Raw genomic sequence first — 57,671 nt, 5'->3', positions numbered from 1 at the left:
CGATGCGATTTTCACAGAATTGAAGAGGGTAGGTTTCGACAATTGGATCAGCATAGAAGACGGAGTGGATGGCATGGATCAGCTGGAGCGATCTGTGGCTTTTTTGAAAAAGAAAATATCTCAATATTGGCGATAGTCATGGAAGATTTTAGATATGCGATTTACGAGATTTCTTTGACCCTTAAAGATTTTTGAAATTTCAATGATTTTCGCGAGCCTGATTTTAGCCTCAAAACTCAATCAATAATTTACCGACCTTTTCAACCATGAATAACTACACTATTACATCTATCCCCACTCAATGCTTACTCGGTGAAAGTCCTTTTTGGCATGTATCACGCCAAAGTTTTTTTTGGGTGGATATAGAAAACGGGAAGTTATTTGAACATCATTTGGCCACAGGAAAGACAAACACCAAATCGTTTCCTCATCGTTTAACCTTGATTTTGGAGGGGGAGGGGGGCGAATTGATTTTGGCACTAGATCGAAAGATCGCTTCCTACGATTTGGACACTGAAGTCCTGACTTGGCAGACCGAAGTAGAATCAGATCTTCCACTTAATCGCTTCAACGATGGCAAGTGCGATGCGAAAGGGCGGCTTTGGATTGGAACCATGAGTACAAAGTTTACCGAAGGCTCAGGGTCTTTGTATCGGGTTGGGAAAGATTTGATTCCGGAGATGCAATTGGATCAATTGACGATTTCAAATGGGATGGCTTGGACAGCAGACAATCAGACTTTTTACTTTATTGATACGCCGACTAGGAAGATCAAATCTTACCACTTTGAGTTAGAAAAAGGTGAAATTAAATATGACCGTGTTGCTATAGAAATCCCCGATGACTTGGGGTTTCCTGATGGGATGTGCATAGACCAAGAAGGCATGCTTTGGGTGGCGCACTATGGAGGTTCGGGAGTTTATCGCTGGAATCCGACCACAGGAAAATTACTCGAAAAAATTGACCTACCAGTTCCGCACATTACATCTTGTGCTTTCGGTGGAGAAAACCTAGATACATTATTGATCACCAGCGCTCAGGAAAATATGAGTTCAGACCAATTGAAAGAATATCCTTTAAGTGGAGATGTGTTTTTGGTGAAGACTGAGACGAGAGGCTATGAAGCTGATCGGTTTATAATCTAACCTAACTGGCATCTTATTTTGTGGGTGTTTTACTGTTGATCTTAAAAAATGAGCATCTTTTACATGCCGGATTAAATACCAACAGTTGATCAATACATTGAAAAGTCAGTTTCATAGTATAGTAATTTTGAAATAAAAAAAGCTGGCCTATATAGACCAGCTTTTCAATTAAAATACTATCAACAATTACCAAGGTGTAGTAGTACCCTGATACAACCAGGACTTAGACCATTGACTGTCTTTTCCAAAGCCTCCAGAATAGTCAGTTAACTGTAAGTTTTCAATTGCTTTATTGATATTGATCGAATTGTTGTTGTATTCATCATTTCCATATTGAAATCTCAATGCTACGCGTGGCTGTGGAGATTGCGGACCTGCAGCCAAAGAAGGAAAGCCTGTTCTTTTGTAATCCGCAAAAGACTCAGCAGCTGCAGTCCAGCTTGAAACCCATTTTTGAACCATAATCTGCTCAAGGGTATTGTTGAAAGCCACTCCGTCCTCAGCTAAAAACTTAGACAATTTACCTGCTTGACCCCAGCTTGCTAAAGATTTTTCTATCCCAGCATTGTAATTCTCTTGTGCAGATCCTACTGACCAACCGTTCAATGCCGCTTCAGCAAAAATGAAACTTACTTCCGCCGAAGAAATCAACCTTGCTTTAAGAATATCTCCAGTCGACCCTGCAGTCTGATAGATATCTGCCAAAGTGGATACATGTTGATTGTGAGTACCCTGACCAGGCGAAGGGTTCCCATTATAGGATTCGGGTATCACTAAAGCAGGGGGTAGGCCTACATATAGAGCATCATTTAAGCTGATCAAATCAGGATTATATCTTCTGGTAAATTTATCTTTTGGGTACAATACCACAAAATCATCAAATGGCAACGTTAGCACACCCAAGGGCTCGCCGTTCCTCCATATGTTGTTATCTGTAGCAGTTGCTAAAGTTTTGTCAGCTACCCATTGAACCCTTACAGGTGCAAACCAAACAGTCAGCCTAGGATCATTAGTCCCAATCAATTGGTCTAAGAAAGTCTGAGAGGCTTGATATCGTGTAAAATCATCTGGATTTAATTTTACATGCCGAGTGAGCCAGATGTCGCTAGCCCCACCAGTATAATCTAGCGCAGCATCATGAGATGCATTCTTTATGTAATCTCCAGAGGCATAAATAGCTTCCACACCTGCCTTTGCCTCAGCAGGCATTTTAACAGAAATCCTCATGTAATACCGAAGCAATAGTGAATTGGCAAATCTTTTCCACTTTTCCACATTTCCATTGAAATACAGGTCATTTGCAGGAACTACTCCAGTATTATTTGCATTTTCGAAAAGCTGAACTGCTGCTTTGAGATCCGTAATGATCCCTTTGTAGATGATTTCCTGACTGTCAAATTGTGGAAATTGAAAGTCCATAGAGTTTTCATTTCCTTTTAATGCATCGGTATATGGCGCATCTCCCCATAAATCAGTGATATTCCCAAATACAAATGACTTCATCGTCAAAGAGACTCCTTGGAAGAATTTACTTTCCATTGTTACTGCTCTATTATATAGCAGATCATTATTCCTTAAAATATCATACCATCCAGTCCAACTCATATTTTCCCATGAATATGTATTATGACCTCCATACCAGCCATTTTTCTGGGTATGTTGTACAGCGCCAGCCAAGTCGTTGACGCCAAGACTAGCATAATTTTGAGCAGATGCTGCCAAAATTGTTGGCATTAATAAGTTTGGGTTTACCTCCGTAGGATCTATTCCATAAGGATTGACATTCATTTCATCCAGCTTTTGATCACAGGCTGTCAAAGCAAGCCCACAAATCAAAGTCATCAAAAGTGCCTTAAATATTTTAGATGTATTTTTCATGATTCTTTGATTTGAAATTAAAGGTTAAAATTCAACTTAAAGCCCAAAGGAAAACTCCATGGCAACACATTTTGTCGCTCAATGCCCTGTCTGAATTGGGAGGAAGTATTTCCTTGATTTTCCCCACTTGCCCAGAAGGCTCTTTCAGGATCAATCCCAATATCAGCCTTAGTCCAGACCATCAGATTTCTAGTATAAATCGATAATGTAGCATTTCTGAATTTCCCAAAATTAGGGAGTCGGTACCCAACACTTAACTCTCTCAATTTGATAAATGAAGCATCAAAAGTTACCTGCTCATTGAATCCCCACGGATAGGTATTTGTGATTGGGTATATGTTGGTTCCTGTCCCGCCTAAATGTTCAGTATATACGTCATCGCTTAAGTCGTTTGGTGTATCACCACCAGACACTAGAATAACTCCCGGGATAAATGCTCCGTCATTTCCATTTTTGTCGACAGGAAATCCACCTGTAGCTGAAGTGTGCCCTCCTACTCTAGGGAAATTTCCAGGTCCAGGAATAATGTATCGATCTGGATCAGATTTCAATAGCGCAATTAATTGGTCTGTGGATAAAAGTCCACCTGGAGTCATATTATCCAGCTGCCTTTGGGATTTCCAATCAGACTCACCATATCTATAGGTAAATGACATAAACTCCCCACCTTGTCTCCAATCAAAACTAGCACTGATCACAAACCTCTTAATATTCAATGAAGTCTGTAGACCCAATTGGAAATCAGGATTGAAATTCCCGACTTTTCTAAGATTTTCTGTATGCGAAAGCTCTTGCCATTCTCCATTATTATCCAGTACTGGCCATTTGTAATAAGGGGAACTAGGATCCTCTACTGCCACAAATCCTCTACTATACATGTCACCAATTTGTTCACCGATAAAGGTGATCGCTCCTCCACCGTTTTCAGACCAAAGAGTGATTCTATCCAATCCATCAGCTAGTTCCACCACGGTAGTTCTGTTTCTAGACCAATTAAGATCTACATCCCAAGTAATATCTTTTTTACTCAAGACTGTAGCTCCAAGAGACAGTTCAACTCCTGTACTTCGCATCAAGCCTGCATTAATCAGACGACCTGAATAGCCAGATGACGAAGGTAGATTCACAGAGAAAATTTGATTCCTATTATCTATCTGGTAAAGGGTGCCCGTAAAACGGAGTTTGTTACCGAACATCTTCAAATCAATGCCACCTTCATAGGAAGTCGCTTGCTCAGGTTTCAGGTCAGGATTCAAAAGCCCAGAAGGCATACTTGCAGTATTGATCGAGTTATAGACTCCAGATCCTAAGTTTGGTAACAAATTATATGGCCCAGTATCATTTCCTACTTGTGCATAACCAAACCTAAATTTCAACAAATCTATAGATTCAGGCATATTGAAAGTATAGTTTACCAACCAGCTCAAAGATGCAGATGGATAGAAGTAGGAGCGATTATCTTTAGGCAAGGTAGAAGACCAATCGTTTCTAGCTGTCAAATCCAAGTATAGTTGATTTGCATAGCCAAAGGATGCTAGTCCATAGATAGAGTAAATCCCTTTCTCATAGTAAGAATTGTTTACTGATCTGTTGTTTGCAGGGATGTTTTGCACATTATAAATACCCGGAATAACCAAGCCATTGTTTCTATCACCACCTACTCCTACACTAGTGCTTTTTCCAAACTGATTCATGATATTTCCTCCAACAGAGGTATTAACATCAAGCTTTCCGAATTTTTTATTCCAGGAAGCCAAAAAATCAGCATTGGATTCTTGTCTTAAAATATCAGTCACATAATATCCTCCTCGTGCCATTCTGCTGTAACTATAAGGGATCTTTGTCTCCTGATTCTCATCAGACCTATCCAATAAATATCTCACACGAAAGTTCAGCGCTTCAGAAACCTTATAGTCCAAGGCTACATTACCATAGATCCTATCTCTAACGAAACCATTTTCCATTCCATAGGCTATGAAATATGGGTTGTCACCAGCAGTGGTTCGGATTTGCTGTACCCCTTCCTGGCCTGGAACCCAGATGTCACGCATTTTCTCATAATCTACATAAGGAGATGTATATACTGCCTCAAGTGGATTTGCTCTTCTATCACCTGTACTCGGCCGATCATTAGATTTACTATTGGTGTAATTGAGGTCGGAAGTGAATGTTAGTTTATCTGTGATTTTATGGGTCAATGAGGTAGAGTAGCTATTTCTGAATAAATCAGAATTAGGGATCATACCCTGATGAATCATATTAGAATACGAAATCCGAAAAGTGGACTTATCATTTCCACCGTCAATAGCAAGATTATTTGTAGAGGTCACTCCCGTCTGCATGAAGTCCTTCATTGCATTAGGATATGCTAGCAATTCAGTAGGAATTTGTTTTCCGTTTTCATCCAAAGGACTATCCCATTGAATAGCCAAATTATTAGCATTCAGTTGAGGACCTCCCCAATAGGCTGATCCTTGATTAAAAACTCCTTCTCTATTTCCGTTGGCGTACTTGTAATGGAAATCTAGCAATCGGGTAGGTCTTTCAAATACATTACTTGTAGAAAATGAAACTCCTAAGTTATCCCCAGCTTTTCCAGATTTAGTAGTAATTATAACTACGCCATTCCCTGCTCTTGTGCCATAGAGAGCAGCAGCACTTGGACCTTTCAGTACAGAGATACTTTCGATATCATCAGGATTTATATCTGAGATCGCATTACCATAATCTACCTGATTGCCATCGCCATTTTGACTGATATTATTAAGAGAATTGGACATTGGTACACCATCTACTACAAAAAGAGGCTGGTTGTCCGTCGTCAAGGAAGTAGCTCCTCTTATTACCATGCTCATGGAAGAACCTGGCCCACTAGTTTGACTAATAGTAACCCCAGGTATTCTCCCAGATAAAGAGCTCAAGACATTTTCCTGAGAAACCTCAGTGAGCTCATCACCTGAGACTGAAGCAACATCATAGCCCAGAGATCTTTGGTCTCTTTTGATCCCAAGGGCTGTCACAACCACCTCTGACATATCAGATGCAGTTTCGTCCATAGTGATATTAATCACTGACTGGTTTCTTAATGTCACCTCTTGAGATACAAAACCGACATATGAAAAAACCAAAATTGAAGCAGGGCCAGCCACCTCAAGGGTATAAGTCCCATCAATTTCTGTGACAGTCCCATTGCTGGTTCCTTTCTCTAAAATAGTTACTCCTGGCAATGGAAGTCCATCGACACTGGAAGTTATTTCACCACTTACCGTCTGCACTTGAATTGTATTCCGCAGCTCATAGGAATACATGCTTCCTCCAAATGCACTCGCAAGTGGGAGGACAGTTATTCCCACCAGCACTAGCATTTGCCAGAGAATCTTGGGAATTACATATTTGGAAAAATGTCTCATAAGCATTTAATTTAGTATAGGGTTTGAAATTTATTTTGCATTGTTTTTTTTGTCATTTAGATCACTGGATACTATTGCGTCGAAATACTCTTTGAAAGCTTCATCTACTTCATTCGATCCCGAATTCTCATCAAGAGTTTGCAGAAAAATGAATAACTCTGATTTAGTTATTTCACCTTTCGACAATTTTTCAAGTAATTCTTTAAAATTGATATTTTCCATAAATCCACACTTCATCTATAATACCCCGTATCACAAAAATGAGACTACTAGCTCCTTGTTACCAATAGGTTAAATCAAAAGGATAGCTGTACTCAATTTCTTAATAGAGGCCTGACTGAAAAATCTAAAAATTTGACTTGCGGCTATCAGAAGAGGGTGAGAAGAGGGAATTTGCCTTTTAGAACTACTTAAAAAAGTTGTAGTGCACGTAATAAATAAGATCGGATCCTGATTTCTTGAAATATTTACCTCCCCAATTGGCTTCGATAGATTCAGCCTTCGGATTAAATCAGGCAATAGGAGAGGGGAAAGTACAGTGAGGCTGCGCTCTCCCCAGCTTTAGTCTATACATCTGCTGACACAGAGTAGATCGGACAGCCAAATCAATTTGATTTAGCTAGTGGCTCAAGTAATGTTAGTATAAAAAATTTATCGATTTATGTCTTTTGTTTGAGAGCCAAATCGTAGCCTATATTCATTGGGAGCAAAACCAGTTACTTGCTTAAATAGTCTTGATACATTTTTGCTATCCGGAAATCCTAAATCAAGCGCAATTTCAAAGATAGTTTGATCAGAACTGAGGAGTTTTAGCGCAAACTTTTCCATTCGAACTTTGGTAATATACTTATAAATGGGAAGGCTAGTCACGCTTACAAACCTCTTTTCCAAAACTCGCCTAGAAAGAGGGACTTCATTGACCACCTGATCTACCAAGATGTTCTTATCCAAATGTTTATGAATGAAAGCCAATGCTTCCGCCACATATTCGTCAGAGGAGGCATACATATCAGTAGATGAGCGTGTGATAACTTTTTCAGGTAAAACCATGATATTTCTGCAAGCTCTGCTGCCTTCACGGATCATTTCTGCCAGTAACCTTGCTGTTTCATAACCACCCCGCACGATACTTAGCTCAATGCTCGATAAGCCAGGGTCAGAAAGCTCACAGAGCATCACATCATTATCCACTCCCAATACAGCCACATCCTGCGGCACTCTAATATTATTGTGATTACAAACTTCAATGATATGCATACCCTGGTTATCATCGCATGCCATCAAGGCGACTGGTTTTGGTAGACTTTTGAGCCACTTATAAAGTGACTTGCTTTTGTAATGCCAGATATCAATGGACCTTGCTTTTTTATGCTCAAAATAATTAACATTGTATCCAGCATTTTGGATGGCAAACTCAAAGCCTTTGGCACGCTCCCGCGACCAAACAATGTTATTGAAACCATAAAAAGCAAAATTGTAATAGCCTTTTTTTAAAAAATACTCAGCCCCCATGATACCTGTGCTCTTGTAGTCTCCGGTAATATTTGGAATATTCTGGAATCTCTCTTTGAAATCCTGTGCTATTACCGGAATATCTCCAGCTTCAAAGCCTTTCTCCATCTCATTATATAGCTGCCCAATTATTCCGTCAGCCTTCCATTCTTTTGCCCATTTCAAAATTCCTTTTACACCCATCATCTCACGGTAATAAAGTGGCATTCTACAGAATGTCCAATGTCCGTGCTGACTTGAATAGTTGCTAATTCCTTTAAGCAGGTCTTTGCTATAATCTTCAGCAAAATCCAATAATAAAATTACTCGATACATGTTATCAGTTGAATAATTCTTTTACGCTCTTTACTCGGGCATTGGAAACTAATGGTTTTGCCCAAAAACCTATATAAATAATATAGCATAACGGAACAAATAGAAAAAACATAGCCGTCTGAAGAGTTACTATATCCGCCAACGCTCCTATAATCAAGGGCACTACAGCTCCTCCTACTATGCCTGAGCATAAAATACCAGTGAACGTGCCATGTGAGAAATCAAGTGAATTTAAAGCCAAGGAAATGAGGATTGACCACATTACTGAAAGACAAAAGCCGGAAAATGAAAACGCATATAATACAAGAGACCCTTCAGCGAGTAATCCTGTCAAAAGAGAGACGACTGCGCCTGCGGCAAATACAATCAATACTAATTTACTGTCCAAAAACTTAAGTAAAAGTAAACCTAGAAGACAGCCCAATGTCAATAACCCCCAGAAGTAGGATATAACCTGAGCTCCACCTGTTGCTGGGTCCACTCCATGATACTCCTGCAAAAACTGGCTAACCCAATTGGCAATTCCTTGTTCCAGACCGACATAGGAAAAGATTCCGAAGAAATAAATCCAAACCATTTTTTTACGCAAGAGACTCAGGAGGTCTTTGCCTATATCCACCTTTTCATCATCTTTTAGATCTACTTTGGGAAAGCGAGAAAATCCGATCAGTAAGAGCATTAAACAGGCCACTACAGCAAAGACAAAATATACAGAAACCCATTTCATGTCAGCTGGAACCCAATTCTCTAACATCTTAATCCAAGAAGGCGCAGTGGAGGAATAGAGATTTCGATCTAAGTAAGTATAGAGCATAGGACTGAGAAAAGAGGCAGTTCCAAATGCTAGCTGCCCCAATACCGAGTTAAATGCAAAGTGTTCTTTACCTCCAGCCACTCTCAAAAGAGGATTGATCACCACTTGGAGAATTGCCATTCCCATCCCAATAATAAAGAGCGATACCAAGGAAGAGCCAAATCGAGGGTTGAACCCAAACATCAACGCACCGAGAGCTGCCAAACTAAATGCTAACAACAGCGTGTTTTTTTCTTTCCATCGCTCGACAAAAAGTCCAGCAGGAAGGGACATCAAGCCATAGGCTACAAAAAAAGAAAAGGGTAAAAACCCAGCTAGCATGTAGCTTAAGGAAAAACTATCTATGATTCCTGGTATGATTGGACCAAGAATATTGGACATCAGGGAAATAACGAAAAATATCAAAATAATTAAATACAGCAGTCCATTTTGCTTCTTCGTAATCGATTTGCTGATTTTCATGTTTTGATTTTTTTGATTTTAAAATTTTAAGATTCCTTAAAACATGTAAAAAAAGAAGTTTTAACTGTTTGTTCAGCCAAAATAAATATTAAATAACAATAGTCCATTTTGAAATTCAAAAGGTAACATAAGTAAATCAACCAAACTCACCAAGTAGTCCTCATATAAAATACAATTGTACCTTTTGTATAATATAACCACAGGATTTGGTTTAAAAACGAATTTCCCAAGCTATCACTAATTCCACTTTTACACTTTAAGTATATGCTCCGATTTTTACTTTCATTCTTATTTGCTGTTGCATTGCTTCCACCAATCCTTTTGGCACAGGAAAACAAAGCTCTTACCATTCTAGACGAATCCATTTTCCCAATTCAGGAGCAGCATGCACATGGTAGTAGTATTGTATATCTCCCGAATGGAGACTTGCTTACTGCCTGGTTCCAAGGGTCGGGTGAAAGGGAAGCAGATGATGTCAGAATCATGGGAGCGAGAAAAAAACAAGGACAAGATCATTGGACCAAACCCTTCTTAATGGCCGACACCCCAGGAATACCCGATTGTAACCCTGTGTTGTTTTTAAATCAAAATAATGAGCTCTTTTTGGTGTGGATCGCGGTTATGGCAAATAGCTGGGAACAGTCCATTCTCAGAGTTAAAAGAAGCACTGATTTCACCAAAGAATCAGCCCCGAAATGGACATGGCAGGACAATATCCTTCTTAAGCCAGGTGAAGAATTTGCGGAAGAAGTAGAAAGGAAATTTTCTGAGCTTGCCGATTCAGGTTTAGGCTGGGCAGAGTATGCTCCACGATATAAAGATATGATAATCGACGCTTCCCATGATTCTAAAAAACGGAGTATTGGTTGGATGACAAGAATTAAGCCCTTGATAATCGATCAAAAGATCATCCTTCCTTTATATTCTGACGGATATAATTTTTCTATGATGGCGATATCTGATGATCAGGGTGAAACTTGGATGCCTAGCCTACCATTAGTGGGGAAAGGACCTATTCAACCAGCATTGGTCCAGAAAGCAAATGGCGATATTATCGCAATGCTACGAGACTCAGGTGATGCTCCCCCCAAAATCCATAAAAGCCTTTCCACTGATCAGGGTCAAAGCTGGAGTTTGTCCAAAAAAACAGAATTTCCTAATACAGCTAGTGTTGAAATCTTGGAGTTAGAAGATGGGCGTTGGTGGATGGTGGGCAATGATCTGTACGATGGCCGGTATCAATTGGCTCTTTGGATTTCAGACGACGAGGGAAGCACTTGGGCCAAGCCTGTTTACCTTGAATTTCAATCCGATAACAAAAGTAGATTTTCCTACCCTGCTATGATTCAGGATTCGAAAGGGTTTGTTCATATCACTTATTCTAAACATCTCTCAGAGGGCAAAACTATTCAATACAGATTATTGGATCCTCGACAAATCCACTAAAACATGAAAATAAAACTCATTCAGATTTCGATCTTCATATTTTCAATTTTTATCTATGATGCATCTGCACAATCAGTAAGCAGAGAGGTACATCAAGACGTACATTTTACACAGGAATATGCCATTATTTATTCCACTCCGCTTCACAACCTTTCAGAATTCAGTTTGGCAGCGGACGAAAATGGAGTTGTACAGATATTGAACAACAACCAACTCCTTCGGCCAAGCAGCGGACATTTCCAAGATTGGGGCACTTTAGTAGCAGATCAAAGCTACCTCCCTATGAAAGACAAGAACATTTCAGCTATTTCAAGCTATAAGGAGCAGATAGTATATTTAGATGACCAAGCTTTATTTAGCAATGCATGGGCAGGAAGCTTATATATTAAACATGACCTTGGTCAGCCAGATATATTCGAAGGTGGAGAAAACTTTGATTTTCTAATCGCTGAGGGTAAAACCATCCAATATCTCAAGAATAAACAAGGCAATTCTCCTGCTATTCAAATCCCGGGAAATATCGTTTCCATTAAGTTTGATTCAAACGGAGGGCTGTTTTATATGCTGACAGCAGAGAAAGTTTTTTCATTTAATCCTAAAAATCAAGAAATTAAAGAAGAGTTTTCTCATCCCGGTATGACGGCTCTTGATTTTTTCTTATCCAAAAAACAATTAATTGTAGGGACTTCCATTGGCTATTTCACCTATGATATCATTACTAAAGTTAAGTCGCCTATAATAGACGAATTACCTGCTTTGACTATTAATACCATTAAATCCAAAGGGGATGACATTTGGTTTGGAACTGATCAAGGGGCATTTGTAATTGACGGCAATGATGAAATCCGATATTACTATTTAGAAAGATGGTTGCCAGGGGAGCGAGTTTTCGACTTGGAGATCCAAGATAATAGTGTGACTATGTTAACTGATAATGGACTGGGAATCATTATGCAGGAAGAAATGACTTTAGCAGAAAAAGCTGAGTTTTATGAGAAAAGTCTGCGTAAAAACCACCTCCGTAATGGATTTAATGCATCATTGATTTTGGCAGAGTCAGGCAAAATTGAAACTGGAAGACTTAAAGACTCTGATAATGATGGGCTATGGACATCTATGTATTTAGCTTCACAGGGTTTTCGCTATGCAGTCACGGAAGAGCAAGAGGCTCTGGACCAAGTTCGCCAATCCCTCCTAGCTATGGAGAGACTCTACACCATCAATCCAGTTCCCGGTTTCCCTTCCAGATCATTCGAAAGGAGTGGCTATATAGAAATATTATCTGATCCAGAAAGATGGCAGCCAACTGAAGACCCTGAATGGGATTGGAAAACCACCACTAGTAGTGACGAGGTGATTGGTCACGTTTTCGTTTTTTCAGTCTTGGCAGAGGTGGTGAAGGATAAATGGGTCAGGGAAAAATCAATTGAGTTACTTGATACTCTAATGTCGCATATTATAAAGAATGATATGTATCTGGTGGATTTTGATGGAAAGCCTACCCTTTGGGGGAAATGGCATCCAGATTATGTGAATAGTTTTCCTACTACGGTAGGCGACAGAAAGCTCAATTCCTCCAATAGTATCAGCATGCTTCAAACGGCCTATCATTTCACAGGAAAAGAAAAGTATAAGCAAAAGGCTTTGGAATTAATGAATGACTATGGCTATTTAGAAAACTTGATGAGGCCGATGGCCATCATAGGAATGTCCGGTGGTGATAGTGATTCATATGCGCAAATGCTATCTGAATCTTGGAATCATTCAGATGATGAAATGTACTTTTTAGGCTATTGGGGATTGTACAAGTATGCGTTAAATGACGAGTTGAAAGCAGATTTCAAAAAAAGTATTTTGGATCACTGGGAGGCAGAACGGCCTGAAAAGGATGGTCTTTGGAATATTTCTACCGCATTGGTCCAGCCTGAGTCTTTCGATTTAGGAGAATCGATCTGGTGGCTGCAGAAACATCCACTTGACTTGATCCAGTGGAATGTGAAAAATAGCCATAGAAAGGACATAGAAATTTTACCTCCAAATTTCCGTAGACAAAGCACGCCAACAGTACTTACTCCAGCAGAAACAAGAATAGCTAGGCATAATGGTAATCGATTCGATTTGGACAATAATGGAAATGGAAAAACTGCTTACAGCCCAGGTGACATTTGGCTCTTGCCATATTGGATGGGTAGATATTTTGAAGTTATAGATTAGTCTTCAAGCTGATCCTATTGAAAAAATCACAGTATTCTGGATCATATTATATGATATTTGATTCTGCAAATAGGATCCCAATCTGATAGCTTTAAGTAGATTTTACTGCGGCTGTACCTGTGAGCAAAGTAGCCTAAATTCTAGTGTTACTATATAGTAAATAGCTGATAATCTATTATTGAAACAATCGCGGAAATACATATAAGCTAATTCATCAACTCCTCTATTAAAATGATCCTTGCTAGAAAATACCTCTGCAAGGATCATTTTTTTTTAATTAATCTACTATTTCGATTAGTTAAATTTCTCATAACATTCTGATTACAAATAGGTAACAATGGGCAATTAAACGCAAATTGAGGATTCAAATTCGCGATTTACGGCACTATTGGACATGAATTTTTTTAAAATTTGGTAATAAGATATCTGGAAGATTATGAAAATAGTGAATAATCAAACTTTTACCGACTTCCAAAACGGAGACATACAAGCTATAGACGAGCTTTATAACTTTTACAAACCTTATGTGATACGCTTCATAGTCTCACTTATTAAAGATGCTGAAGAATCAGAAGCAATATTCATAATGTTTTCCTAAAAATCCTTAGAAAGCGAACCCATTTGGATAGCAATAAGAGCTTGCATTCCTACATTTTCACCATTTCTAAAAATGAGGTAATTGATTATTTTAATAAGTTGAATTCCAACCGAAAAAAAGTAGAAGAATATTACACTAATAAAATAGAAACTCCAGTGGACATCAATGAGGAACAGGAAATACTTTTTAAAAGATTGGAAGAGGGGATTTGTCAACTCTCTGAACAAAGAAGAAAAGTCATTCATCTTTCCTATTTTGACAATATGTCCTACCAAGAGATCTCCGAGCATCTGAGGATTTCTAAAAACACAGTCAAAAACCATCTGGTCAAGGCCAAGGTGAGCCTGCGAAATTACCTGGCATAATCATTCCTTCCCCACATGAAATATTCATTTTTTAGCATATGTTGGAAGTTTTGGGATATTATTCATTAAATCCGCAATGAAGTAGCCTCACCAAGAATCGAACTTGGATCTAGCGTTTAGGAAACGCTCATTCTATCCGTTGAACTATGGGGCCAGAACTGAAAAAAAAGTCCTCCTGTAGTAAATCTCTCGCAAGTTAACCCAAAACCCTTCTTTTAGGCAAATATTAACTAGTCAACTTAGAGCTTTACAAGTATTTACACTATATTTGCACTCCAAAATTAGGATGGACGGGTTCCATCCACTCACTAAATATATTATAATTTATGTCAGTAAAAATCAGATTAGCACGAAGAGGTAGAAGGAAATTAGCTATCTACGACGTGGTTGTAGCTGATGCAAGAGCTCCACGTGATGGACGCTTCATCGAAAAGATCGGATCTTACAATCCAAACACAAATCCTGCTTCTATCAACATCAACAATGAGCGCGCTCTTAAATGGTTGTTGAACGGAGCTCAGCCAACAGACACTGTGAAAGCTATGCTTTCTTACAGAGGTGTTATGCTGAAAAAACACCTTCAGATTGGTGTTTTGAAAGGTGCGATTACGCAAGAAGTAGCAGATGCTAAATTCGAAGCATGGTCGAACGATAAAGACACAAAGATTGCTGGTAAAGCTGAAGGTATCTCTGCTGCTAAAGCGGATGTGCGTAAGAAAGCATTTGATGCTGAGACTGCTAAGAACCAAGCTAGACTTGACACAATCAAAGCAAGAGAAGATGAGCAAAAAGCTCTTTTAGCTGCTGCTGAGGCTGCTAACAATCCTGCTCCTGCTCCTGTAGAAGAAGAAGTTGTTGCTGCTGAAGAAGCTCCTGTTGCTGAGGCTCCTGCTGCTGAAGAAGCTCCTGTTGCTGAGGCTCCTGCTGTTGAAGAAGCACCAGTTGCTGAAGCACCTGTAGTAGAAGAGGCTCCTGTTGCTGAGGCTCCTGCTGCTAAAGAAGCACCTGAGGCGAAAGCTCCTGCTGCTGAAGAAAAAGCTCCAGAAGCTGGCGAAGACGAAGCAAAAGCTTAATATAAATCCCCATGAATAAAGACCAAAGCTTTCAATTAGGCTACGTGTCTAAAGTTCATGGACTTCGTGGAGAAGTAATGCTAGTGCTTGATGTCGATTTTCCTGAAGATTATGAGACACTTGAGCATGTATTCTTAGAGCAAAGATCTCGGCTGGTGCCGTTTTTCCTGGAGCACTTTGTACTCCAACCTGGAAATAAAGCATTAGCGAAGTTTGAAGATATGAACTCGCTGGATGAGGTAGAAGATTTGGTTGGATTGGGAGTTTACCTTCCCCTTACAGCACTGCCTGAACTGAAAGATGATCAGTATTTCTTCCATGAATTGATCGGATTCGAGGTCTTTGACGAGACCAAGGGCCTGATCGGACCTGTTCAGATCGTCTATGATCTGGAGACACAAAATCTCCTCGGAGTTACTCATCAGGAAAAAGAAGTTCTCATACCTATGCAGGACGGAATTATTCTAAGTGTGGACAAGGCAGCTAAAAAAGTTTACTGCCAATTACCCGAAGGTTTACTTGAAATTTATCTGGAAGACTAACCCATGCACATTGATATCATCACTGTAGTACCGGGATTATTGGAAGGGCCTTTTGCACACTCCATTCTGAAAAGAGCGGAAGACAAAGGACTGGCCAGTATTCGCGTGATCAACCTACGGGATTACTCAACGAGCAAACAGAAGCAGGTCGATGACTACGCTTTTGGAGGGGGAGCCGGGATGGTAATGTCCATTGAGCCTATCGCTCGATGCATAGAAGCACTTCAAAAGGAGCGAACGTACGATGAGATCATCTACATGACGCCCGATGGAGCTCGATTCGACCAACCCATGGCAAATGCACTTTCGCTCAGTCAGAACCTATTGATTCTTTGTGGTCATTATAAGGGAGTGGATGAGCGGGTAAGAGAGCGATTCATCACCAAAGAAATCAGTATTGGTGACTATGTGCTTTCTGGCGGAGAATTGGCAGCAGCTGTAGTGGCTGATGCACTGATTCGACTGATCCCAGGAGTATTGAATGATGAGACCTCTGCATTGACAGACTCTTTCCAGGATGGACTGCTAGCACCGCCAGTGTACACTCGCCCCGCTGAATATGAGGGGATGAAAGTACCAGCAGTTTTGCTGTCAGGACATGAAGCCAAGATAAACGAGTGGAGATTTGAAGCATCGGTTCGCCGAACCCAAGAAAGAAGACCTGATTTGCTAGTCAGTAAAGACGCTGGGGTAAGCGATGCAGAATCGTATAAGAAATAATTAAATAAGCCACGCGTTGGCAAACAGCGAAAGCATAAAAACATAAAGCTATGAGCGAACTAATGAAAATAGTAGAAGCGGAATACAGCGAAGCAAGAGCTAAATTCCCTTCATTCAAAGCTGGAGACACCATCAACGTACACGTACGTATCAAAGAAGGTGCTAAGGAGCGAATCCAGCAGTTCCAAGGAACTGTGATCCAGCGTAGAAATCCTAACTCTAACGGTGAGACTTTCACTGTAAGAAAAATATCTAACGGTATCGGAGTAGAAAGAATCTTCCCTATCATCTCTCCTGCGCTCGAGAAAATCGAACTATTGAGACAAGGTAAAGTAAGAAGAGCTCGTCTATTCTACCTAAGAGGACGTCAGGGTAAAGCTGCACGTATCAAGGAAAAAATCAGAGTGAGAAAGTAAGATTTCACACGCCTGAAATCAAAAAGGAACCTAGTAATAGGTTCCTTTTTTTTGTTTTAGATTTATAATCAGGGCAGGCACAAATTCCAAATTACCATCGGAATTTGCAGAGATCTAGCAGTTGATTAGTTTTTCCAGAAGCTAGACATCAAATAAGATGTTCAATGATTCCTGTTTTACTTCAGGTTATAAGTGTAGAAAAAAAATACAGCATAAGAGCAACAATAATAATTGATAGGGTGGCTTAGTGCAGAAAGCTATTTCATCGTCTTTTTTGCCTTGAGGCTGTTGGAAATTCAGGTATGCACTGATGATTCTTTTGCTTGAAAATGCAATCCAATTTCCCCTGTTTCAAAGTGAATCTTAAAAAAAAGCTTTACAACCTTTATAAGGTTCTGTTTCCTGTACGTTAAAAAAAAGCAAAAAAAAAGAGAGCCGAAGCCCTCTCTTATACTTATTCCATTCCCTTGAAATCCACTTCGAATATCAAGATGGAGTTTGCTGGTATTCTGTCATTATTTGCAGCATCTCTATATGCGTAGGTAGAAGGAATAATCAACTGGGCTTTGGAGCCTGAGCGTAAGCGTCTAAATCCAATATCCCAGCCTTGTATAACTGTTCCAGCACCTAAAGAGAAACTAAGGAGATCATATTTCTTTCCTTCCACGAAGAGACCATTATCAATTGCTACCTGCTGGATATTTGTGTCGAATACAGATCCATCACTCATCAAGGAACCAATGTATCTAGTAAAGACTGCATTCCCCGTAATTGGGCGTGAGCCGCTACCTTCTTTCTGAACGATGATTACTACCCCGCTAGGATCGTAAATACGATATAGACTATCAATCTCTGCGGTTTTCAAGTAGGCTGCAATTAGAAGGCTGTCTTTCGCAAGATTCCCTTCAATATCGTATGCAGGCCCTGTATCATAGGGGTTCTTGGTATCGCAACTGCTGAAAGCAATAACCAGAATCAGGAGAGAGAAAATACTTAATTTATAAATACTCATTTTACTGTTGTGGTCCTTGAGTAACCTTAATAAGATCTAATTCGAAAATAATCGGCGCATTACTAGGGATAGATCCACTTCCTTGTTTTCCGTAACCGAATTGAGAAGGGATGTAAACTGTAGCTTTGTCGCCTTGTTCCATTTGTCCAACACCGAATTCAAACCCTGGTATTAGAAAATTATACCCTACCGGAAACGAGAGTGGAGTATATTTCCTGGTAGAAGTATACAATCCTTCATCTTTTGCAACTTGTTCAATAGATGTGTCAAATATTTTATTGGAAAGCAATTTACCAGTGTAATCTACTTGCAAAGTATCTCCTGCAGTAACGCCCTGACCTGAGCCAGATAGTTCCTGCCAAATTATCCTTAAGCCGGTAATCTCGTCATAAAATTCTTTTACATTGACTACTGTATTGGTTGCAATATATTCTTCAATAGCTGCTTTATCTTTTGTAAGAATAGAGCTGTCAGTTGCCTCATCGTCGATGCAAGATACAAAGGAGAAAGTTCCTGCGATCAAGATCAATAGGGCAAATATTCTGATTTTCATTGTAGTTGGTTTTGTATTAATTAACTAGATATATCTACTGTACGAGATTTACTGTACGTCCGCTACATCTACGTCGAAAACAAGTACAGAATTCGCAGGGATTTTATCACCCATTGCATTCTCACCGTAACCTAGTGGAGAAGGGATGATAAACTTACCCTTAGATCCTTTTTTCAACAATAATAGACCTTCGTCCCATCCTGGGATTACTTGTCCCATACCTACAGACACTGGAAGCGGCTCATAAGGGCGACCCTCAGTAAATGCGTTATTTGCTCTAGCCACAGCTTCAATAGAAGTGTCAAATAAAGAACCGTTTAAAAGGTAACCAGCATAGTTTACGTGCATTGTAGTACCTGGAGTCACTGGCTCGCCAGTTCCTTCTTCTTCAATCACATAATATAGTCCACTTTCTGTTTTCTTAGCATCAAGACCCTTTTCCTTGATATACTCTTGGATCGTCTTGTCCTCTTCAGCCAATATTTCTACAGCTCTCTCAGATCTTTTCACTTCTTCAGCAGCCATTACTTTATCGAAATATGCTTGAATAGCTTCTTCATTCATGATTTCAAAAGCTCCCAATCTAACTTTGATTACGTCTTCTTCTTTCAGGAAAGGAGGTAAATTATCACCAAAAATTATTTTTGCAGTTGATTCGAAAGCTATACTATCTCCTTTTCTCAAATTAAGAAAGATCTCATCCATTCCATTTTTTACCGGCATGGAATCATTTGCTTGCATATAACCTGGGTAAGGATTATCTGAGGTAGAGATAAGCACTGAGTCAGATTCAGTCAACACCTCAAAATTGTAAAGCAAGAACTCCCCGTTTGGGGCTTTTTCATTTCCTTCTTTTACATAGGTATACTCGATACCATCTACATCAGTGACTTTAGTTTTTTTACATGAAGTCAATGTAATTGCTCCTACTAAGAGAGCCAGGATCGCCAAAAGGCTTTTTGAATTTTTCATAAAGGATAAGTGATTTTTCAAAGTAATAGGGAGGGATTACAAGCTAATCAAATCGCGGTAGCGGGAACAGCGCGGAATAATTCTTCCTGATGCTTTTCTACCAAAGATTCAAATCGCTCTACTGTATCTTTTAGACTCATAGTGGACTTACCTCCTGAGGCATTTTTATGTCCACCTCCGTCAAAATAATCCGCTGCAAACTTGTTGACAGCTACTTCACTAGATGATCTAAAAGAAATTTTGACACCGTCTTCGCGTTCCGAAAAAAGGGCAGCCAGTTTTATCCCGTCCAAAGATAAGGCATAATTGACTAAACCTTCTGTATCGCCAGTGCGGCTTTGATATTTTTTAAGATCTTTTTTGCTAATCGCAAAATACGCCATGTGAAGATCTTCATGGACCACCAAGCGTCGGCTGATTGCAAAACCGATAAATTTCAATCTATTCACAGAATTGGAATCGTAGATCCAATTCGCTATTTGTGAACTATCAGCTCCCAAATCCAATAATTCTGCCACCACGAGGTGCACATTTTTTGTCGTATTTGGATGTCTGAAGCCACCCGTATCTGTCATGATGCCAGCATATAGAGATTCTGCTATGTCTTTGTCTAGAAGTGATTCATCACCTAGTTGCACGATGAGCTCATAGACCAATTCACAAGTAGCTGCTGCTTCGGTACTCCATATTCGATAATCTGCAAAATCCTCTGGATCCTGATGATGATCTATGTTGACAGTATATGCTGTTGATTTGCGAATCAATTCACCTAATTCGTTCACTCTGCTTAAGCAAGAAAAATCCAAACAAAAGATTATGTCCGCTTCACTCAACTTCTTGGTGGCTAATTCTGTCTGCGTAGGATTGCTGAAATCCAATACTGCATCATTGCCTTTCATCCAATTGAGAAATGAAGGGTAATCCGTTGGAGTCACCACGGTCACTTCATGTCCTTTCTTGAGTAGGTAGTTAGCCAATCCCAATGAAGAACCCAATGCATCGGCATCGGGCTTGACGTGAGTGGTGATGAATATTTTTTTTGGTGAAGATATCTCTCTCTTAAATGAGGCTAAAGCTTCCATTTTATACATTTAGCTGCTCTTTGGCTCTTGTAGTTCGCAAAGGTCAGGAATTTATTTACAATTCCCAACTCTTCTACGGTGCTGACAATGAAGTCTGTAACTGATAAATGAAAAATTTTTTATGGTGAATGCTGTGAAAAAGTCTATTTTTGCGCCCGATTTAAACTAATGAAAAACGAATAAGATGGCAACTAACAGAACATTCACCATGATCAAGCCTGATGCTTTTGCAGAAGGAAACTCAGGAGCAATTTTGAAAATGATCGAAGAAGCAGGCTTCAAAATCGTAGCCGTGAAAGCTACCCAATTGACTCCAGCGATCGCTGGTAAATTCTACGAAGTTCACGCTGCTAGACCTTTCTACGCTGATCTATGTGCATATATGTCTTCTGGGCCTATCATCGCAGCGATATTGGAGAAGGACAACGCAGTGGAAGATTTCAGAAAATTGATTGGTGCTACTAATCCTGCTGATGCAGCGGAAGGAACCATCCGCAAGATCTTCGCTAAGTCTATCGAAGCAAATGCAGTGCACGGTTCTGACTCAGATGAGAATGCAGCGATCGAAGGATCATTCTACTTCTCTATGACTGAGAGAGTGGGTTAATTCCTGATAATAAATAAAGAAGAAAGCATCCTAGACTGGGATGCTTTTTTTGATTAAAGTCAATTTCGGGTTTCCATTTTAGTAAATACCTATTATTGGTTTGAATGTCAAGATCTAAGCCGAGTAGGGAGGGTTGTCATAAATCGTTTTAAAATACAATCATAATAGATTTTAAATTCTTCATTTTCCATAGATGTGAAGACCTGCTTTCTAATCAAGATGAAACCTTTGAAACATGATTTTTATGTTTTTAATGGTTACGGCATTGGAAACTGTACACTCCAAATTTGGGAGGGAAATTTATATATTGAATTCATAGATTAATCAATATCCATACATGAACAAATTTCATCAAGCAATTTCATTGATCGATCAGGTCAATGCAGAAGATCCTATTAAAGAATTGGTAGCTGGAAAAGAAATTGCAAAAGAACTGCTGTATTCCATCCGCATGACCGACAAACTCCATCAATTCGATCCTGAAGCTTCTGAAGCTGTGCAACTAGCTATCAGAGCTCAGCATATTGGACGTTGGAAGATTCCACGTTCAAATTATCCAATGGATAGAGTTGGGTATCTTAAATGGAGAGAGGAATTAAAGATAATGCATGCTGATAAGGCGGAGGAAATTTTAGTAGAAGCTGGTTTCGAAAAGGAGACGATCGAGAAAACAAAATTCCTGATTAGAAAGAAACAACTCAAAACTGACCCTGAGACGCAAACTGTGGAAGATGTTATTTGTCTCGTATTTCTCGAATACTATTTCGAAGAATTCTCTGCAAAACATGAGCCTGCAAAAATAATTGATATCCTTAAAAAAACGTGGGGGAAAATGTCTGAAAAGGGGCATAGAGCCGCTTTGAAACTGCCTCTTTCTGCATCCAGTTTAAAGCTGATTGAAGAAGCAATTTTCTCTTGAAATTCCGTTTCGAGAGCGAATATTCACTTCTGTAGAATTAGCTACGCCCACGCATATATTTTTAGGGCTTCAATTATTAAAAGTGCATTAGTAAAACAGGCAGATCAGTTAGTGAATAAATCCTCAAAACTTAGGATTAAACCTGATTTATATCATTCTAATAGCACATGATCCATAGTCTTTTACATATACATTTGGGCATTCAAACCGTTGAATTTTCTTAGTTATGAAAAAGTTTATATTTCTCATGGTGATTTTATTAGTGTCGCTGAAAACTACTATAGCCCAGGAGTTTACACTTGATGCAGATCTCCGTCCACGCTTTGAGTATAGACATGGATATGGAAGTCTTTTTCCAGATGATGCAAAGCCTGCTGCATTTGTCACACAGAGAACGCGTCTAAATATGGGCTACACTGAAGATAAGCTAAGTCTTTACTTCAGCTTCCAGGATGTGAGCACCTGGGGGGATGAGCAAACGCTAACTATTTCGGATAACAATAATTCTTTTTCGCTCTTTCAGGCTTGGTTTAGGTACTCATTCACTGAGAATTTGGCTCTAAAGCTAGGGCGACAAACTATTTCCTATGATAATCAACGAATCCTGGGAGAGGTAGATTGGGCGATGCAAGGTAGATTTCATGATGCTGCGATGCTTCAGTATTCCAAAGATAAATTCAAGTTGGATTTTGCTTTTGCTTACAATCAAGAGAAGCAAAATTCTATAGGCACAGACTACACTATTTCAGGTGGCTATTCTTACAAAACCATGCAGATGGCGCATTTGACGCAAGCATGGGACAAAGCCTCCTTCAGCTTTCTATTCCTAAACAATGGCATTCAGAAATACACCAATGATCTTATTCCAGTAACGGATGGTCTTTATTATCGTCAAACAACCGGTGCATATTTTACATTTCCTCTTTCTGTGCTAGCTATTACTGGTTCGGCATATTTGCAGACAGGAAAAGCAAATGCGGCCACAGACCTTAGTGGCTATCAGTATATGGTAGAAGCAAAGTACAAGACTGGAATAATGACTTTGATCGCAGGTTTTGAGTCTTTGAGCGGTACCGATCAAGTGGGTGAGGAAAAGAATAAATCATTCTTCCCGCTATATGGCACAAATCACAAGTTTAATGGATACATGGATTATTTCTACGTAGGTAATCACGCGAATAATGTAGGCTTGAATGATCTCTATGGAAAGATTTCCTTGGCTACAGGTGAAAAATCTACTTTGGGCTTAAACGCTCATTTGTTTTATGCAAATGCTGAAATGGCAAATGATCTAAGTCAAAATCTAGGCACTGAGCTAGACTTAGTCTATGGTACATCTCTTGGAAAATATGTAAAGCTAGCAGCTGGATATTCTCAGATGTTTGCGACTGAGAGCATGAGTGCCGTGAAGGGTGGAATTACTTCTGAGAATACCAACAATTGGGGTTGGGTGCAGATGACTGTCAATCCTAGATTGCTGACTTATAAGTTTAAAGAGGATTAATCCCTAGCCTCAAACTCACGTTTCGCTCCGTCTAAATACTCGATAAATGTCTGAATATTGGTATCGTAACCCTTAGGCTGAGCAAGGAGATTCTCCTTATGATCCACGATCACATAGTAGGGTTGCGCATTATTTTGAAAGCGTGTGATCTGGAAATCCGCATTTTGCTTCCCTAGCGTTTTTTTGACTTTCCCGTCATATTCCGAAGTGTACCAATCGTTTTCGGGAAGCTCCAATCGCTCATCGATATAAAGCGCAACCATCACGAAGTCTTCTCTTAATCTTTTTAATACCTGAGGATCAACCCATACATTCTCTTCCATTTTACGGCAATTCACACAGCCATGTCCTGTGAAGTCTATTAGAAGTGGTTTGTTTGCTTTCTTGGCAGCTCGCATCGCTTGCTCGTAGTCGAAGAAACCTTGAATCCCATGAGGAATCTCCAGCGGGATATCTGCGTATTTCACAGACTCGCCCAGAATATTCTCACTAGCCTCAACTATGTTTTGCCCCCCAGTTAATTTAAATTGCTGTGTGGACATAGGGGGAAGATAGCCACTTAGGTATTTGAGCGGAGCGCCAAATAATCCTGGAATCATATACAGAACGAACATGAATACAAACAATGCTGAAAGCAACCTTGGAACTCCAATACTGTCCATAGGCGAATCGTGTGGCAGACGAATTTTCCCCAAAAGATAAAGTCCCAATCCACTGAATATCACGATCCAGATAATCAAGAAAATATCACGATCGAGGATTCCCCAATGATACACTTGATCTGCTATGGATAAGAATTTGAATGCCAAAGCGAGTTCTAAGAAACCCAAAACCACCTTCACAGAATTTAGCCAGCCACCAGATTTTGGAAGTCGATTCATCCATTCTGGGAAAATTGCAAACAAGGTAAACGGAATAGCGAAGGCTAGTGAAAAAGCAAACATCCCCAAGATTGGCTTTATCAATTCTCCACCTGCGGAGGATATCAGGATAGAACCTACGATAGGACCTGTACATGAAAAGGATACCAGTACCAAGGTAAAAGCCATGAAGAAGATCCCCATCATACCACCTTGCTCAGCTTTCTCATCCACTTTATTCACCAATCCTGAAGGCAAAGTGATCTCGAACATGCCAAGAAATGCCAGCGCAAAGAAAATGAATATACCGAAGAAAAATAGATTTGGAAGCCAATGCGTAGCTAACCAATTGGCGAATTCCGGGCCTTGAATAGCTGCTACTGCAGTACCTGCAATTGTATAAATCGCGATGATTGAAAATCCGTAAACTATTGCATTTCTGATTCCAGTAGCTTTGCTTCCTGCTCGTCCAGTGAAGAAACTTACCGTCATAGGAATCATAGGAAATACACAAGGCGTCAGCAAGGCAGCTAAACCAGCCAGAAATGCCAAGACCATAAATCCCCATAGTGATTCATTCTCGTGAAGAGGAACAATCTCAAAGGATGTTGTGCTGGAAGCGACTTCCTGCTCACCCTGATCTTCTTCTATCCCGAAAGGAGAATCAACTTCCGGTTCTTTATTGGTAGTTCCTGTATCGGTGGAGGTAGTTAATGCAGGATTATTTTCTACAGTTCCTACCGCTTTGAAAGTGAGTTCTACATCTTGATCAAAATTTATACACTGACCAGTCAAATCAGAGCACATTTGATACTCTAAGGATCCAGAGATTGTCCCGCTTGTAGCTTTTGGAATAAACGTCTGCTCAAACCTTCCTTTTTGAATAAAGTATTTGACATTTCCTTCCCAAACATCCTCGTACTTAGTTTTTACATCAATCGCTTTTAGATCCCCTTTCAGCTGAAAGTTTTCAGAGGGATCTAGAATAAGAGTTGTAAGTAAAGGGCCAAGATTTGGATCAAAATCATTAGCATAAATATACCACCCCGCAGGAATTTCAGCTTCGAAGACAATCTTAGCCTCTTCGCCTACTTTGAGCGTTTCCGAATCTATAGAAATTGTCCATTTAGGCGGTTTTATGATCTGTGCTTGCGCAAAAGAACTAAAGAAAAACAGCACTAAAAGCACTAAATGTCCTGATTTTCCGATGGCTTTATTCATGAAGGAAAGGTTGATTGTAATTTACTTTTTAAGGAATTTCGGTTTTGAAGGAGGATACCAAAATCGTCTTAAATTATGGATAAGGCTAGCGAATTCGCTACTTCGGTCACCTGTCTTCGGTCCTGATGAGCAATGTTTTTAAGGCAAGAGAATTATTGATCTTTACCAAACCAACTACTATTTCTCTGTAAGCTTTCTAAACTGACGGAAGAAAGCAGCAATGGTTTCGATACCCATAAAGTAATTCTTGACTCCATAATGCTCATTAGGTGAATGCAAGGCATCCGTATCCAATCCAAAACCGAATAAAATCGGATCAGAACCCAATTCTTTCTGGAACAAAGCAACGATAGGAATAGATCCACCTTCTCGTGTAGGAATTGGTCTTTTCCCAAATGTCTCCTCCATAGCAGCTTCAGCAGCTTTATATCCAACAGATGAATCTGAAACCACAGCCGGAGCTCCTCCATGATGTGCTTTTACTTTCACCTTCACAGATTTTGGGGCAATTGATTTGAAGTAATTTTCGAAAAGAGTTGATATCTCATGCCAATCCTGATCAGGCACCAATCTCATCGAGATCTTCGCTTGAGCTTTGGACGGTAAAACCGTTTTGGCACCTTCTCCAATATACCCACCCCAAATGCCATTCACATCAAGTGTTGGGCGTATGCCTACTCGTTCGATTGTCGTGTAGCCTTTTTCACCATGAACATCTGCTATATCCAGTTTCTCTTGGTATTCATTTAGGTCAAAAGGAGCTTCATTTAAACGCGCTCTTTGGGCAGCTGTGATCTCCTGCACTTTGTCATAAAACCCAGGAATCGTGATGTGATCATTCTCATCTTTCATCGATGCGATCATCTCACAAAGCACATTGATCGGGTTGGCAACTGCCCCTCCGTAAGTACCTGAGTGAAGATCACGATTGGATCCAGTCACTTCCACTTCCATATAAGCCATGCCACGAAGTCCAACAGTGATGGAAGGATCTTGCATGGAAATCATATGTGTATCTGAAATCAAAATGACATCAGCCTTTAATTTTTCTTTGTTTTCGATGACGAATTTCTCCAGGTTGCTTGAACCAACTTCTTCTTCACCTTCGATCATGAACTTGACATTGCAAGGTAAATCACCCGAAGCCATCATCGCTTCAAAAGCTTTCACATACATGTAAAACTGGCCTTTGTCATCTGCAGACCCACGTGCGAAAATTGCTCCTTCAGGGTGGATTTTCGTCTTTTTGATTACAGGCTCAAAAGGAGGGGAATCCCAAAGCTCATACGGATCGGCTGGCTGTACATCGTAATGCCCATAGACCAAAACAGTCTGAAGGGAAGGATCGATTATTTTCTCTCCATAGACTATTGGATAGCCAGAAGTTTCGCAGATTTCAACTACGTCAGCTCCCGCTTTTTCCAAACTCTCCTTTACAAAATTGGCTGCCGAAATGACATCACCTTTAAATTTCGGGTCAGCACTGACCGATGGAATTCTGAGTAAATCCAGCAATTCATTTAAAAAGCGATCCTTATTGTCACGGATAAAATCATTAACAGCCATATATCTGGGGATTAGTTGGTAAGTGGTGCAAAATTATCCTTTTCAGCCCGAAATGCCTACTTTAGAAAGGCATTATTGTTTGATAGTAGGGTACAGAGCCTTAAAAAATCAAGAAAGTAAACAGGTTAGAAGAACCACTTTTAAATAGAAAGCTTTTAAGATTTACGACTCTCTATTGCTATAGCAGTAATAGGGTTGCACTTTTGAGGGGAATTATAAAGCACTAACTCACCGCTTAAAATCTACCAACTAGTCGGCTTATAATCCTTCAAGAATTTTCCGTTCCAATGCTTTCCTGTGTTGATCCCGTCAAATAGCGGATCCATCACACGTGCAGCGCCATCGACAATATCCAATGGCGGTTGGAAATCATGCAAGTCTTGCTTTCGCTTTGCTAATTCCGCAGGATCTTCATCCGTCACCCAACCCGTATCCACGGCGTTGGTGTAAATCCCAAACTTATGTAAATCAGCCGCAGAAGTTAGCGTCATCATGTTGAGAGCGGCCTTTGCCATATTAGTATGTGGATGGCGCGCTTCTTTGTGAAACTGGTGGAATTTTCCTTCCATCGCAGATACATTGATGATATGCTTATTCCCCGTGTCGTCTTTCTTCATGATGTTCACGAGGCGATTGCAAAGAACAAAAGGCGCCACAGAATTTACCAGTTGCACCTCCAGCATCTCATTGGTGTGGATTTCACCCAGTTTCAATCTCCAACTGTTTGTTTTTCTGAGGTCCACTTGCTGCAGATCAGCATCAAGTTTTCCTATAGGAAAAATTTCTTCAGAACTCAAAGAATCATCGATACTGTAAGGGATTTGAGTAAGCTGAGCGGAAGAGGTCAGGCCAATTCCGAGTTGCTTTCCATGCCAGGAAACAGGTAGGTTTTTATTTTCGCGTTCGGCAAATTCCTGACTGAGAATACGTATCTCCTGCAGACAAGCGTGATGATCGGAAAGCATTTTTTGCGAAGCAGAAGATAGATCAGTCCAAGCCAATGTCTCATTTTCTATCAGATGCTGATAGAAACCAGAAGGGCGACGAACTGTCTGAGCGGCGTTATTTATGAGTACATCTAAGCGATCATATTTCTGCTCGATGTAGTTGCAAAAAATCTCCACACTTGGAATATGTCTCAAATCCAACCCATGGACGTGAAGTCGATTACCCCATTCATTGAAGTCGGGTTCCTTGGCAAATCGCAAAGCAGAATCCACCGGGAATCTAGTTGTTGCTATTACCGTCGCTCCAGCGCGAAGCATCATGAGTGTGATGTGATAGCCGATTTTTAGGCGTGACCCAGTGACTAATGCCACTTGGTCTTTCATATCTGCTGTTTGAAAACGCTTGGCATAATTGAAATCTCCACAGCCTGTACACATCGTGTCGTAGAAATGATGCAATCTGTCAAAGGATTCCTTGCAGACATAGCATTCACGTGGCGATTCCAGCTGAATAGCTTCGTCGGATTCCTTACCTGTCAACGCCAACATGCTTGGTGCGATAAAAATCGAAGCTTCCCGTGCGGAACGAATGCCGGTGGTTTTTCTTGCAGTCTTGTCTTTTTCCGATTTCTTCTTTCTGTGAATCTTTTTGGCTCCTTTTTTTCGCTCGGCAAGCTCTTCCTTGCTTGGTCGGGAAAATTGTCCAGCAGCCATTAGGAGCGCAGTCCTACTTTCTGTCGGAATGTCAAAAATCAGGTCAGTGTCGGCATTCAATCCTTCAAGAACAGCTATGCACTGTGCAATTTGTTCTGGGGTGATTTTCACTGGGTTGTCTGATTTTATTTCCTTATCCATGATAAAATGCTTTCGAGGGCGCAAAAGTAACTATTTAAAAAATGTAAACAGACGTAAGGCAGGAAGATGGATAATGGTTCTGGAAAATTGGTGATGTTATGGTTTCCGTTCTTTATGTAATGATTTTAAACAGTTTTTAGAGGGATGTTTTATCGCAACTCATTACCTCTTGTTAAACGCCATCCAGTCCACTTCCAGCTCAAAGGGGAATTCTGGTTTTTCTAGAGCATTCGGATTGCCTTCCACGGCCCAGTTGTCTGTATGCCAGAAGTTCATTCGGTACTTAGAAGCATGCTGAGGAATCCCGAGTTGTGAACCCTGATAATCCCACAATACGAGTGTGTCGGAAGTCTCCGGATGAATCATCCACCAGCGGATGCGATCACTTTCCCAGTCAAAGCCATACGTGTGGAATTTTGAAGAAGCGTCGTAATTCTCAATAGCAGGAATGCTTTCAGGTATATTTTGCAAGCCAGTTAATTGTGTTGGGTCGCCGTCATAATTTACCTTTGAAATTGTTTCGATGATTTTCCCTTCTGCCAAATTGATGATCCTTCCGATGCGCTGAAGTTTATCATGCTCACCGGTCCAAGTCCCAACGTAGATGATTCTTGGGTCAGCAAGCAGCCATTCAAAGTCTATTTCACTTAGCCCTCCTTTGTGGTCTTCATGATAAGTGAAATACCCCACGACGGCTCCAACATTTGCTTGTTTTACGCTTACATCAGGGACTTTGAGCCGAGTCGAATAGCTTCCAAAATGGGTGAAATGCTTGGAAATAATCTCTGGGCCTTTTCCTGGCCCTGCTTTTTCATCAGGGTTTAATTTGAAAGAAAGAATACTAGTCTCTGGTTCAGAAAGAGATTCAATTCCCATTTTATGTTTGAAATCCGCGTGAGTTCCTGTAGAACCGTAGCGAAAGTTCTTTGATTTGGATCTAGAAAAATCCTCCTTGAAAGATTTATGGGTCTTTTGGGATTCATTTGGAAATAGACTCATCAATACCATGAGTAGTAAAATGACCAGGTGTTTCATGGGCTTGAATATAAGAGGATTATTAATTCACCTCGGAAGTCATTTGCTTCTGTCCAGTGTGACTTGAAGCAGATGAATTTGAATACTTGGTTGGAAATTCATGCACAATAAGCTGGTTTAAGTCTTATAAGTTTGACTCTAAAAAGTGTAGTCTTTAAACTACTAAATACAAGATTGAGAGTACTTTAATCAATTAGAAACCTCACTTATCGTTCTATATTTAGCCCATTTGCTCATTAATCCAACGATTGAAATGACATGAATAACCATTGCTGAACCTAGGATTAAATCAGTATTTGGTTTACCGTCGATTTTAAAATAGGCTCCAAAAAGTATCATACTCACACTGAGAAGCAATAGGCGAAACATTATTTTCTGGCGCTTAGTCAGGCTGTTAAGACTAGGGAAAAGTTTATAAAGTAGAAAATTCATTATTCAATTTGACTTAGGGTGAATTTTTATGTGATCAGTTTATAATTCATGCAAAAACTACAAAATTCTGTTTTATTTAACCATATTTATTTTTATCGCTTATCGAACAACCAACAACCAACAACCAATAATCATTTCCTCGGATGAAAATCCGTCAGCACCTGCCTCAAATAATCCCGATCCAAATGCGTGTAGATCTCCGTGGTAGTGATGCTTTCGTGACCGAGCATTTCCTGTACTGCTCGAAGATCCGCTCCTCCTTCGATGAGATGCGTGGCAAAGGAATGTCGAAATGTATGCGGACTTATATTTTTCTCAATTCCAGCTTGCTCAGCGGTTTTTTTAATGATCAGAAAGATCATCACACGAGTAAGTTTTTTACCACGGCGATTTAGAAAGACAAACTCTTCATGGCCTTTTGCTATCGCTTGATGCACGCGAACTTCATCTTTATAGATGTTCAGATATTTCAAAGCGTCTTTTCCGATAGGAACTAGTCGTTCTTTATTGCCTTTTCCGATTACTCTCAGGAACCCTACATCCTCGAAAACTTGTCCTTTCTTCAATTCTGTAAGTTCGGATACACGCAAACCTGAGCTGTAAAGCATTTCCAGTATGGCTCGGTTGCGATGACCTTCGGGTTCGCCGAGAGGAATAGCCTCCAGAAGTTGGACGATCTCCTGATAGCTTAGCGTGTCTGGAAGCTTGCGCCCAAGTTTGGGCGCTTCGAGAAGCTGGGCCGGATCTTCGGTGATCGCATCTTCATACATTAGGTATTTGTAGAAAGCCTTGATCCCCGAGATAATTCTGGCGTGCGTGTAATCCGAGATTTCAAGTTTGGCTAGGTCATTCACAAACCTTCGTAAATGCTCCAATTCTAAGTTTAAAGGGCTTTTTTCAGGAAAATTTGTTTCTGAGTATTTAGCTAATTTCTCCACATCTCGCGTGTAAGCTTCTATAGAATTCTCGCTTAGTGAGCGCTCCAACTTGATGTAATGACGGAATTGACGAATATGGCTTTGCCAGGTTTTGAGCATTCTCCTATTGAAAAATTTAAATATTGGAAAATTAGGTTGGAAAGTTGGAAGGTTCAAATGTTGAAAGGTTTTAACTTTCCAATCTGAATACGATTACCTTTATACAATCAACCATCAAATCGAATTTTGTTTTGAAATCGAGCCTGCCTGAGGCAGACAGGCATGACTCAAGCTTCACATACTGTGATGATGATCATCAATGCAAGATTCCATGTGGCGAATGAAAATCAATATTAAACACATGAAAATCCAGATAATAAACGGGCCGAATCTAAACTTACTAGGCAAAAGAGAGCCAGAAGTCTATGGCAGTACGTCTTTTGAAGAATATTTTGAGGGTATGAAAATCGCGTTTCCTGACATTGATCTTCACTATTACCAAAGTAATGTGGAGGGTGAATTGATCAATAAGATCCACGAAGTCGGTTTTACCTTTGATGCTATTTTGCTGAATGCTGGAGGTTATACACATACTTCCGTTGCTATCTCGGATGCCATCGCTGGAGTAACGACGCCAACACTGGAAGTCCATATTTCGAATATTTATAAGCGTGAGGAATTCCGCCACAAAAGCATTATTTCCAAGTCTTGCGTTGGAATGATATCCGGACTTGGATTGAAAGGCTACGCGCTTGGTGTTCTCTATTTTCAATAACCTATCTACCTATGCTTACCTTCGCACCCGGGCCATCTAAAGTTTACGATGCCCTTCCTACTTATTTACAAGATGCTTACGCTGCAGGCATTCTAAGTGCCAATCATCGCAGCAATGCCTTCATGTCTCTGTATCAAAACACTGAACAATTGATGCGGGAGAAGCTCCATATGCCCGATGATTACAAGTTGCTTTTCACTTCCAGCGCAACAGAAAATTGGGAGATTATCACCCAGTCTATCGTGCAGCAAGCAAGTTTTCATATCTATTCTGGTTCATTCGGGAAAAAGTGGATCGAATTTGCGAAGCATATCAATCCTAATACCAATGGATCAAAAATTGAAGCAAATCAAGAAATCAATGTTGCCGATTTGGAAATCTCCGAGGACTTTGATGTAATCGCGCTGACTCAAAATGAAACTGCTAATGCGACTCAAGTTACAATGGCTACTATCGAGGCGATTAAAGAGAAATATCCAGAGAAAATGATTGCTGTTGATACAACTTCATCCATGTCAGGAATTGAGTTAGACTTCAGTTTGGCGGATATCTGGTATGCTTCTGTGCAAAAATGCTTTGGGCTTCCAGCAGGTTTGGGAATACTGATTCTTTCTCCAAAAGCCATAGAAAAGTGTGAAAGTAAAGGAGAAAAAGGCAGGTACAACAGCTTGAGTTTTATCTTAGAAAATGCGGCGAATTATCAGACGCATTACACTCCAAACGTTTTGGGGATCTACTTGCTAAATAGAGTTTTAAAAGATTTGGAAGAAATTCAGCACATCGACTCAAACCTTCGTGAGCGCATGCTAAAGCTGGAAACAGCCGTAGCCCAATCTAAGTCACTTCGAATGCTGGTGGACAATGCAGCGACACGTAGCACAACAGTTTTGGCAGTTTCTGGGTCTGAAGAATTGATCGCATCGATCAAAAAAGACGCGGAAAAAGAAGGGATGCAGCTTGGTTCTGGCTATGGTCCTCATAAGCCAACGAGTTTCCGAATCGCCAACTTTCCTGCGATTACAAATGCAGAAATGGATAAGTTGATTTCGTTTTTGGGGAGGTATTGATTTCGACCTTTGGGGTTTTTAAAACCCCGAAGGTCTTATTTTAAAACCTTTAAAGACTTTGTAGCCATTAACTTGACTCAAAAGATCTTATTTTTTAAATCGTTGAAGTTATTAGATCTAAATGAATTTTTATTTTTCAATTACTCGAATTTGGTTCAAGTCTCCTGACTTGGACCTTTTTTATACAGATTTACTTCAAATAGACATTACTTCACGGTTTCATATTCTCATATCTTCGGTCTTCAATAATATTCTTTTTGCCGTGTCTCACGAACAGATTTCCTCCTAAATCCAATGACCTCAAAGGTTAATTTCCTACTTTCGCGGCATGTTTGATTTAAAGGAAATTCTATCTGTTTCATTGATTCTTTTTTCCGTGATTGACATCCTCGGTTCTATCCCGATTATTGTTAATCTAAGGCAGAAAGTAGGCCATATCCAATCGGAGAAGGCTACACTTGCTGCGGGTGTATTGATGATTCTTTTTCTCTTTGCGGGAAAGTCAATTTTGAGTTTGTTTGGCATTGGTGTGGAGGATTTTGCGATCGCGGGAGCCCTAATCATCTTTGCTATAGGTGCTGAGATGATTTTGGGAATTGAACTGTTCAAATCAGATCCCGAGGCCAAAGCTGGAGCTTCCATTGTTCCGATAGCTTTTCCTTTGATTGCAGGTGCAGGTACTCTGACTACGATTTTGACACTGAAAGCTGAGTTTGCTCAGATCAATATTGCGATAGGAATTCTTTTAAATCTAGTCTTGGTTTACATCGTGCTGAAAAGTACAGGTTGGCTGGAGCGGAAAATAGGCAAAACGGGTCTGGATGTGCTGAGAAGGATTTTTGGGATTATTTTGCTTTCTATCGCAGTTAAGATTTTCAAAACAAATGCCTTTCCTATAGGAGTAGCATCGGGTATTTAAACTCATTCTCTTTCCTATTTTCACTTACTTTACTTCATGATTTCTATTTATACTGATGGTGCTGCAAAAGGCAATCCCGGTCCTGGAGGCTATGGAGCCGTCTTGAAATATAATAACCACCGCAAAGAACTTTCTGGAGGCTTTCGAAGAACTACCAACAATCGCATGGAACTGTTAGCTGTAATTCGTGCGCTTCAAGAAATTAAATTGACAGGAATTCCTGTTCAGATCTATTCAGACAGCAAGTATGTGGTAGATTCTGTGGAGAAGGGATGGCTTTGGGGCTGGCAGAAAAAAGGCTTTAAAGACAAAAAGAATCCAGACCTATGGTTACGATATATTCCACTTCACTTGAAATATAAACCAAAATTTATCTGGGTTAAAGGGCATGCTGGAAATATTGAAAACGAGCGCTGTGATGTGCTAGCTGTTCAGGCTGCAGAGGGGTTTAATTTACCAGCTGATACTGGATACGAAGAGAGCCAGAAGTAAAAGTTAAAGATCTAAAGCCTGAAATCTGAAAAAGTACTTCAGACTTCAGATTTTATAATTTCTCCATTGTTATCAAGGGAATATCTTCTCGATTCAGTTCCAAAAGTGGTTTGTATTCTGACGCTGGATATTGCCAGCCATTTTCTCCCAATTCATAAAGTAAAGGAGCTAGATTTTGAACGGCTGCTTTACAGCCTTGGATGATTGCTCCCATATTCCCTGTTTGCTTGGAAAGAACCGCTTCGTTCTCGATTTCGAAAGGCCCAGAGAACTTGCGCTCCTTTAGAATATTCACAAATGCTCTCCAGTCCATAGAATCTCCCAAGCCGAAGCCTGGCAAAGTGGCTTCGTAGTGATGTCTATCCCAAGGATTGTTGCTGGAAGGAATTCCAAGTTTCTCAGCCCATTCTGCTTTTACTTCCTGCATTGGATACATGTTTCCCCAGAAAGGATCAGGATTGTTTCGCGTGGACTTGACGTGAATTCGCTTAAGGCGATTCATATCCGTATTTTTGATCACTTCTACAGGATCGGTATGCTGCCAGATGTCGTGCGAGGGATCGTAAATCTCTCCATGATTAGATTCTGGAATGAGTTCGTACATAATTTTCCGGGCTGCCAGCATTCCCGGTAAATTATTAAATGTGCCAAAATGACCTGAGCTTCTCCAGCCTTCCATCGGGCAGTTTTCATATAGAACTGTGACTCCGAGACTATTTGCATAGCGGATGATCGGACCGAAAACATTCTGGTATTCCAGCAGGTTTTTTTCAAATCCGCCATCCTGATTGCCAAGCTCGTGATTATATCCCACGAACGTTCCGACCTTCACATCATTTTCATCCCCACCCAGCAGATAAGCTATCCGAATGAGTTTCAAAAGATGGTTTTGATTCTTGATACGCTCTGCTGGATCTCCACCGATTAGATTGTCAAATGCTCCGATGGAAAGACGAAGTCTGACTCCATTGAATTTCCGAATGAGTTGTTTGGCTTCTTCAGGTCCGAAGTTTTCATAAGCAAGGTGAGTTGCGACGAAGTCATCACGAGTTCCATCTTTTCTAAATACACAAAGATCAAGTCCCTGTACATCGATTTCTACTGCTTTTTCTATTGTTTGATCCAGGCTAAGTTGGTCAAAAGCGGAAGTCATGATCCAAATAGGGTTTGCCATTTTTTGGGAAGTTTTGATGAAATGGAAAAAGGAAACAACCAGCGACTTTACAAAGCGATAGGTTATTTCCTTTAGAATAAGTTGATGTTCACTAGTTGGATATTAATGAACCAGAGTGAGAATCACTTTTTGTGTCAAGCCAGAAAATGAGATGTTTTGAGAAAGTACCAGTTCAGTATTGGTGACACTTTCTACCATCAAAGAACCTTGTGCTCCAGGCACATCAATGATATTAGTATCTACCGTTAGAATCTTGGTTGTTTCATTATAACTCCACGTGAAGTCTGCTGTTTGTGGTTCTGTAGGGTCACATTTGGTAGCGCCTGCATCCACTACACCTATGCTCAGAGGGGTCTCATAGTTAAAAGTGACCAGATTGTCTCGAAGGCATAAATCGATTAGTGAAATTACGCTTACATTATTCGATGTAGCAGCGCTTAGTTTCCATGCAATTCCAGAGCCTATGATTTCAGCATCCGTTTTGGCTGGATCTTTATCTTCGCTACAGGATCCTAATATGACAAGACAAGTGATAGCCACTAAATAATTGAGATTGAATATTGATTTCATAGGGAAAAAGGGTTTAGTGTACAAAGTGTAAAATAAGTAAAAAAAGTGTTGAGAGTGCCATTTTAACAAAACAGCTTTATTCATTTGCAGAATATCGCTTTCTGATTTCCACTTTTTGCTTTTGTCTGTTCCAAAGTGCTGTTGCTAAATCCGAAGCGATATGGTCAGGTTCAGATTCGTGGAGAATTCTTTTCAGTTTTTCTTCACCGAGATCTATGCGGTAACAAATTTGAAGTAAGCGCTCAAATTGCCTATCCAACATGTAGGCTATGACTTTGGTAAGTGTAGCAATGGCTTTTTCTTCATCAAATGCAGCTACATTTTCCGGAAAGTCGAACTCCTTTTTTAGGAGCGAAAAAGTTTCTTCAGATAGAGATTCACTCATGATAGTGCCAAAAAAAAGAGGCTGTCTTAAAAAAGCCTAAGTCACATAGAGCGAAGTCGAAATGCGTTTACAATTGTAATAATTCGCCACCGGCTTCGCTCTATGTGACATCAGAATGTCTTTTGAGACAGTCTGTTATGATTTATTTGTCAGATTTTTTATCAGACTTAGCTTTTTTAGGAGCTTTAGGCTCTTTCTCTTCAGTAGGCTTAGCCTCTTCTGGTTTTTCTTCTTCAGATTTCTGAAGTACTTCAGGAGCTTGTACTCGAAGTAAAGTGTACCAAGTGATCAGTTTCTTAATATCAGAGGTATAAACTCTAGATTCATCCACCTCTGGGAGTACGTGCTTCATGAATGCTCTTAGCTCCGCATCATCAGGATTTGCATCTAAACCCAAGTCACCTTGAAATTCTGCTTCAATCTTTTGCATTACAGATTCTAGCGGCTCTGCGCCTTCTTCTGTCAAGGTATAGATAGAAATGTCGCTTAAAATGGATACACGCTGGGACATGCCTGCAACGAGTTTAGTTTTCTTTGCATCCATACTCTCGAGGATTACTCCCGTGCGTGAAGGCTTCAAAACTTTGAACAAACCGGGTTTACCGGATACGGTGGCAAGATCTTTAAAATTCATTTGATTTAATTTTTTCGAGGATGCAAATATAGGATTATCAATTAAATGATCTACCCAGCTTGATATTCTGTTACTAGTTCTTCTATAAACTTTGTTAACTCTGCTTTGCCAGTGCTAGCTTCTGCGCTGGTGACAAAGTAATCTGGTTCTTCTTCAAAGATTTCTCTTGTCTTATTTAAGAATTTACTGATGTTCTGATCAGTTTTTGATTTGGACTGTTTATCAGCTTTTGTAAAAACTAGTGCAGTAGGAACCTCTTTTGTGCCGCACCAAAGCAAAAACTCCAGATCTATCTGCTGTGGCTCTAATCGGCTATCAATCAAGACAAATACCCCGCAAAGATTCTCTCGTTTGGTGAGGTAAGTAGTGATCATACTTTCCCAGCCTTGCTTCACTTTCAGATTTACTTTGGCGAAGCCATAGCCAGGAAGATCGACCAGGTACCATTTATCATTGATGATGAAGTGATTGATCAACTGAGTTTTACCTGGCTTCTGCGAAGTCTTTGCCAGTCCTTTTTGATTGACCAGCATATTGATTAGTGAGCTTTTGCCCACGTTTGATCTGCCTATAAAAGCGATCTCAGCTCGATCTGGTTTTGGACAATTTCCCGGGTTGGAATTACTGATTACAAAGGCGGCTTTCTGGATCATCTGCTAGTATTTGTGTGCAAAAGTACGACATTATCCGAAAAGGGAAGGGTCGACTCGATTCAGAACATTTTTCCATTCCTCATGTTTCTTGTTTATTATTGTCCTTTCAAAGACAGAATTTCGATGGCAGTACTTCCTTATAAAGACAAGCAAGATTCCAAAAAAGATCAGGTAGCTGAGATGTTCAATAACATTTCTGGCAAATATGATTTGCTCAATCACGTGCTCAGCATGGGTATTGATATTACCTGGAGGAGAAAAGCAATTAAATACCTGAAAGATGATCAGCCGAAATTGATCTTAGATATCGCTACTGGGACAGGAGATTTTGCAATTGAAGCATTAACTCTGAACCCAGATAAGATTATCGGAGTAGATATTTCCGAAGGAATGCTGGCAGAAGGCCGGAAGAAAATAAAGAAAAAAGGTCTTGAAGATAAAATCGAGCTTCAGCTTGGTGATTCCGAAGGCTTACTTTTTGAAGATAATATGTTTGATGCAGTGATCGTTTCTTTTGGAGTTCGCAACTTTGAAAATCTAGAGAAAGGATTATCGGATATGTATCGCGTATTAAAGCCTGGAGGTAAAGTGGTTATCTTGGAATTTAGCAAGCCCACCAAAGCACCCATGAAACAGGCGTATGCGTTTTATTCTAAAGCTATTTTACCACAAATCGGTAAATTAGTTTCGAAAGATAATTCTGCTTACACCTATCTTCCTGAGTCAGTACAGGCATTTCCAGACGGAATGGACTTCCTGAGAATTATGAATAACGTTGGATTTACAAGCAATCTATGCAAACCACTTACATTTGGAATAAGCTCGATCTACGTAGGAACAAAGTAATCCTACTAGGTTTGATTTTCTTTTTAGGAGCAAGTCCGACGTTTGGGCAAGGAATGTTTGGTTTGACCTCTACTTCTGGTTCAGACGATCAACCACTTTCTTATGGGTTTTTCCTTGCTGCTCATACCAGTACACTCAGAATAAAGTACTCAGATGCTTTCCTCAACCCTAATTCTGTAAATGCTTTTACAGATGTAAGAAGTATTCAAACCAAATTTTCACCTGGATTTTCTTTGGGGTTTATTGGTATTTTGAGATTACATGATCAAGTATCTCTCATGTTTACCCCTAAGGTTGGCTTTTATGAATATAAAACAGAAGTAATTTATTTCAGAGACCCTTTGGATCCGGGCCTCATTCAGACGCCAGATGGTGAAATGGTTTCTAGTACAGGAGAAGTAGTGGAATATAGCTCAGAAGCTACTATGGTAGAGTTGCCCTTACTTTTAAAGTATAGGTCAGTTAGATTCAATAATACTCGTATGTATTGGCTGGGTGGTGCGAGCTATCAGTTTCGTACCAAAGGTCAGGATGAAGCCAATGTAGATGATATTGTGATGACGGGACAGGATGTGTCGCTTGAGGCAGGGATGGGTTTTGAAATCTATTTCAAATACTTCAAGTTTGCTCCAGAGATTCGTTTTTCGCATGGTCTGATGAATGCTTATCAAGCCGAAAATACCCTTCCAGAACTCCAAGGAGCAATCGAGTCAATCAAGAGAAAAAGCATTACAATCTATCTGAATTTTCAGTAAAGCATAAAAGTTAGCTAGTAGTTTAGATGGGTGGTAAGTTTTTGATTATTGTCCATTGATAATTTTTTTATCTTGCCTCTATGAAAAACAAAATTGCTTTAGTCACCGGAGCGACTTCTGGAATCGGCAAAGCTGCTGCAATTACCCTCGCCAAGATTGGCTACGATATCATTGCTACAGGAAGACGTGGCAATCGTCTGGAAGACCTGAAGTCAGAATTGCCTGAAGGAGTTGAATTTTTGCCTCTGATATTTGATGTGCGTGATAGAGAAAAGGTATTGGAAATTCTGGAGAATCTACCAGAAAAATGGAAAGCCATAGATGTGCTGATCAACAATGCCGGCAATGCTCATGGAATCGATCCAGTACAAACTGCCAATCTAGACGATTGGGATGCGATGATAGACATTAATGTGAAAGGATTGCTGTATGTTTCAAGAGCGATTATTCCCGGGATGACAGAAAGGAAGTCAGGAATGATTATCAACATAGGCTCTATCGCGGGCAAGGAAGTGTATCCCAATGGCAGCGTCTATTGTGGAAGCAAGCATGCGGTAGATGCTATTACCAAAGGCATGAGGATAGATTTAAATCAATTTGGTATTCGTGTGGTAGCGATACACCCAGGTTTGGTGGAGACTGAGTTTTCCTTGGTGAGATTCAAAGGAGATGAGAACAAGGCAGACACAGTTTATCAGGGAATAGAACCTCTGGTAGCTCAGGATATTGCGGATATCGTAGAGTTTGCCGTAACAAGACCTGTTCATGTGACCATCGCAGATGTAGTGGTGCTTCCTACTGCTCAGGCTTCGGCTACCGTTGTCAATAGAAATTCGAAGTTGTGAAAAGAACATCGATAATTTTTCTCAGCCTAGCAATTGCTTGCAGTGCTCCAAAGAGTGATCAGGAGATTTTCTCTGAGCAGCAGCGTGAAGTATTAGACCCTGTAAAGGACATAGAATTGGAAGTGAAAATACCCGAGATGGAGCAGGTGCTGATAGATCAGGGATTGGTGAATGTGGAGGAGAAAATTCAAGGAATTAAGGTAGAATTGAAATATTCGACCACGGATAATTTCTTCAAGCAAGATGTCTATGGTGATCTGACCAAAGCTTACTTGCAACCGGAAGTAGTTGAGCTTCTGAAAAAGGCGCAGAAAATGCTACAGACTGAATTTCCAGACTATACCTTACTGGTCTATGACGGCGTTCGTCCATCTTCTGTGCAGCAGATTCTTTGGGACAATCTGGACAAACCTGACAAGCTGAAGCCACTTTATGTAGCCGATCCTAAAAAAGGCAGTTTGCACAATTTTGGTGTTGCTGTGGATTTGACGATTTTTGACACAAAAGCTGACTCAACGTTGGATATGGGAACTGGCTATGATTACTTTGGCTATCCTGCTTATCCTGATCGCGAAAAACAAATGCTTGCCGAAGGACAAATCACAAAAGGGCAAGTTGCTAATCGGGAGATTCTTCGGAAAGTAATGACAGCAAATGGCTTCTCAGGAATCGGATCGGAATGGTGGCATTTCAATGCTTTTTCCAGAAAAGAAGCCGGCGAGAAGTTTCAAATTATTAAGTAGCATTGTTCAATAGACACTGATCAAATTCAATGTTCAAGTATTAATTATCAATTTTAAATTTACAATTACTCAAACCCTATGACCTTAAAAAGAACACTTCTCACCCTCTCGCTGATATTCAGTATAGCGCTGGTATCACAAGCACAGCAATTCAAAGCCTTAGTTTTTAGTAAAACTGGCGGCTTTCGGCATCAATCAATTCCTGAAGCCGTAGCGGCGATCAAGGAACTTGGCAAAACTCAAGGATTCGGCGTTTATACGACCGAAGATGCTGGAGCTTTCACCGACGAAAATTTAGCAAAATACGATGTGGTTATTTTAGCTTCCACGACTGGGACGATTTTCAATGAGGAGCAAAAGGCTGCATTCCAGAAGTTCGTACAAAGTGGAAAAGGAGTAGTGGGTATTCACTCTGCCACGGATACAGAATACGAATGGCCTTGGTACAACAAGATGATTGGTGCATATTTCCTCACGCATCCAGCTCAGCAAACGCTTAGATTAGAGGTAGTAGATCAAAATCACCCAGCAACTTGGCACCTGCCAAAAAACTGGCTTTGGTTTGATGAGCTATATGAATTTAGGGATATCAATCCAGCTATTAAGGTTTTGATAAAAGCAGATGAAAGCACCTATAAGGTAGGGAAAGGTAACGGAGATAATCACCCAATGGCATGGTACCATGAGTATGATGGAGGAAGAGTATTCTATACCGCACTTGGTCATGTGGAGTCTGCTTGGGTAGAAGCTGATTTCTTGAAGCATGTTTCCGGTGGAATATGGTATGCAGCGACAGGACATCCATTCAATAAATAAATCGAATAGATCACAAGATTGGAAAGGGCTGTGTGCTACAAGCCACTAGGCAGTATGCATTTGGCTTAGTAATTCACAGTACCTTATTCAGTTAAGACGTAAGATCTAAACGTAAAAAACCGAATTGCTGGAACTTAATGCCAGCAATTCGGTTTTCTAAACTAAAATCAAGAATACCATGCTACAAGCACAAGCAAGACCTGTTCACCTCTACATGGAGGCAAATCCAAATCCAAATTCCCTTAAATTTGTTGCCAACTTTATGTTGGTAGATGAGGGTGTGAGTTTTGATTTTCCAGATGCAGAAAGTGCCTCTATCAGCCCTCTTGCCTTAGAGTTATTCAATTTCGCAGCAGTTGAGCGCGTATTTGTTGCTTCTAATTTTGTGACTGTGACCAAGTCAGAATCTGTAGAATGGGCGGAAATTCAGGGCATTGTTCGTGATCATATCAAGCAATATTTGGAAGCCGGCAAAGCACCAGTTCCAGTAAATATTGAGAAGGATCCACTTTTTGATGAGAATGATTCTGAGATAGTGAAAAAAATCAAAGGAATACTTGACGAGTATATCCGTCCAGCTGTAGAGCAGGATGGGGGAGCAATTGTATTCCATTCTTTCGAAGACGGAATCGTGAAAGTGCTTCTACAAGGCTCTTGTTCAGGTTGCCCTTCAAGCACAGTGACACTGAAGGCGGGCATCGAAAATCTCCTGACTAGAATGCTTCCAGAAGTGAAGGAAGTGGTAGCAGAGGGAGTTTAAGCTGCTGCTTTATGGGTAAGAGAGATTGGTCCTGGGCGATTCTTGGAGTTATTGCTTTGGGAATACGTTATTTGGCGGCACAAAACCCTGAGGCAACAGACAATATTTATTCAAGAATTTTCTTTCCGGGTATTCGGAATATAATCGATTTGACGCTGGGAAGATTGCCTTTTCCCAGCGTTTATTTGTTTATCATATCGGTGATGCTAGTCATTGGTGTTTATCTTTTTAGGCTTCGCAAAAGGATTGGTTGGAAAAACAGAGTTTTCTATTCCTTTCGTGCGCTTGCAAATGGGCTTGGCACGCTGGTATTCTTTTTCCTTTTCCTCTGGGGATTCAACTATCAGAGAACTCCAATAGTTGAGCAATTGGGACTTAAGTCAATTTCGATGAATCTGGATCAGCTGAAATCTGAGGTACAAATTACAACTAGGCTCGCAATTCAGTACAGAAACTCTATTACAAGGGATACAGCTGCAATAGAGGAGGTTTTGCCTTATCCTGAGTTAGAAGAACTAGTTCGGGTGAACATTGCAGACAATCTTGACATGCTTGGTTTGAATTTTACAGGAAGACCTAGAACCAAGCTTTTCCCGCCACCAGGCTTTATGCGGAAAATGGGTATTCTCGGCATCTATTTTCCTTTTACGGGAGAAAGCTACATCGATCCAACATTGCACGCACTAGAGAAGCCATTTACAGTAGCACACGAGATGGCTCATAGCTATGGAGTGACCAATGAAGGCGAAGCGAATTTTATAGCTTGGGTTATTTGCACAAACAGTGATAGCCGCCTTTTAAAATATTCAGGACAATTAAGGTTGCTTATGTATCAGATCAGGGATTACTATCGCATGGCACCTGAAGAATATAAAATCTGGCTTCGTGATCTGGATCCGGGTATCAGAAATGATATGATGTCTATCAAGCGTAATAGTGATGCGATTGTACCTTTTTCACTGGAATTAAGCAGGAAAACCAATGATGTTTTCTTGAAAACTCAGGGAGTCAAGGCTGGAATTAACAGCTACCAACAATTGCCCAAGCTGGTGTATGCTTGGAGAGAGCGCATGAAGTGGAAATAGAGACTATCGCAAGATTTTAGCAACTTTTTTATTTTTAGTTAGAGGCGATGCAATAAAAATACTATTTTGGGATCTGTTCCTACTGGTTCTGGTATTACTTGATTTGTTTCTTTTCTGCTTCTACCTCAAAAATCATTTTATGCGTCCATTTCTAGCGATCCTTTCCTTATGCTTATTCAGCCAAATTTGTGCAGCGCAAATCACGATGGAAACCGAGAGAGGTGAAGAAGGAAACATGGAGATTTATGCCACAAACTCGACTTTTATTCCCTATACAATTTTATTAGATTACTCCGAACTGACTAACTTAACTTCAACAGGAAGTTCTGCGATGGTAGTTGCTCGATCGGGAAGATCTAAAGTGGCTACTTTAAAGCGGACAGTGGAAAACCAGGCTACAAACATGAGCTATACTTATTCTTTCATAAAAGGTGATTATAGCAGAAAATCAAGAGGTGAAACAGTGTACTTGATTCCTTTGCCAGAAGGCACTATTGCAACAGGCATACGTATGACGCATATCGAAAACCGTCTCCAACCAAAGGAGGAGAATATGGATTATGTTGGAGTTTCTTTCAGGTTTGGCTTGCCTACTGAGGTGGTAGCTCCTCGCAAAGGAGTGGTTTCAGAGATCAGTATGAATAAATATTCAGATAAAAATAATTTGGATTTTGACCGGGGAGAAAACTTCATAGAGCTGTTCCATGAGGATGGATCGCTAACCAAAATCATGGTCTTAAGCCCAGGAAGTGAAAAAGTGGAATTGGGTCAGGTAGTTTTTCCGGGAGATGTGATAGCTGAGTCTTCTGGGGAAGATTATAACTCGGGCTTTCATGTAAGATTGGCTAATATGAAGCCAGTGAAGGATGGCTCAACCAAACTTAAGTATGAGATGACTCCAATGAAGTTTTTCTCGAAGGAAGGAGTATCTGATGTCGCCGAAATGCAAGAAATAGTCGTGGTACATCCCGAGGAGGTAGTGACTGCAGAAATGAATAAAAAAGAGAAGAAAGCTTACGAGGCCGATAATTAAGGTTAAGATATTCTCAGGGACGAATAACTTTCTTCCTATTCCCAACCCATACACCTATAATCACTGCAACAATCCCGATGTAGTGACCAAAAAGTAAAACTTCACCATCTAACACGCCCCAAAATATGGCAACAATAGGTATAAGGTAAGTTACAGAGGAAGCAAATACAGGTGTCGCAGTTTTCACCATCATATTGAAAATAATCAAGGCTATAGCAGTGCCCATTACTCCCAATAGTGTGACATATCCTAAGGCTGTCAATGCACCTTCTACATTGACCACTTTATAGGAAAACTGTGTGCCTGCCATCAAAAAAACGAGGGCTAGAGGCAAAACCATTAAGAGTGAGATAGCAGTAATCTCAATTGGCTTTAGCTTCTGAAAACGGTATTTGATAATGTTCAAATTAAAACCATAGCAAATGCAAGCAAGGATTACGTAAAAGCCATAAGAATTTATATCGGCAAAAGCCCCGAAGCCTGAGCCTTCCTTCACTGTGACTAGAATAAAAACGCCGATAAAAGCTATTGCTAAGCCGATCCCATTCCTGCGAGTAATTTTTGAATTGAAAAATAAGGCGCCTATAACTACCACTGCCAATGGTGTGAGTGCATTCAATACTCCAGTCAATGAGCTGCTGAGCTGTGTTTGAGCTTTTGCAAAAAGGAAGGCGGGAATAAAACTACCAACCAATCCCACGATGATGAGGTTCTTTATCTGAGCTTTGTCTAGATTTTTTATCCTTGGAATAGAAAGAGGTAACAGGAAAGTAGCTGCCGCTACAATTCGATACGCACCAACTTCTCCTGCTGAGAATACTTCTAGGCCACGCTTGATCAGTATAAAAGAACTGCCCCAGATAAGAGACAAGAGAATCAATAAGCCCCAGTTTCTGAGGTTGCTGTCATTGGTGGTTGTAGACATTGGCTAGAGCAGATAAATGTCTGCTTTGCAAAGGAAGCAAAACCAAAGAAAAGTTTGTTGAAAAATTTCAGGAGCCTGAAGTGATTCTTATGTTTTAAGAAATGTTTCAGGCTCTTGCAATAAGTCAAATAGATTTTCTATAATTAAATGAGATTGTTTATGTTTTTCGTAAACAAAACTTTCCTTAGCAAATTAGAAAGCTACTCCTTTTTAAAACCCAAAAAAAAAAGTAAAACTGAAGCTAACCTTTCAATTTTACCACTTTTTTTAAGCTTTATTTTCTCTAAAAAACATGATCCGCATAGACATCTGAGACCTGCTCCAAGACCTCACAGACATGCTCATACGTTTCTGCAGTGACCATTTCGGCACGATATTGCTTGAAGTTTGGCATGCCACGGAAGTAGTTTGTGTAATGTCTTCTCATTTCTAAAATTCCAAGTTTTGGGCCTTTCCACTCAACCGAGAAATCCAAGTGTTTTTTGGTGACCGCAATTCTTTCTTCTAATCCTGGCGCTGCAAGCTTTTCTCCAGTAGCGAGGAAATGCTTGATCTCATTAAAGATCCAAGGATATCCAATCGATGCACGGCCTATCATCATCCCATCGACATTGTATTTATTTTTATATTCCAGCGCCTTCTCAGGGGAATCTATATCGCCATTTCCAAACACAGGAATATGTAATCGTTGATTTTCTTTCACTTTATTTAAATAGCTCCAATCTGCTTCACCTTTGTACATCTGCGCTCTGGTGCGTGCATGAATGCTGATGGCTTGGATTCCTACGTCCTGCAGTCGCTCAGCAACTTCAACGATTCTAATAGTGTTGCTATCCCAGCCGAGGCGGGTCTTCACTGTAACGGGAATATTTACAGCCTTGACAATTTCGGCGGTCATGGAGACCATTTTGTCAATATCCAAAAGAATTCCCGCACCAGCTCCTTTGCAGGCCACCTTACTGACTGGGCAGCCGTAATTGATGTCCAAGATATCTGGTCGAGCTTCGGCTACAATCGCGGCAGCCTCCCGCATGGATTGAATCTCATTCCCGAAAATTTGAATCCCGATAGGTTTCTCATAATCGAAAATATCAAGTTTCGCCACGCTCTTTGCAGCATCGCGAATCAAGCCTTCTGAGCTGATAAATTCCGTATACATCAAGTCCGCTCCGTTCTGTTTGCAGACGGCTCTAAACGGAGGATCACTCACATCTTCCATCGGTGCAAGCAACAATGGGAAGTCTCCCAATTCCAAGTTTCCTATCTTAACCACTTCTTATTTTAAATTTGCGCGTAAATTTACCTCAATTATGGAGATATACGAAACGGAATCAGAAATTGGCAAACGAAAGAGTTGGCTATTGTCCCTGATAGTCATAGTTTTAGTGGGAATAGGAGTTTTGGTTGTGCTACAAGTAGCAGCTCTGGCAGTCGCCCCCTATCTATTTAATATCTCTATAGAGGAGATTATGGGCTTGATGACAGGTGATTATTCTCCTGCTAATGGTCGGATGGCCATGTTTTTTGTGCAAGGCATTGGGTCAGGAATTGGTTTTTGGGTGGCAGCTTATGTTATCATACGTTTCATAGATAAAGCTAACCTGCATTGGAATATTCAAATGCAGAGATTTACTGCTAAAGGTGCTGGACTTATCCTTTTGATCACCTTAGGAGGTATGTTGTTCAATGGCTTATTAGTTTATTGGAATTCTCAATTGATTCTACCAGAATTTATGTCTGGAGTAGAGTTATGGATGAAAGAAATGGAAGCGCAATTAATGGAGCTCACGCTATACCTTACTGACTTTCAATCTATTCCAGAGCTTTTGATGGGGGTTTTGGTGATTGGGGTACTTGCTGGAATTGGTGAGGAAGTATTTTTCAGGGGGTTGATTCAACCCAAAATGCACTTATACACCGGTAATGGCCATGCAGGAGTATGGTTGACTGCTTTTATTTTCTCCGCTATACATTTTCAGTTTTACGGCTTTCTTCCAAGGTTATTTTTGGGGGGGATGTTTGGGTACCTATATTATTATTCTGGAAGTCTAACCTACCCTATTTTGGCCCACATTGCTAACAATACGATTACTGTAATTATGGTCTATGCGTCTAATCAGGGGATGATAGATTTTGATATGGAATCTACAGACACGGTGTATTATCCAGCTGCTTTAGGCGGATTATTGGTTCTTATGGTAGGAATCTTTTACTTTAAGAAAACAAATAAGCCCTATGGAGAACTGGAACAAGGTGTTTGAAACCCCTATGCAGGTGAGAGCTGAGATCGTCAAAGGCATCTTAGAAGAGCACGAAATACAAGCTGTAATTCTAAATAAGAAAGAAACTGTATATCAGATTTTTGGGAATTACGAAGTACATGTGCAGCATGAAAATATGGTGGAGGCAAATAATCTAATCCAGAATGAGATCACGTTTTAGTATAAATAATTACAGTAATCTGGGGCAGAGAGCCATCACTGCACTTTTCGGGGCATTGATTATAGTGGGTGGTTGCCTTTATTCTGACTACACTTATTTCCTGGTGTTTGCTGGGATTTTAGGCTTTTCACAGATGGAATTCTATAAGCTAAGTGGATTGGATGGAATGCTCCCATTGAGAAGTTTTGGTACTTTTCTAGGCTTAATGATTTTTTGCTTGACCTTCATGGTAGAGAAGGAGCATTTGTCCATGAAATATTTCTATTTAATCTTTCCAATAGTCTCACTTACCTTTTTTATTAAGCTTTATAAAAAAACTGATAAAAAACCTTTCACAGGAGTGGCCTATACTTTTTTAGGCCTTTTTTATGTCGCAGTACCATTTTCCTTGCTCAATCTTGCCGTTTTTTCAGTAGATGCCACTTATAATTATCAGATTATTATTGGCTGTCTTTTGATACTTTGGGCTAGTGACACAGGAGCATATTTTGCGGGAACAAAATTTGGTAAGACTAAGTTATTCGAGCGAGTATCACCCAAGAAGTCCTGGGAAGGCTTTCTAGGAGGCGCATTCTCTGCAATTGGAGTGGCATTCATATTGACAAGATATTTCCACGTGATAGAGGATTGGAAATGGCTAGTAATAGCAGGGATAATCATTATTGCAGGTACTTATGGAGATTTGATAGAGTCGTTATTTAAGCGATCTATTGAAATCAAAGATTCTGGAAAAGGGCTACCCGGTCATGGCGGTTTTATGGATCGTTTTGACGGATTGTTACTTTCGGCCCCATTTATTACTGCTTTCTTGAAAATCTTCTAATTTTGACCCCTCCTGATTGAAAATCTGTTTAATATTGCATTGCATTTGAATAACTAAATCCAAACCCGAATATGGCTTACATTGAACCGGCTCCGATAAAGGATAAAGAGAATCCTTTGGAGTCAATGATGGAAAGATTCAACATCGCAGCTGAAAAGCTCGGCCTCTCTGATGAGGTGTACAATGTGTTGAAAAACCCTGCCAAACAAGTAATCGTTTCGCTACCTATCACCATGGATAATGGAAAAATTCAGGTATTCGAGGGCATCCGAGTTATCCATTCTAATATCTTAGGCCCAGCTAAAGGCGGAATCCGTTTCGCTCCTGATGTACACATCGATGAGGTGCGTGCACTTGCAGCTTGGATGACCTGGAAATGTGCTGTGGTCGATATTCCATATGGCGGTGGTAAAGGTGGCGTGAGATGTAATCCTAGAGAGATGTCAAAAGGTGAAATCGAACGTCTGGTAAGAGCTTACACCCTTTCTATGCTTGACGTATTTGGCCCTGATAAAGACATACCAGCTCCAGATATGGGTACAGGACCGAGAGAAATGGCTTGGCTGATGGATGAGTATTCCAAAGCGAAAGGCATGACTGTCAGTGCAGTGGTGACAGGTAAGCCATTAGTTCTTGGCGGATCTTTGGGACGAACAGAGGCAACTGGTCGTGGTGTGATGGTCTCAGCTTTGGCTGCTATGCAAAAACTTAAAATCAACCCTTTCCAAGCAACTTGTGCGGTGCAGGGATTTGGTAACGTAGGTTCATGGGCAGCTAGACTTCTTGAAGAAAGAGGGTTGAAGATCGTAGCAATCTCTGATCATACCGGAGCATTCTACAACGAAAAAGGGATCAACATCGTCGAGGCAGTCGCATTCCGAGATGCAAATGGTGGGAACTTAGAAGGGTTTAAAGGTGGAGACAAAATGTTAAATGCAGGTGATCTGCTCACCTTGGAAGTTGATGTTCTCGTTCCTGCTGCTGTTGAGGACGTGATCACAATTCACAATGTAAATGAAATCAAGGCAAAGCTGATTGTAGAAGGAGCCAATGGGCCCACGTCAGCAAGAGCTGATGCTATAATTAACCAAAAAGGTATTATGGCAGTGCCAGATATTTTAGCTAATGCTGGAGGAGTGACGGTGTCATATTTCGAATGGGTGCAAAATAGGCTGGGCTACAAATGGACGGCTGACCGTGTCAATAGACGATCAGATCGAATCATGAAAGATGCCTTTGATACTGTATATCAAACTTCCTTAAAGTATGATGTGCCAATGAGAATAGCAGCTTATATCGTCGCTATTGATAAAGTGGCGAAGACATATGAATATAGAGGAGGATTCTAAGCCCTTTCTATCAAAAGAATATTTTATATTTGAGGCGTGGGGAGATCTCCACGCTTTTTAGTTTTAAAGCTTATGACCATACACCGAGAAGGACGAGTTTTGTTATTTTGGATGCTAATCATCCTTGTTGCTGGTAATTACCTAATTATCTATTTTATGCCAGATGCCAGGATACTTTCGAATGTTGCCGTTTTGGGAAGTATCGTGATATACCTAATCATTCTCCAGTTTTTCAGAAGTCCAATTATCAAATTGCCAGTTGACGAAAGCTTAGTATATGCCCCAGTAGACGGTAAAGTAGTGGTGATCGAAGAGACTTTTGAAGAAGAATACCTGAAAGAGAATCTAAGACAGGTTTCGATTTTCATGTCTCCTATCAATGTGCATATCACCAGGTCTCCGATCAAAGGAATTGTAGAGTTTTTTCAATATCATCCAGGGAAATACCTAGTGGCATGGCATCCTAAGTCAAGTACAGAGAATGAACGTACTACCATGGTGGTGAAGCATGAGAATGGCACTAGGCTTCTCGTTAGACAAGTAGCCGGAGCTTTAGCTAGAAGAATCAAATGGTATGTGAAACCAGGCTCTGAGTTAGTCTCTGGCGGAGAATTCGGTTTCATAAAATTCGGGTCTCGTGTGGATGTTTATCTTCCATTAGATGCCGAGATATTGGTTGGGCTAGAGGAAAAAACTAAGGGTGGGAGAACGCCAATTGCGAGATTGAAAGGATAATTGACCGATGTCAAATTTTTTAATACCAAAAAGAGCTCTTGATTAAGAGCTCTTTTTGAAGTAAAAAACTTCAGGGCTTTATCACTTTTTTATAGACTACAAATCCAAGTCCTAAAGAAATCAGGAATAAGATCAGGCTGATCCATTCAAATGTTCTTCGCTCGCTCAGCTTTTCTTTGAGTTGTTTGTCCCGCTCCGCTACAGCTCTCTTGAGTGCTTGGACATCTTTTTCTTGTTTGAAAGCTATCGCTTTATAGTCATCTCCTGTTTGAGTAGCAGTGATTGTTTCAATATCTCCTATCATGCGAAGCTCATCCATGATCAGATTGTCCTTTTTAATGATGCGTTCAAGCCATTCATTAGTCTCGATCATATCTTTTTTGGTCCTGTTGCCAAAGATTCCGGACTTTTGACTTTCAGACGCTTTCCATTGAGCGGTAAGTGCGTCACGATCTTTAACCATTTTTTCCAACTTTGCCTGGCCAGCTTCATTGAATTGAGGTGTGAAAAAATTTAAAAATAATAGAACTAGACTTAGGCTCATTTTTCTGGGGTATAAGTATGAATTGTAATCAGTTCAGATTGATCTGTATGAAGTTTGTTTCTGATATATAAAAACGCAAAAATTAGCATGCCTACAAAAAAGATCAAAGTAGCTGATTGGGATTTCCATTGGGTTAATTCCTGGGAGTTGATCTCGTGATTTTTATGCGCTAGTTGGCTTTTGAGTTTCTGAATATCTTTTTCTTGGGAAGCGGCAATTGCTTGAAAATTTTCTATGCCTGCAAGCATTTCAGATCGCGCAATCAAATCCGCATTTTTATTTACCATTCCTTCAACTTCAATAGTTGAATTTTCTAGCGTAGCCTCTCTGAATTGAGAGTCGTAGCTGTAAGCGTAAATTTGAATTGGTAATAAAAAGAGCCAGGTAAAGATTGCAGTTTTCATAATTATAAATTTGTTTATCAAATGCCATAAGGAATCTCGCATTATCATGCTAGATTTCATGAGGTTGGTGGTTTTTCATAATTGATATCCAAACAGCATTCCAGATGACAAATTTATCTTTTCCAGGCTCTGGTCATTTCTTTTTTACCTGGAGGACCAGGTAAAGTTTCTACTTCTAGTCCAATCTCAGTCAAGTCTCTTCTCAGCTGACCAGTAGCGCAGTACGTCGTCAGGATTCCGCCTTGGCTCAATGTGTCGCATACCTTGCTTAGGGCTTCTTTGGACCACATTTCTGGTTGTTTACTCGGCGCAAATGCATCATAAAAAACCACGTCAGAGGGATAAAGTACTACATCTTGTAGAGTTGATTTCTCCTTTTTCATGTTGAAATATTCCGACATTATAATGCCTTTGTCCCATTCAGCTTTATGTAAACGCTGAAGATATGGCTTGTAATGGAAGATTGCATCGTCCATATCTCCGTAATTCAGCTGGGAATAAATATCCTCAGTTAGCGGAAATGGTTCAATAGTATGATAAAGAACTGGAATTTGATTCTGTTCCGCCCAAATTAAAGTGAGCCAAGCATTCAATCCTGTTCCAAAACCTACCTCAAAAATCCGCAAAGGTTTTTTCTTTGGATTGTTCATGATCCAAGTGTCTAATCCATAGAGCATGCAGATATGGATTGATTCTCTGAATGCACCTCCGGAGTTGTGGTAGCTCTCTTTTAAGTCGTCATTGTATAGAGAGTGAGAGCCATCTTCAGTGGTGATAATTCTTAATTTTCCACTCATACTGAATAAATTAAAGCTGAACAATAAGCGGATATACCTTCCTGCCTTCCAACGAATCCTAGTTTCTCAGTGGTAGTAGCTTTGATAGAAATATCATTTTCAGAAACATTCATTACCTCGGAGAGACACTGTTTCATAGCTGGGATGTGCGGATTGATTTTCGGGAGTTGTAGGCAAATGGTAGTATCCAAGTTGCCCACTTCATAGCCAGCTTCTCTAACGAGGACCATTACTTCAGTAAGCAGAATCTTGCTATCTATGCCTTTGAATTTTGGATCTTGGTCTGAAAAATGATATCCAATATCACGAAGGTTTGCAGCTCCTAGCAGCGCATCGCAAATCACGTGAATCAAAACATCTGCATCGGAATGTCCGACAGCACCTTTTTCATAATCCAATTTAATTCCACCCAACCAGAAGTCGTAGCCTTCTTTGAGTTGGTGGACGTCGTAACCGAAACCTATTCTGAATTTGTTCATGCAGGTACAGATTTATAATAAAGTACAGAAGAGTTTTCCTCACGGATAAGGCGATTTGCCCAAGTCATGATTTCATCTCCTTTTATTTTTGATTTATTTTCGAACTCTTCATAATATAAATCGGGATTTCCCAATTGAGCATAATTTGCAAGATTCATCGCTCTATTTAATACTTGTATGGATTCGTAAGTTTTCATCGCTTCTCCCTGATTCTTTACTTTTTGAATTGTGTGATTAGAAATTTCAGATGCTAGGAATTTCGACACTACTTCATCAAGTGCATGCTCAGCCTCTTCCGCTGACACACCGCTTGCCATTTTTCCAGAGAAAATCAAAAGCCCGGGATCTATCGAACCTAAGACATAAGCTCCAACAGCTGCGAAAAGTTTTCCATTTTTCACCAAGGTTTGCTCTAATAAAGAAGACTTCCCGAATCCTATGATATCGGTAATCAAGTCAGCTTCTAGGTATCCCTCAGCCAGTTTTGCTGGCATCTTATAAGCTTTGTATAGTGCATCTGTTGGTACAGTCGCCTCGACTAACTTAACTCTTTTGATTTGTTGAGCTGGTTCGACCGGAATCTGACCTGTTGATTTGGAAAGGTTGGGGATTGGCTCAAACCATTTCTTAGCCAAACGCTCAACCTCGGCTTGGGTCACAGCACCAGCAACTACTAAGATGGCATTGTCAGGCCTGTAATTTGCCTGATAGAAATCCCATACATCTTCTTGGGTGTAATTGATGATATCGTCCAGATTCTGACCTATAGTAGGCCAGCGATATGGGTGTGTAGTGTATGCGAGGTCTCTTAGATGATGGAACACATCCCCATAGGGCTGATTGAGGTAGCGTTGTTTATATTCCTCCATGACTACTTTTCGCTGAGTTTCGATAGTTTTCTCGCTCAGAGTTAGTTGTAACATGCGGTCTGATTCCAGCCAAAATGCAGTTTCCAAATTAGCAGCAGGAAGCGTGATGTAGTAATTAGTAATATCAGGGCTGGTGAAAGCATTGCATGCACCGCCGACTCGCTCCAGTTCTCGGTCAAAAACTGGGACATTGGCCGAACTTCCAAACATCAAATGCTCGAAAAAGTGGGCAAGTCCGGTTTTTCCGAGCTTTTCATTTCGGGATCCGACTTTGTAGAGAAGGTTGAAAACAGCGATTTTACTGCCATGATCCTCATGGACGATGACTTCGAGGCCGTTTTCTAGGAAAAATCTTGTGTAGGGTAGCATAATTGTAGCTTGCAAAGCTAAGATAATTGGCAATTTTGGCTAATCATGAAGATGTATTTTAAATAAACCTTCAAGAGAAAAGCTCAGTTTAACCAACAAGAATCCCATTGGTGTAAGCATTACTAATTTTTTCAAAAAAAAAACGAACTTTGAAATCATTGCCTAAGTTAGCCTGCCAATAAAACTCTCAGCTCAAAATCACTATGAAAAAACATTGCGTAGAACTCCAAAAGACAGGACAGTTTTCACAATTTTTTTTGGATTACATCGGAGGGAAAAAGGTTTTAGCGCCTTTCTATGCTCATTTACCCAAATTAGAGAGCTTCAAGCAAGCGATTGAGCAGAAGACCTTTTCCGAAGGCAATCGTAACATATTGGTTGAGGCGCTGCAAAGTCAGTATGCTAATTTAGAAGTGAGTCATGTAGTCTCCGCAAATATAAGCTCCTTGGCATCCAATAAGACATTCACAGTAACCACTGGTCACCAGCTGAATTTATTTACCGGGCCTCTATATTTTATTTACAAAATCGTCTCTACTATCAACCTTGCCAAGAAATTAGCAAAGACATACCCAGAATATAAGTTTGTTCCAGTGTATTGGATGGCGACGGAAGATCATGATTTTGACGAAATCAACTACTTCAAGTTGGATGGAAAGAAATACGAGTGGAGCTCTGAGCAGACTGGGGCTGTTGGAGATTTCGAATTGGATAAGAGTTTTAAGGCATTTCTCAAGACAGTTTCTTTCGCTCCAGAGGTCTTTGTGGAGGCTTATTCTTCTTCCAAAACACTAGCTGAGGCAGTGCGCAAATATGTCAATTCGCTCTTTGGTGATGAAGGGTTATTGATAGTGGATGGAGATGATGTGAAATTGAAAAGCGAGTTCACTGAAGTCATTCTTTCTGATTTGTTTGAGCACAAGCCTTTCGAAAAAGCTTCTGAAGCAACGGAAGCTTTACAAGAGTTAGGTTATGATAGTCAGATATTTCCTCGTGAGATTAATTTTTTCTACTTAGATAAGGGTGTTCGTGAGCGAATCGAGAAAATGGAGTCAGGCTTCGGTGTGGTTAACACTGAATTTCGATTTACGGACGAAGAAATGAAAGCCTTGGTGGAGAAGCATCCAGAGCGTTTTAGTCCAAATGTCGTATTGAGGCCACTTTATCAGGAAATTATTTTGCCTAATCTCGCGTATTTGGGTGGTCCCGCAGAAGTCGTTTACTGGCTTCAATTAAAAGGAGTTTTTGATCATTTTGACGTTCCTTTTCCAATGATTTTACCACGTAACTTCGCATTGCTGATTAACGAGAAGGTAAAACGCAAAATGAGCCAGTTAAATTGGGATATGGAAGATTTATTTGTGGATGTCGATCATTGGAAAAAGACCTTTGTGAAAGCTGAGGCTAGTATGGATATAGAGTTGAATAAGCAAAAGGAGGTTATTTCTATGCTGTTTGATTCGAAAGGAAAGGAAGCCTTGCATTTAGAGAAAACCCTGAAGAATGCATTTGAAGCTGGCAAAGTTCGCTCCCTGAAGATTATTGATCAGATGGCAAGCAAACTTCGTAAGGCCGAAGAAAGAAGATTACACACACAGATAGAGCGTGCTTCCTGTATTCAGGAGTTAATAAAGCCTGGAGGTAGTCCACAGGAGCGTGTGGTAAATATGATGCAGTTTTACATGAGTAATCCTCATTTGATCTCAGAGCTACTGGACTGTTTTGATCCTCTCGATTTTAGGATGATGGTATTAGAAAATGAGTCTTGATAAGCAACAGCTTAGGATTTTTTATAAGAAACTGAGAGCAGGTCTTTCAGATGAAGATTTGGAGAAAAAATCTCTCCAAATACTCGATAATTTAATTGTGTTTTTAAAGGAGCGAAAGGACTTGGAGCATTTCCATTTGTTTTTTCCCATCTCAAAACAACGAGAAATCAACACATTTTTAATTAAGGAGTTTTTGGAAGCAAGGAAAAACACTATTTACACGTCTAGAGTTGAGGCTGATTCATTGGCTTTGCAGACCTTGCAGTTACAACCAAATACCAAATTTTATCTTGACAAATGGGGGATCCCAGTACCAAAAGATTATTTATTGGTATCAAATGAGATGATCCAAGTAGTTTTTGTCCCGTTGCTGGCTTACGATCAAAAAGGGAATAGAATCGGTTTTGGAAAAGGTTATTATGATTTATTCTTGAGTAGTCTTGATTCCTCAGTATGTAAGATTGGGTTAAGTTTATTCTCTGCAGAGCTACATATTCCTTCTGAATTGCACGATATACCTCTTGATTTTTGTATAACGCCAGAAAATATCCTTACTTTTTGACTTTATTTAAACTAATCATTCCATGCGATTCACTCTTATGGTGGCTGTTGCTACGTTAATTCTAATATTTTCATTTGCTCTAGTTTCTAAGGCACAGCTCAGAGACTATAATACAATGATAGGGGTGACAGCAGGCACCAATATTGGTGTCACAGCGAAACAGTTTATTTCGGCAGAGGGAGCTGTAGATCTTCTTATCTATCGTAGATGGAAAGGATTGATTGCCGCAGCTTTGTATGAACATCATTTGAATATCCGGGAATTGAGAGGTTTGGAGTGGTATTTTGGAGGAGGAGCTCATTATGGAATGTGGAAAGATGGAAAAGGGGATCCTCCATGGGTGGAAAAGATTGATCAAGATTATAATGCCTTTGGTATAGATGCTATTGTTGGATTGGAATATAATATCAACCGCAGTAACTTTTATGTGGGCTTTTATTGGAAACCTGCATATAATTTTACCGATTTCACCAAGTTATGGGAGGATGATGCTGCCTTTACACTGAGGTATTCGCTATAGGCAAAGCAGCTGATATTGCGTGAAAGGTTATAAATAGGATTTGTTCAGGTAATAAGCTCCTTGCTTGTCTGATCGTAATTATTTCCAATTTGATTTGAAGTACTTCCTGACGCCTAGTTATTATGGCTATTTTTCTAAGG

General features: G+C 40.2%; 59 protein-coding genes and 1 tRNA gene (1 of these 60 running past the window's edge). 33 read left to right on the top strand and 27 right to left on the bottom strand.

The window, feature by feature from the left end; genetic code table 11:
- Together BVH02_RS13745 and BVH02_RS13740 are read left to right on the top strand one after the other, a co-directional pair.
- Positions 1-136: the 3' portion of a sugar phosphate isomerase/epimerase family protein gene (locus BVH02_RS13745; RefSeq protein WP_086502033.1), read on the top strand. The gene continues 749 nt to the left of window position 1, outside the view; only the last 136 of its 885 coding nucleotides appear in the window; the start codon falls outside the window, past its left edge; the stop codon is at positions 134-136.
- A gap of 130 nt (positions 137-266) precedes the next feature.
- The gene (locus BVH02_RS13740; RefSeq protein ID WP_086502032.1) at positions 267-1,145 is read left to right on the top strand and encodes an SMP-30/gluconolactonase/LRE family protein; all 879 of its coding nucleotides are present in this window, start codon (positions 267-269) and stop codon (positions 1,143-1,145) included.
- Positions 1,146-1,331: 186 nt separating this feature from the next.
- On the opposite strand, the gene BVH02_RS13735 is transcribed toward BVH02_RS13740, so the two are convergent.
- The 5 genes from BVH02_RS13735 to BVH02_RS13715 all read right to left on the bottom strand — a co-directional run bounded on the left by BVH02_RS13735 (position 1,332) and on the right by BVH02_RS13715 (position 9,536).
- On the bottom strand, positions 1,332-3,023 hold the full coding sequence (locus BVH02_RS13735) for a SusD/RagB family nutrient-binding outer membrane lipoprotein (protein ID WP_223271868.1): 1,692 nt from the start codon (positions 3,021-3,023) through the stop codon (positions 1,332-1,334).
- 17 nt (positions 3,024-3,040) lie between these two features.
- Positions 3,041-6,433, bottom strand: coding sequence for a SusC/RagA family TonB-linked outer membrane protein (locus BVH02_RS13730; RefSeq protein ID WP_223271869.1), 3,393 nt, complete (start codon positions 6,431-6,433; stop codon positions 3,041-3,043).
- 30 nt (positions 6,434-6,463) lie between these two features.
- Positions 6,464-6,655, bottom strand: a complete 192-nt coding sequence (locus BVH02_RS13725; RefSeq protein WP_086502030.1) for a hypothetical protein — start codon at positions 6,653-6,655, stop codon at positions 6,464-6,466.
- A gap of 429 nt (positions 6,656-7,084) precedes the next feature.
- A complete protein-coding gene (locus BVH02_RS13720) occupies positions 7,085-8,260 on the bottom strand; it encodes an AraC family transcriptional regulator (RefSeq protein ID WP_086502029.1) in 1,176 nt (391 codons plus the stop codon).
- A gap of 4 nt (positions 8,261-8,264) precedes the next feature.
- Positions 8,265-9,536 (bottom strand): MFS transporter, encoded by a 1,272-nt coding sequence (locus tag BVH02_RS13715; RefSeq protein ID WP_086502028.1) that lies wholly within the window; start codon positions 9,534-9,536, stop codon positions 8,265-8,267.
- A gap of 264 nt (positions 9,537-9,800) precedes the next feature.
- Between BVH02_RS13715 and BVH02_RS13710 the strand changes: the two genes are divergently transcribed.
- From BVH02_RS13710 to BVH02_RS13700, 4 genes are all read left to right on the top strand, one after another.
- Positions 9,801-10,982, top strand: a complete 1,182-nt coding sequence (locus BVH02_RS13710) for a sialidase family protein (RefSeq protein WP_086502027.1) — start codon at positions 9,801-9,803, stop codon at positions 10,980-10,982.
- Between the two features lie 3 nt (positions 10,983-10,985).
- The gene (locus BVH02_RS13705; protein ID WP_086502026.1) at positions 10,986-13,196 is read left to right on the top strand and encodes a ligand-binding sensor domain-containing protein; all 2,211 of its coding nucleotides are present in this window, start codon (positions 10,986-10,988) and stop codon (positions 13,194-13,196) included.
- Between the two features lie 436 nt (positions 13,197-13,632).
- Positions 13,633-13,794 (top strand): RNA polymerase sigma factor, encoded by a 162-nt coding sequence (locus tag BVH02_RS21430; protein ID WP_158093895.1) that lies wholly within the window; start codon positions 13,633-13,635, stop codon positions 13,792-13,794.
- A gap of 23 nt (positions 13,795-13,817) precedes the next feature.
- A complete protein-coding gene (locus tag BVH02_RS13700; protein ID WP_240507433.1) occupies positions 13,818-14,159 on the top strand; it encodes an RNA polymerase sigma factor in 342 nt (113 codons plus the stop codon).
- Positions 14,160-14,241: 82 nt separating this feature from the next.
- On the opposite strand, the gene BVH02_RS13695 is transcribed toward BVH02_RS13700, so the two are convergent.
- Positions 14,242-14,313, bottom strand: a tRNA-Arg gene (locus BVH02_RS13695).
- Positions 14,314-14,485: 172 nt separating this feature from the next.
- Between BVH02_RS13695 and BVH02_RS13690 the strand changes: the two genes are divergently transcribed.
- The 4 genes from BVH02_RS13690 to rplS are packed head-to-tail and all read left to right on the top strand — an operon-like array spanning position 14,486 to position 16,910.
- Entirely contained in the window at positions 14,486-15,232 is a 747-nt protein-coding gene (locus BVH02_RS13690; protein WP_086502024.1) for a 30S ribosomal protein S16, read from the top strand.
- Between the two features lie 11 nt (positions 15,233-15,243).
- Entirely contained in the window at positions 15,244-15,774 is a 531-nt protein-coding gene (gene rimM / locus BVH02_RS13685; protein WP_086502023.1) for a ribosome maturation factor RimM, read from the top strand.
- 3 nt (positions 15,775-15,777) lie between these two features.
- Complete coding sequence (gene trmD / locus BVH02_RS13680) at positions 15,778-16,494, top strand: tRNA (guanosine(37)-N1)-methyltransferase TrmD (RefSeq protein WP_086502022.1); 717 nt, start codon at positions 15,778-15,780, stop codon at positions 16,492-16,494.
- Positions 16,495-16,544: 50 nt separating this feature from the next.
- Positions 16,545-16,910, top strand: a complete 366-nt coding sequence (gene rplS, locus BVH02_RS13675; RefSeq protein WP_086502021.1) for a 50S ribosomal protein L19 — start codon at positions 16,545-16,547, stop codon at positions 16,908-16,910.
- A gap of 454 nt (positions 16,911-17,364) precedes the next feature.
- On the opposite strand, the gene BVH02_RS13670 is transcribed toward rplS, so the two are convergent.
- The 4 genes from BVH02_RS13670 to BVH02_RS13655 are packed head-to-tail and all read right to left on the bottom strand — an operon-like array spanning position 17,365 to position 20,529.
- Positions 17,365-17,922 carry an FKBP-type peptidyl-prolyl cis-trans isomerase gene (locus BVH02_RS13670; RefSeq protein WP_086502020.1) on the bottom strand — a complete coding sequence of 186 codons (558 nt, stop codon included), beginning with the start codon at positions 17,920-17,922 and terminating at the stop codon, positions 17,365-17,367.
- Position 17,923: 1 nt separating this feature from the next.
- Positions 17,924-18,475 (bottom strand): FKBP-type peptidyl-prolyl cis-trans isomerase, encoded by a 552-nt coding sequence (locus BVH02_RS13665; RefSeq protein WP_086502019.1) that lies wholly within the window; start codon positions 18,473-18,475, stop codon positions 17,924-17,926.
- A gap of 48 nt (positions 18,476-18,523) precedes the next feature.
- On the bottom strand, positions 18,524-19,447 hold the full coding sequence (locus BVH02_RS13660; RefSeq protein ID WP_086502018.1) for an FKBP-type peptidyl-prolyl cis-trans isomerase: 924 nt from the start codon (positions 19,445-19,447) through the stop codon (positions 18,524-18,526).
- A 47-nt stretch (positions 19,448-19,494) separates the two neighbouring features.
- A complete protein-coding gene (locus BVH02_RS13655) occupies positions 19,495-20,529 on the bottom strand; it encodes a DHH family phosphoesterase (protein ID WP_086502086.1) in 1,035 nt (344 codons plus the stop codon).
- Positions 20,530-20,713: 184 nt separating this feature from the next.
- Between BVH02_RS13655 and BVH02_RS13650 the strand changes: the two genes are divergently transcribed.
- From BVH02_RS13650 to BVH02_RS13640, 3 genes are all read left to right on the top strand, one after another.
- The gene (locus BVH02_RS13650; RefSeq protein ID WP_086502017.1) at positions 20,714-21,136 is read left to right on the top strand and encodes a nucleoside-diphosphate kinase; all 423 of its coding nucleotides are present in this window, start codon (positions 20,714-20,716) and stop codon (positions 21,134-21,136) included.
- A gap of 337 nt (positions 21,137-21,473) precedes the next feature.
- Positions 21,474-22,055, top strand: a complete 582-nt coding sequence (locus tag BVH02_RS13645) for a DUF4202 domain-containing protein (protein WP_086502016.1) — start codon at positions 21,474-21,476, stop codon at positions 22,053-22,055.
- A 226-nt stretch (positions 22,056-22,281) separates the two neighbouring features.
- Entirely contained in the window at positions 22,282-23,559 is a 1,278-nt protein-coding gene (locus BVH02_RS13640) for an alginate export family protein (RefSeq protein WP_086502015.1), read from the top strand.
- Here the strand turns inward: BVH02_RS13640 and BVH02_RS13635 are convergent.
- The 5 genes from BVH02_RS13635 to xerD all read right to left on the bottom strand — a co-directional run bounded on the left by BVH02_RS13635 (position 23,556) and on the right by xerD (position 31,512).
- Positions 23,556-25,640, bottom strand: coding sequence for a protein-disulfide reductase DsbD family protein (locus BVH02_RS13635; RefSeq protein WP_086502014.1), 2,085 nt, complete (start codon positions 25,638-25,640; stop codon positions 23,556-23,558). The two genes, BVH02_RS13640 and BVH02_RS13635, sit on opposite strands and share 4 nt — an antisense overlap.
- 177 nt (positions 25,641-25,817) lie before the next feature.
- On the bottom strand, positions 25,818-27,206 hold the full coding sequence (locus BVH02_RS13630) for a dipeptidase (RefSeq protein WP_086502013.1): 1,389 nt from the start codon (positions 27,204-27,206) through the stop codon (positions 25,818-25,820).
- Between the two features lie 242 nt (positions 27,207-27,448).
- The gene (locus BVH02_RS13625; protein ID WP_086502012.1) at positions 27,449-29,008 is read right to left on the bottom strand and encodes an SDR family NAD(P)-dependent oxidoreductase; all 1,560 of its coding nucleotides are present in this window, start codon (positions 29,006-29,008) and stop codon (positions 27,449-27,451) included.
- Between the two features lie 162 nt (positions 29,009-29,170).
- The gene (locus tag BVH02_RS13620) at positions 29,171-30,043 is read right to left on the bottom strand and encodes a glycoside hydrolase family 16 protein (protein ID WP_086502011.1); all 873 of its coding nucleotides are present in this window, start codon (positions 30,041-30,043) and stop codon (positions 29,171-29,173) included.
- 563 nt (positions 30,044-30,606) lie between these two features.
- On the bottom strand, positions 30,607-31,512 hold the full coding sequence (gene xerD / locus BVH02_RS13610; RefSeq protein ID WP_086502009.1) for a site-specific tyrosine recombinase XerD: 906 nt from the start codon (positions 31,510-31,512) through the stop codon (positions 30,607-30,609).
- A gap of 241 nt (positions 31,513-31,753) precedes the next feature.
- Here xerD and aroQ point away from each other — a divergent pair, with 241 nt between their 5' ends.
- The 4 genes from aroQ (at position 31,754) to rnhA (ending at position 34,645) form a co-directional block, all read left to right on the top strand.
- A complete protein-coding gene (gene aroQ, locus BVH02_RS13605; RefSeq protein WP_086502085.1) occupies positions 31,754-32,167 on the top strand; it encodes a type II 3-dehydroquinate dehydratase in 414 nt (137 codons plus the stop codon).
- A gap of 11 nt (positions 32,168-32,178) precedes the next feature.
- Entirely contained in the window at positions 32,179-33,234 is a 1,056-nt protein-coding gene (locus BVH02_RS13600; RefSeq protein ID WP_086502008.1) for an aminotransferase class V-fold PLP-dependent enzyme, read from the top strand.
- A gap of 328 nt (positions 33,235-33,562) precedes the next feature.
- Entirely contained in the window at positions 33,563-34,153 is a 591-nt protein-coding gene (locus BVH02_RS13595) for a MarC family protein (RefSeq protein ID WP_086502007.1), read from the top strand.
- Between the two features lie 36 nt (positions 34,154-34,189).
- Complete coding sequence (rnhA, locus tag BVH02_RS13590) at positions 34,190-34,645, top strand: ribonuclease HI (protein WP_086502006.1); 456 nt, start codon at positions 34,190-34,192, stop codon at positions 34,643-34,645.
- Positions 34,646-34,697: 52 nt separating this feature from the next.
- Here the strand turns inward: rnhA and BVH02_RS13585 are convergent, their stop codons facing one another.
- From BVH02_RS13585 to yihA, 5 genes are all read right to left on the bottom strand, one after another.
- A complete protein-coding gene (locus BVH02_RS13585; RefSeq protein ID WP_086502005.1) occupies positions 34,698-35,819 on the bottom strand; it encodes a sugar phosphate isomerase/epimerase family protein in 1,122 nt (373 codons plus the stop codon).
- A gap of 102 nt (positions 35,820-35,921) precedes the next feature.
- Entirely contained in the window at positions 35,922-36,389 is a 468-nt protein-coding gene (locus tag BVH02_RS13580; protein WP_086502004.1) for a hypothetical protein, read from the bottom strand.
- A 76-nt stretch (positions 36,390-36,465) separates the two neighbouring features.
- Positions 36,466-36,774 (bottom strand): hypothetical protein, encoded by a 309-nt coding sequence (locus BVH02_RS13575; RefSeq protein WP_086502003.1) that lies wholly within the window; start codon positions 36,772-36,774, stop codon positions 36,466-36,468.
- A gap of 142 nt (positions 36,775-36,916) precedes the next feature.
- On the bottom strand, positions 36,917-37,408 hold the full coding sequence (locus BVH02_RS13570; RefSeq protein WP_086502002.1) for a DUF5606 family protein: 492 nt from the start codon (positions 37,406-37,408) through the stop codon (positions 36,917-36,919).
- Between the two features lie 50 nt (positions 37,409-37,458).
- Complete coding sequence (yihA, locus tag BVH02_RS13565) at positions 37,459-38,061, bottom strand: ribosome biogenesis GTP-binding protein YihA/YsxC (protein WP_086502001.1); 603 nt, start codon at positions 38,059-38,061, stop codon at positions 37,459-37,461.
- A 123-nt stretch (positions 38,062-38,184) separates the two neighbouring features.
- On the opposite strand from yihA, the gene ubiE reads away from it, so the two are divergent.
- The 8 genes from ubiE (at position 38,185) to BVH02_RS13525 (ending at position 44,944) form a co-directional block, all read left to right on the top strand.
- Positions 38,185-38,907 carry a bifunctional demethylmenaquinone methyltransferase/2-methoxy-6-polyprenyl-1,4-benzoquinol methylase UbiE gene (ubiE, locus tag BVH02_RS13560; RefSeq protein WP_086502084.1) on the top strand — a complete coding sequence of 241 codons (723 nt, stop codon included), beginning with the start codon at positions 38,185-38,187 and terminating at the stop codon, positions 38,905-38,907.
- Positions 38,856-39,662 (top strand): type IX secretion/gliding motility protein PorT/SprT, encoded by an 807-nt coding sequence (gene porT / locus BVH02_RS13555; RefSeq protein WP_086502000.1) that lies wholly within the window; start codon positions 38,856-38,858, stop codon positions 39,660-39,662. Before ubiE ends, porT begins: the two co-directional genes overlap by 52 nt.
- Before the next feature lie 80 nt (positions 39,663-39,742).
- On the top strand, positions 39,743-40,507 hold the full coding sequence (locus BVH02_RS13550) for an SDR family NAD(P)-dependent oxidoreductase (protein ID WP_086501999.1): 765 nt from the start codon (positions 39,743-39,745) through the stop codon (positions 40,505-40,507).
- Complete coding sequence (locus BVH02_RS13545; RefSeq protein WP_394363988.1) at positions 40,504-41,250, top strand: M15 family metallopeptidase; 747 nt, start codon at positions 40,504-40,506, stop codon at positions 41,248-41,250. Before BVH02_RS13550 ends, BVH02_RS13545 begins: the two co-directional genes overlap by 4 nt.
- A 78-nt stretch (positions 41,251-41,328) precedes the next feature.
- Positions 41,329-42,066 (top strand): ThuA domain-containing protein, encoded by a 738-nt coding sequence (locus BVH02_RS13540; RefSeq protein WP_086501998.1) that lies wholly within the window; start codon positions 41,329-41,331, stop codon positions 42,064-42,066.
- Positions 42,067-42,244: 178 nt separating this feature from the next.
- Positions 42,245-42,826 carry a NifU family protein gene (locus BVH02_RS13535; protein WP_086501997.1) on the top strand — a complete coding sequence of 194 codons (582 nt, stop codon included), beginning with the start codon at positions 42,245-42,247 and terminating at the stop codon, positions 42,824-42,826.
- An 11-nt stretch (positions 42,827-42,837) separates the two neighbouring features.
- On the top strand, positions 42,838-43,911 hold the full coding sequence (locus tag BVH02_RS13530; RefSeq protein ID WP_086501996.1) for a DUF3810 domain-containing protein: 1,074 nt from the start codon (positions 42,838-42,840) through the stop codon (positions 43,909-43,911).
- 205 nt (positions 43,912-44,116) lie between these two features.
- A complete protein-coding gene (locus BVH02_RS13525; protein WP_191278341.1) occupies positions 44,117-44,944 on the top strand; it encodes a M23 family metallopeptidase in 828 nt (275 codons plus the stop codon).
- A 13-nt stretch (positions 44,945-44,957) separates the two neighbouring features.
- On the opposite strand, the gene BVH02_RS13520 is transcribed toward BVH02_RS13525, so the two are convergent.
- Both BVH02_RS13520 and dusB read right to left on the bottom strand, forming a co-directional pair.
- A complete protein-coding gene (locus BVH02_RS13520) occupies positions 44,958-45,869 on the bottom strand; it encodes a DMT family transporter (RefSeq protein ID WP_086501994.1) in 912 nt (303 codons plus the stop codon).
- Positions 45,870-46,152: 283 nt separating this feature from the next.
- A complete protein-coding gene (dusB, locus tag BVH02_RS13515) occupies positions 46,153-47,142 on the bottom strand; it encodes a tRNA dihydrouridine synthase DusB (RefSeq protein WP_086501993.1) in 990 nt (329 codons plus the stop codon).
- A 37-nt stretch (positions 47,143-47,179) separates the two neighbouring features.
- On the opposite strand from dusB, the gene BVH02_RS13510 reads away from it, so the two are divergent.
- The 5 genes from BVH02_RS13510 to BVH02_RS13490 all read left to right on the top strand — a co-directional run bounded on the left by BVH02_RS13510 (position 47,180) and on the right by BVH02_RS13490 (position 51,218).
- Entirely contained in the window at positions 47,180-48,130 is a 951-nt protein-coding gene (locus BVH02_RS13510) for a CPBP family intramembrane glutamic endopeptidase (RefSeq protein WP_086501992.1), read from the top strand.
- A complete protein-coding gene (locus tag BVH02_RS13505) occupies positions 48,105-48,311 on the top strand; it encodes a putative signal transducing protein (protein ID WP_086501991.1) in 207 nt (68 codons plus the stop codon). Before BVH02_RS13510 ends, BVH02_RS13505 begins: the two co-directional genes overlap by 26 nt.
- On the top strand, positions 48,295-49,134 hold the full coding sequence (locus BVH02_RS13500; protein WP_086501990.1) for a phosphatidate cytidylyltransferase: 840 nt from the start codon (positions 48,295-48,297) through the stop codon (positions 49,132-49,134). The genes BVH02_RS13505 and BVH02_RS13500 overlap by 17 nt, the downstream gene beginning before the upstream one ends.
- Before the next feature lie 71 nt (positions 49,135-49,205).
- Positions 49,206-50,483 (top strand): Glu/Leu/Phe/Val family dehydrogenase, encoded by a 1,278-nt coding sequence (locus tag BVH02_RS13495; RefSeq protein WP_086501989.1) that lies wholly within the window; start codon positions 49,206-49,208, stop codon positions 50,481-50,483.
- Between the two features lie 72 nt (positions 50,484-50,555).
- Positions 50,556-51,218: a phosphatidylserine decarboxylase family protein gene (locus tag BVH02_RS13490; protein ID WP_086501988.1), complete on the top strand. Its 663-nt coding sequence runs from the start codon at positions 50,556-50,558 to the stop codon at positions 51,216-51,218.
- 70 nt (positions 51,219-51,288) lie between these two features.
- Here BVH02_RS13490 and BVH02_RS13485 read toward each other — a convergent pair whose 3' ends face one another.
- From BVH02_RS13485 to BVH02_RS13465, 5 genes are all read right to left on the bottom strand, one after another.
- Complete coding sequence (locus BVH02_RS13485) at positions 51,289-51,762, bottom strand: Clp protease ClpB (RefSeq protein WP_086501987.1); 474 nt, start codon at positions 51,760-51,762, stop codon at positions 51,289-51,291.
- Complete coding sequence (locus BVH02_RS13480) at positions 51,759-52,166, bottom strand: hypothetical protein (RefSeq protein ID WP_086501986.1); 408 nt, start codon at positions 52,164-52,166, stop codon at positions 51,759-51,761. The genes BVH02_RS13485 and BVH02_RS13480 overlap by 4 nt, the downstream gene beginning before the upstream one ends.
- Before the next feature lie 113 nt (positions 52,167-52,279).
- Complete coding sequence (mnmD, locus tag BVH02_RS13475) at positions 52,280-52,963, bottom strand: tRNA (5-methylaminomethyl-2-thiouridine)(34)-methyltransferase MnmD (RefSeq protein ID WP_086501985.1); 684 nt, start codon at positions 52,961-52,963, stop codon at positions 52,280-52,282.
- A complete protein-coding gene (gene ispF / locus BVH02_RS13470) occupies positions 52,960-53,442 on the bottom strand; it encodes a 2-C-methyl-D-erythritol 2,4-cyclodiphosphate synthase (RefSeq protein WP_086501984.1) in 483 nt (160 codons plus the stop codon). Before ispF ends, mnmD begins: the two co-directional genes overlap by 4 nt.
- The gene (locus tag BVH02_RS13465) at positions 53,439-54,680 is read right to left on the bottom strand and encodes a M16 family metallopeptidase (protein WP_086501983.1); all 1,242 of its coding nucleotides are present in this window, start codon (positions 54,678-54,680) and stop codon (positions 53,439-53,441) included. The genes ispF and BVH02_RS13465 overlap by 4 nt, the downstream gene beginning before the upstream one ends.
- A gap of 203 nt (positions 54,681-54,883) precedes the next feature.
- On the opposite strand from BVH02_RS13465, the gene bshC reads away from it, so the two are divergent.
- The 3 genes from bshC to BVH02_RS13450 are packed head-to-tail and all read left to right on the top strand — an operon-like array spanning position 54,884 to position 57,531.
- A complete protein-coding gene (gene bshC / locus BVH02_RS13460) occupies positions 54,884-56,449 on the top strand; it encodes a bacillithiol biosynthesis cysteine-adding enzyme BshC (RefSeq protein ID WP_086501982.1) in 1,566 nt (521 codons plus the stop codon).
- Positions 56,439-57,011 carry a 5-formyltetrahydrofolate cyclo-ligase gene (locus tag BVH02_RS13455; protein ID WP_086501981.1) on the top strand — a complete coding sequence of 191 codons (573 nt, stop codon included), beginning with the start codon at positions 56,439-56,441 and terminating at the stop codon, positions 57,009-57,011. The genes bshC and BVH02_RS13455 overlap by 11 nt, the downstream gene beginning before the upstream one ends.
- A 22-nt stretch (positions 57,012-57,033) precedes the next feature.
- Positions 57,034-57,531 carry a hypothetical protein gene (locus BVH02_RS13450; protein WP_086501980.1) on the top strand — a complete coding sequence of 166 codons (498 nt, stop codon included), beginning with the start codon at positions 57,034-57,036 and terminating at the stop codon, positions 57,529-57,531.
- The last annotated feature ends 140 nt before the right edge of the window (positions 57,532-57,671 follow it).

Source organism: Algoriphagus ratkowskyi (genome assembly GCF_002150505.1).
GTDB lineage: Bacteria > Bacteroidota > Bacteroidia > Cytophagales > Cyclobacteriaceae > Algoriphagus > Algoriphagus ratkowskyi.
This window is presented reverse-complemented; position numbering and strand designations above follow the sequence as displayed.

Coding starts and splice junctions, on each gene's coding strand:
- BVH02_RS13740 (WP_086502032.1), top strand. CDS start 267: ATGAATAACTACACTATTACATCTATCCCCACTCAATGCTTACTCGGT.
- BVH02_RS13735 (WP_223271868.1), bottom strand. CDS start 3,023: ATGAAAAATACATCTAAAATATTTAAGGCACTTTTGATGACTTTGATT.
- BVH02_RS13730 (WP_223271869.1), bottom strand. CDS start 6,433: ATGAGACATTTTTCCAAATATGTAATTCCCAAGATTCTCTGGCAAATG.
- BVH02_RS13725 (WP_086502030.1), bottom strand. CDS start 6,655: ATGGAAAATATCAATTTTAAAGAATTACTTGAAAAATTGTCGAAAGGT.
- BVH02_RS13720 (WP_086502029.1), bottom strand. CDS start 8,260: ATGTATCGAGTAATTTTATTATTGGATTTTGCTGAAGATTATAGCAAA.
- BVH02_RS13715 (WP_086502028.1), bottom strand. CDS start 9,536: ATGAAAATCAGCAAATCGATTACGAAGAAGCAAAATGGACTGCTGTAT.
- BVH02_RS13710 (WP_086502027.1), top strand. CDS start 9,801: ATGCTCCGATTTTTACTTTCATTCTTATTTGCTGTTGCATTGCTTCCA.
- BVH02_RS13705 (WP_086502026.1), top strand. CDS start 10,986: ATGAAAATAAAACTCATTCAGATTTCGATCTTCATATTTTCAATTTTT.
- BVH02_RS21430 (WP_158093895.1), top strand. CDS start 13,633: ATGAAAATAGTGAATAATCAAACTTTTACCGACTTCCAAAACGGAGAC.
- BVH02_RS13690 (WP_086502024.1), top strand. CDS start 14,486: ATGTCAGTAAAAATCAGATTAGCACGAAGAGGTAGAAGGAAATTAGCT.
- rimM (WP_086502023.1), top strand. CDS start 15,244: ATGAATAAAGACCAAAGCTTTCAATTAGGCTACGTGTCTAAAGTTCAT.
- trmD (WP_086502022.1), top strand. CDS start 15,778: ATGCACATTGATATCATCACTGTAGTACCGGGATTATTGGAAGGGCCT.
- rplS (WP_086502021.1), top strand. CDS start 16,545: ATGAGCGAACTAATGAAAATAGTAGAAGCGGAATACAGCGAAGCAAGA.
- BVH02_RS13670 (WP_086502020.1), bottom strand. CDS start 17,922: ATGAGTATTTATAAATTAAGTATTTTCTCTCTCCTGATTCTGGTTATT.
- BVH02_RS13665 (WP_086502019.1), bottom strand. CDS start 18,475: ATGAAAATCAGAATATTTGCCCTATTGATCTTGATCGCAGGAACTTTC.
- BVH02_RS13660 (WP_086502018.1), bottom strand. CDS start 19,447: ATGAAAAATTCAAAAAGCCTTTTGGCGATCCTGGCTCTCTTAGTAGGA.
- BVH02_RS13655 (WP_086502086.1), bottom strand. CDS start 20,529: ATGGAAGCTTTAGCCTCATTTAAGAGAGAGATATCTTCACCAAAAAAA.
- BVH02_RS13650 (WP_086502017.1), top strand. CDS start 20,714: ATGGCAACTAACAGAACATTCACCATGATCAAGCCTGATGCTTTTGCA.
- BVH02_RS13645 (WP_086502016.1), top strand. CDS start 21,474: ATGAACAAATTTCATCAAGCAATTTCATTGATCGATCAGGTCAATGCA.
- BVH02_RS13640 (WP_086502015.1), top strand. CDS start 22,282: ATGAAAAAGTTTATATTTCTCATGGTGATTTTATTAGTGTCGCTGAAA.
- BVH02_RS13635 (WP_086502014.1), bottom strand. CDS start 25,640: ATGAATAAAGCCATCGGAAAATCAGGACATTTAGTGCTTTTAGTGCTG.
- BVH02_RS13630 (WP_086502013.1), bottom strand. CDS start 27,206: ATGGCTGTTAATGATTTTATCCGTGACAATAAGGATCGCTTTTTAAAT.
- BVH02_RS13625 (WP_086502012.1), bottom strand. CDS start 29,008: ATGGATAAGGAAATAAAATCAGACAACCCAGTGAAAATCACCCCAGAA.
- BVH02_RS13620 (WP_086502011.1), bottom strand. CDS start 30,043: ATGAAACACCTGGTCATTTTACTACTCATGGTATTGATGAGTCTATTT.
- xerD (WP_086502009.1), bottom strand. CDS start 31,512: ATGCTCAAAACCTGGCAAAGCCATATTCGTCAATTCCGTCATTACATC.
- aroQ (WP_086502085.1), top strand. CDS start 31,754: ATGAAAATCCAGATAATAAACGGGCCGAATCTAAACTTACTAGGCAAA.
- BVH02_RS13600 (WP_086502008.1), top strand. CDS start 32,179: ATGCTTACCTTCGCACCCGGGCCATCTAAAGTTTACGATGCCCTTCCT.
- BVH02_RS13595 (WP_086502007.1), top strand. CDS start 33,563: ATGTTTGATTTAAAGGAAATTCTATCTGTTTCATTGATTCTTTTTTCC.
- rnhA (WP_086502006.1), top strand. CDS start 34,190: ATGATTTCTATTTATACTGATGGTGCTGCAAAAGGCAATCCCGGTCCT.
- BVH02_RS13585 (WP_086502005.1), bottom strand. CDS start 35,819: ATGGCAAACCCTATTTGGATCATGACTTCCGCTTTTGACCAACTTAGC.
- BVH02_RS13580 (WP_086502004.1), bottom strand. CDS start 36,389: ATGAAATCAATATTCAATCTCAATTATTTAGTGGCTATCACTTGTCTT.
- BVH02_RS13575 (WP_086502003.1), bottom strand. CDS start 36,774: ATGAGTGAATCTCTATCTGAAGAAACTTTTTCGCTCCTAAAAAAGGAG.
- BVH02_RS13570 (WP_086502002.1), bottom strand. CDS start 37,408: ATGAATTTTAAAGATCTTGCCACCGTATCCGGTAAACCCGGTTTGTTC.
- yihA (WP_086502001.1), bottom strand. CDS start 38,061: ATGATCCAGAAAGCCGCCTTTGTAATCAGTAATTCCAACCCGGGAAAT.
- ubiE (WP_086502084.1), top strand. CDS start 38,185: ATGGCAGTACTTCCTTATAAAGACAAGCAAGATTCCAAAAAAGATCAG.
- porT (WP_086502000.1), top strand. CDS start 38,856: ATGCAAACCACTTACATTTGGAATAAGCTCGATCTACGTAGGAACAAA.
- BVH02_RS13550 (WP_086501999.1), top strand. CDS start 39,743: ATGAAAAACAAAATTGCTTTAGTCACCGGAGCGACTTCTGGAATCGGC.
- BVH02_RS13540 (WP_086501998.1), top strand. CDS start 41,329: ATGACCTTAAAAAGAACACTTCTCACCCTCTCGCTGATATTCAGTATA.
- BVH02_RS13535 (WP_086501997.1), top strand. CDS start 42,245: ATGCTACAAGCACAAGCAAGACCTGTTCACCTCTACATGGAGGCAAAT.
- BVH02_RS13530 (WP_086501996.1), top strand. CDS start 42,838: ATGGGTAAGAGAGATTGGTCCTGGGCGATTCTTGGAGTTATTGCTTTG.
- BVH02_RS13525 (WP_191278341.1), top strand. CDS start 44,117: ATGGAAACCGAGAGAGGTGAAGAAGGAAACATGGAGATTTATGCCACA.
- BVH02_RS13520 (WP_086501994.1), bottom strand. CDS start 45,869: ATGTCTACAACCACCAATGACAGCAACCTCAGAAACTGGGGCTTATTG.
- BVH02_RS13510 (WP_086501992.1), top strand. CDS start 47,180: ATGGAGATATACGAAACGGAATCAGAAATTGGCAAACGAAAGAGTTGG.
- BVH02_RS13505 (WP_086501991.1), top strand. CDS start 48,105: ATGGAGAACTGGAACAAGGTGTTTGAAACCCCTATGCAGGTGAGAGCT.
- BVH02_RS13500 (WP_086501990.1), top strand. CDS start 48,295: ATGAGATCACGTTTTAGTATAAATAATTACAGTAATCTGGGGCAGAGA.
- BVH02_RS13495 (WP_086501989.1), top strand. CDS start 49,206: ATGGCTTACATTGAACCGGCTCCGATAAAGGATAAAGAGAATCCTTTG.
- BVH02_RS13490 (WP_086501988.1), top strand. CDS start 50,556: ATGACCATACACCGAGAAGGACGAGTTTTGTTATTTTGGATGCTAATC.
- BVH02_RS13485 (WP_086501987.1), bottom strand. CDS start 51,762: ATGAGCCTAAGTCTAGTTCTATTATTTTTAAATTTTTTCACACCTCAA.
- BVH02_RS13480 (WP_086501986.1), bottom strand. CDS start 52,166: ATGAAAACTGCAATCTTTACCTGGCTCTTTTTATTACCAATTCAAATT.
- mnmD (WP_086501985.1), bottom strand. CDS start 52,963: ATGAGTGGAAAATTAAGAATTATCACCACTGAAGATGGCTCTCACTCT.
- ispF (WP_086501984.1), bottom strand. CDS start 53,442: ATGAACAAATTCAGAATAGGTTTCGGTTACGACGTCCACCAACTCAAA.
- BVH02_RS13465 (WP_086501983.1), bottom strand. CDS start 54,680: ATGCTACCCTACACAAGATTTTTCCTAGAAAACGGCCTCGAAGTCATC.
- bshC (WP_086501982.1), top strand. CDS start 54,884: ATGAAAAAACATTGCGTAGAACTCCAAAAGACAGGACAGTTTTCACAA.
- BVH02_RS13455 (WP_086501981.1), top strand. CDS start 56,439: ATGAGTCTTGATAAGCAACAGCTTAGGATTTTTTATAAGAAACTGAGA.
- BVH02_RS13450 (WP_086501980.1), top strand. CDS start 57,034: ATGCGATTCACTCTTATGGTGGCTGTTGCTACGTTAATTCTAATATTT.